This window comes from Micromonospora musae, assembly GCF_003626635.1.
GTDB classification, from domain to species: Bacteria; Actinomycetota; Actinomycetes; order Mycobacteriales; family Micromonosporaceae; genus Micromonospora; species Micromonospora musae.
The window spans coordinates 114,087-171,757 of the sequence record NZ_RAZT01000007.1; the positions used below are offsets into that span (position 1 = coordinate 114,087).

Sequence of the window (57,671 nt, forward strand, 5' to 3'; positions counted from 1 at the left end):
GACATCGGCAAGACCGACCCCGCCCCGTCGGTGGTCACCACCGTCCAGGAGGCCGGCCGGTGAGCGGGAAGGCTGAACGAGCGATCGTGAGCGAGCCCAGGCACGGGCGCGAGGCGCGGGCAGTGCGAGCCCCGCAGGCGCGAGCAGACGGCGACCCAGTCGCGAACGGAAGGTTGGCCCGGTGAGTGAACTGAAGCTGCCGTCGATCGACTACGCGGCGCTCGCCCCGATCCTGATCATGTTGGGGGCCGCGCTGCTCGGTGTCCTGGTCGAGGCGTTCGTGCCCCGGCACAGGCGGCACCTGGTGCAGCTGTCGCTGGCCCTGCTCGCGGTGCTCGCCGCGCTGACCATGGTGGTGCTCAACAGCGACGACCGGCTGATCACGGCCGGCTCGGCGATCGCCGTGGACGGGCCGGCGCTCTTCCTCCAGGGCGGGATCCTGGTGCTCGCCGCGATGGCGCTGCTGCTCATCGGTGAGCGGGTGGTGGAGCGCGGCGGCGCCTTCGTGGCGCACGCGGCGGTCACCGCCGAGTCGCCCGAGGACCGGCGGCAGGCCGAGGGCGCCGACGGCGCCACCGAGGTGTACCCGCTCGTCACGTTCGCCATCGGCGGCATGCTGATCTTCGTGGCGGCGAACGACCTGCTCACCATGTTCATCGCCCTCGAGGTCTTCTCGCTGCCGCTCTACCTGCTCTGCGCGCTGGCCCGACGCCGCCGGCTGCTCAGCCAGGAAGCGGCGCTGAAGTACTTCATGCTCGGCGCGTACGCCTCGGCGTTCTTCCTCTTCGGCGTCGCGCTGATCTACGGCTTCACCTCCGGCATCCCGGGCCGGTCGGCCGGGGTCGACTTCGCCACCATCAACGCGGCGGTGAACGAGTCGCCGGCCAGCCGGGTGCTGCTCTTCGCCGGAATGGCGCTGCTCGCCATCGGGCTGCTCTTCAAGGCGGCCGCGGCGCCGTTCCACGTCTGGACGCCGGACGTCTACCAGGGCGCGCCGACCCCGGTCACCGGGTTCATGGCCGCCTGCACCAAGGTCGCCGCCTTCGGTGCCCTGCTCCGGGTCTTCCAGGTGGCGTTCGCCAGCGCCAGCTGGGACTTCGCCCCGGTTCTCGGCGTCGTGGCGGTGCTGACCATGCTGGTCGGCGCGGTGCTCGCCGTGACCCAGACCGACATCAAGCGGCTGCTCGCGTACTCCTCCATCGCCAACGCCGGCTACCTGCTGGTGGGCGTGCTCGCGCCGTCGAAGGACGGGCTCTCCGGCACGATGTTCTACCTCGTCGCGTACGGCTTCTCGGTGCTCGCCGCGTTCGCCGTGGTGACCCTGGTTCGCGACGGCGACGGGGAGGCCACCCACCTGTCCCGCTGGGCCGGGCTGGGACGACGCTCACCGTTCTTCGCGAGCGTGTTCACGTTCATCCTGCTCGCCTTCGCCGGCATCCCGTTGACGAGCGGCTTCACCAGCAAGTTCGCGATCTTCGGGCCGGCGCTGGCCGAGGGGCGGGCCTGGCTGGTGATCGCCGGTGTGCTGACCAGCATGGTGCTGGCGTTCCCGTACCTGCGGGTCGTGGTGATGATGTGGCTCTCCGAGCCCGGCGAGTCCACCCCGACGGTCGCGGTGCCGGGTGGGCTCACCGCGGCGGCGCTGATGATCGGCGTGGTGGCCACTCTGGTCCTCGGTGTCGCCCCGGCGCCGCTGCTCGACCTGGCCACCGGAGCCGCCGAATTCGTCAGATGACGAAAAGCTCCACCCGAAGGCCGGTACGCCACGACGTACCGGCCTTCGTGCATCCGTGCCCACCGCTGGACGGGCCTGGTCGCTGCTCCTCGGCGCATGCATCCCCGGCCCGGGGCTGGTCGAACGCGTGTGGCATGGTTGAACCGTGGTGAAACCGGCTGGCGAGGGTACAGGTGCCACCGGCTCCGGCGTCCGCCGGAACCGGCGTGGCGCGGGTCAGTTCGGGGAACTCGGCCTCTACCTTGCCGATCCCCGCCTCGAGGAGTCCGTGCTGGCTGTGCTGGAGGCCGTCGAGACCGAGCTGCGGTCGACCGTCGCCAGCGCCGACCCGTTCGTCACGGAGGCCGCCCGGCATCTGGTCGAGGCCGGCGGCAAACGGTTCCGGCCGCTGCTGGTGGCGCTCGGGGCCCAGTTCGGTGACCCGGCCGCCGCGCCGGTCGTACCGGCGGCGGTGGTGATGGAACTCACCCACCTGGCGACGCTCTACCACGACGACGTGATGGACGAGGCGGCCGTGCGCCGGGGCGCGCAGAGCGCCAACTCCCGGTGGACCAACTCGGTGGCGATCCTGGTCGGCGACTACCTCTTCGCGCGGGCCGCCGACGTCGCCGCCGACCTGGGCACCGAGGCGGTACGCCTGCAGGCGCGCACCTTCTCGCAGTTGGTGCACGGGCAGATCGCCGAGACCGTCGGGCCCCGCCCCGGTGAGGACCCGGTGGCGCACTACCTCGAGGTGATCGCCGGGAAGACGGGTTCGCTGATCGCCACCTCGACCCGCTTCGGCGGCCTCTTCGGCGGTGCGTCCCCTGAGCACACCGAGGCGCTGGCCGGCTACGGCGAGACGATCGGCGTCGCCTTCCAGCTCTCCGACGACCTGCTCGACATCGCGTCCGAGTCGGTCCAGTCCGGCAAGACTCCCGGCACCGACCTGCGGGAGGGCGTACCGACCCTGCCGGTGCTCTACGCCCGCGCGGGGGACGACTCCGACGCCGCCTCCGTCCGGCTGCGGGAGATCCTCGGCGCCGGCGCGGTGACCGACGACGACCTGCACGCCGAGGCGCTCGGTCTGCTTCGGGAGAGCCCGGCGATGAAGCGGGCCCGGGAGACGGTACGCAGCTACGCGGAGGACGCCCGCGCGAAGCTCGCGCCCCTGCCCGAGAACCCGGCCCGCCGCGCTCTCGAATCCCTCTGCGACTTCGTAGCCGACCGCACCAGCTAACCCCCCCCCCGGTTCGTCACGGTGATCAAGAGATTTGCGTCAGGGATCGGGCCGACGATGACGCGATCCTCTTGATCAACGATTCTCGAGGCGGCCGGGTCAGGGGCGGGTCAGGAGGCGGCTGCCGGTGAGCATGAGGGCGGCGGCGACGAGCATCGACAGGGCGGCCGTGCCCCACATCGCGGGGTAGCCGAGCCGGGCGGCCATCGCACCGAGGCCGAGCGGACCGAGACAGCCGCCCGCGTACACCCCGGTCTGGGTGATCGAGGTGGCGGCGGCCGGGGCCTGCGGGTGCAGCCGGACCACCGCGAAGTTCAGCAGCCCGGGCCACGCCCAGCCGAGCCCGAAGCCGAGCACCACGCCCACCACCAGCGGCGCGACACCGCCCACCGCGAGCAGACCGAGCCCGCCCGCGCCCACCAGCAACATGGCCGCGATGACGGCGACGTGCCCCCCGGACCGGCGGTCGGCCAGCCACCCGGAGCCGATCCGAGCGACGACGCAGACCGCGCTGCCGAGCGTCAGCGTCAGCCCGGCCAGCGCCGGCGCCAGCCCGCGCCCGGCCGCGGAGTCGACCACGAAGGTGCCCAGCGCGTTCGCCGCGCCCGCGGCGAGCGTCGCGGCGACCCCGATGACCACGAGGGCCCCGGTGCCCCGACCGGCAGGGGTACGGCCCGCCCGCCGCGAACCGCGGCCCTCCCGCGCCGGTACGGCCAGCAACGTGGCCAGCGCGGCACCGCCGGCGGCGACGAACGCCCACCGCCAGCCGACGGTCAGTGCGATCGTCGGCACGGCCGCCCCGGCCAGCAGCGTGGAGACCGGGATGGCCGCCTGCTTGACCCCGAACGAGAGCCCCTGCCGGTGCGGCGGAACGTGCCGGGCGAGCGCGGCGTTGCTGGCGAGCTGACCGAGAGCGTTGGCGACACCACCGACCGCCATCAGGCCGAGCAGGACCGGGTACGAGCGGGCTAGCGTCGCCACGGCGAGCAGGCAGGCGGTCGAGAGCAGGATGCCGGCGCGAGCCACCACCGCCGGTCCGTACCGCTCGGCGAGGGCACCGGACGGCACCGACGCGAGCGCGCCCACCCCGAAGTAGACGGAGACCACGAGACCGAGCCCGGCCGGGGAGAAGCTCAGATCCTCGCCCAGCTGTACGGCGAGACCGCCGACCAGGAAGACCGGCAGGACGCAGGCGATGGTGACGACAATGGCACTCGCGCTGGCCCGGACGGGGCGGGTGGGGGCGGTGCCGGTGAGGGGGGAGGTGGCGATCTCGGTCATCGTCCGGCAAACCTACGCCAGGCGCCCGTGAACCACGGATCGTGGCCACCAGTACACACTCCGTTGATGACGATCTGGCATCCTCGACCCGAACAGTCGTTTCGCACCGGCTCCGAATTTCATATGGTGTAAGTCCCCGGCGGCGGAGGTGGTTGTGCGCGACCCCCTGGCGGAACCTTCGGACCTGATCCGTAGCGTCTCCCGCGCGCTACGAGTGCTGGAATCGGTCGGCCGTGCCCCCAGAGGGCTGACCGTCAAGCAGATCGCCCGGCGGTGCGAGTTGACCGTCGCCACCACGTACCACCTGGTCCGCACCCTGGCCTACGAGGGGTACGTCATCCGTCGCGAGGACGGCACGTACATCGTGGGGCTTGAGGTCGCCGACCGCTACCGGGAGCTGGTGGCGGCGTTCCGCGGGCCGCCGGCCGTCGGTGAGACCCTGCGCCGAGCCGCCTCGGAGACCGGCTACAGCCACTACCTCGGCCGGTTCGTCGGCGGCCAGGTGGCGGTCACCGCGGTCGCCGAGGGGCCGCGCTCCCCGTACCTGGAGGATCTGGTTCCCGGCTTCGACGAGGGGGCGCACGCCACCGCGCTCGGCAAGTCCCTGCTCGCCACGCTCACCGCCGAGCAGCGGTTCCGCTACCTGCGCGAGTACGGCATGCGCCCGTTCACCAGCGCCACCCTGACCAGCTCGGAGACGTTCGAGGCCGACCTGGCCGCCGGCGACCGGCGCGGCATGCAGCTGGAGCTCGGGCAGTTCCGCCAGGGGGTGGCATGCGCCGCGGTCCTGGTCAGCCCCGACAAGGACATGGAACGTCGAGTCGTCCTCGCCTGCGCGCTGCCGGCGAACGAGATGATGACCTCCGCCCGGATGGTCCGGGCGAAGATGCTCGCCACCGCCCGCTCCGTCGCCGACGGCATCGCGGCCGAACAGCACTGACCTCTGCCCGGCGCCGACGCGACGGGGCCCTCTCCCCGGCTGGGAGAGGGCCCCGCGTGGTGCGATCCGGCGGCGGACCGCGGAAGGAAGATCAGCTGCCGATCGGGCCGCCGTCGAGGCGCCAGGTCACCACGACGCCCGGCTTGGCGAAGTCGCCGTCCGGCCAGGTGGAGGCGGGCTGCTCGACCGAGGCACCGGTGATCTCACCCGGGTGCTGCACCGCCACGAAGACCGACCGGTTGTCGTCCGTGATGAACGGCCCGCAGGTCTCCGCGCCGAGCGGCACGGTCAGGAACTGCTTGAGGTGCCCCCGCTCCGGCCCCTCGAGAGCGGTGGCGAAGAGGCCGTCGTTGCTGCCCAGCGCGTTGCCGTCGGTGGAGATCCAGAGGTTGCCGGTGGCGTCGAAGGCGACGTTGTCCGGGCAGGAGATCGGGGAGACCTTCGTCTTGTCGTACCCGGCGAAGTAGGTCGACGCGTCGGTCGGGTCGCCGCAGATGATCGGCAGCGACCAGGCGAACGTCTCCGCGCTGCTGTCGCCACGGTCCTCGACCAGCTCCAGGATCTGCCCGTGCTTGTTGGCGTTGCGCGGGTTCGCCTCGTCCGCCTTCGGGTTGGCGCCCACACCCCGGTTGGTGTTGTTGGTCAACGCCACGTACACCTTGCCGGTGAGCTGGCTCGGCTCGACGTCCTCCGGCCGGTCCATCTTGGTCGCGCCGACCTTGTCACCGGCGAGCCGGGTGAAGGTGAGCACGTCGGCGGCGGTCATCCCTGCGACGAACGAACGGTTGCCGCTGACCAGCTTGATCCAGCGACCCCGGCCGTTGAAGGCGCCGTCCGACGGGAGCTTGCCCGAGCCGTCGATCTCACCGGCGCTGGTCTGCTCCAGCTTCGCCACGAAGAGCGTGCCGGACTCCAGGAGGCTGAGGTTGTGGTTGCGGGCGGTCCAGGAGTCGCCCTTCATGAACTTCTTGTCCGAGACGAACTTGTAGAGGTAGTCGAAGCGCTCGTCGTCGCCCATGTACGCCACGGCGTGGCCGCTCTTGGCGATGATGACGTTCGCGCCCTCGTGCTTGAACCGGCCCAGCGCGGTGTGCTTGCGCGGCCGGGCCTCCGGGTCCAGCGGGTCGATCTCGACGACCCACCCGAACCGGTGCGCCTCGTTGGGGTGCTTGGCCAGGTCGAAGCGCTCGTCCGCGCGCTCCCACTTGCGGCTGCCGCTCGGGTAGCGGGTGGTGGTGGGGATGCCGTACCGCTCCAGCTTCGGCTTCAGCTCGGCCGGGGCTCCGTCGGCACCGACGAAGTACTGGTTGAAGTTCTCCTCACCGGAGAGCACCGTGCCCCACGGGGTCACCCCACCGGCGCAGTTGTTCAGCGTGCCGATGACCGTACGGCCCTTCGGGTCGGCCGCGGTCTTCAGCCACGCCGAGCCGGCCGCGGGGCCGGTCAGGTCGAACTTGGTGGCGAGCGCCGTGACCCGCCGGTTGTACTGGCGGCGGCCCTTCTTCACCGGCCGCCACTGGCCGGTGTCGTCGACCCGCTCCAGCTCCACCACGGACATGCCGTGCGCGGCCATGGCGACCCGGATCTGCTCCACCGACAGGTTGTCCAGCCCGGGGAAGCCGGGGAACATGAGGTCCTCGTTGGTGTACTCGTGGTTGACCACGAGCAGCGCCCGCCGGCCCTGCTTGTCCAGGGGCAGCACGCCGACGAAGTCGTTGTTGTAGCCGAACTGCTTCGACTGGGCGGCGGCGGTCTGCCGGTGCAGGTTGAACTCCGGGGCGTCCGGGACGACCTCGTCGCCCCACTTGATGACCACGGAGTGGTCGTACCCGTTCGGCACCACCAGCGTGTCGAGCTTGTTCGGCGGGATGGCCTTGAAGGTCAGCGCGCCGTTGCCGACCCCGGGGCGGGGACGGCCGAAGCCGGCCGCCGCGGGGGAAGCGGTGGCGGCGGCGGCCGCGGCCGGGGCGGCGCCGGCCAGCGCGCCGGCAGCCGCGCCACCGAAGCCGAGGACCAGCGCACCGACCGCACCGGCCCGGACGACGCCGCGGCGGGAGACCTCGGCGTTCACCACGTCTCCGAAGTACTCGTTCTCCGACGTGTTCGGGACCGGGTGGTCACAGGCGTTGCCGCAGCGGTAGAGACAGGTCATGGCATCGCGGCTGCCGTGGCGGGTGGCGCCCAGCAGCGGGAGCAGCCGAGGACGGTCGCTCATGGGGGGAAGCCTCCTGAATGGGGGATGGTGGCTCGCGGGACCGGCGGTCCAGCGCGCGCCTACGCGCCGGACGCTAGGAGGACGTGGTGAGCGAGCGTCGGCCTGAACATGAACCAGACGTGAACACATCGATCGGAGCGATCGGTGGGAGGTCCGCCTGACCTCGGGCTGAACCGATCCGGGTCACCGTACGTATTCCGGGGCGAACGCATCGCCGGGCTCGCGTCGAGAGCGAGGAGGCCGCCATCAGCGACCACGACGCCCAACTGCTTCGCGCGCTGCACGACGAGCACGCCGAGGCGCTGTACGCGCACGCGCTACGGCTCGTCAACGGCGATCGGCAGCGCGCCGAGGACCTGGTGCAGGAGACCCTGCTGCGGGCCTGGCGCCATCCCGAGGCGCTCGACCCGCATCGCGGTTCGGTCCGGGCCTGGCTCTTCACCACCGCCCGCAACCTGGCCATCGACGCCTGGCGGCGACGGTCCACCCGGGTCGGCGAGGTCTTCACCGACGAGCTGCCCGAGCCGCCGGAGGCGGTCGACGAGACCGAGCGTGCGGTGGAGGCGTGGACCGTCGCCGAGGCGCTGAACCGGCTCAGCCCGACCCATCGCGAGGTGCTGGTGGAGTGCTTCTACCAGGGACGGTCGGTGGCGGAGGCGGCGTCGCGGCTCGGGGTGCCACCGGGCACGGTGAAGTCACGGACCCACTACGCGCTGCGCTCACTGCGGTTGGTCCTGGCCGAGATGGGGGTGACCGAATGAGCCGCTGCGAGTTCACGCAGGACGACGGCGCGTACGTGCTGGGCGCTCTCGCCCCGGCCGAGCGGGCCGCGTACGAACGGCACCTGGGCGGGTGCGCCGAGTGCCGGGAGGCGGTCGCCGAGATCGCCGTGCTGCCCGGCCTGCTCGGCCGGCTCGACCCGGCCGGACTCGAGCAGTTCCTGCAGCCCAGGTCCGGCCCGTCGCTGCCGGCGCTGCTCGACGAGGCGCGGAACCAGCGGCGCCGCGAACGGGCGGCCGGCCGCCGGCGGTACGCGTTGACCGGTCTCGTCGCGGCGGCGCTGGCCCTGGTGGTCGGCGTCGGCACGGCCCTCGTGCTGCCCCGGCAGAGCGCCCCGATCGTCGAGCAGCCGCAGCTGGTGGCGATGCAGCCGGTGGCCACCAGCGTGCCGGTGCACGCCGAGATCGCGTTGGCCGGCACCGAGTGGGGCACCGAGGTGACCATGCGCTGCGGGTACGACTCGCGTCCCGGAACGACGAGGGCGTACACCTTCCGGCTGGTGGCGCACGGCCCGGACGGCGCGACCGAGCAGGTCGGTTCCTGGCTGGCCGCGCCCGGCGACGACGTGCAGTTCACCGGGGTCACCCGGTTCACCGGCGCGGAGCTGGTGCGCCTGGAGCTGCTGCGCGCCGACGGCACCCCGGTGCTCGGCTACGACGTCCGCTGACCGAGCGGTGCGGGCCGCCACCCGCTCAGCGGGCGGCGGTGGTGGCGGGCGTCGGGGCGTTGGTACGCGCGGCGATCCGGGTGCGCCGGGCGGTGCGTACCGCGTCGGCCGTGAAGACGATCAGCGCGAGCCAGACCAGCGCGAAGCCGGCGAGCCGGGCGGGCGGCATCGGCTCGTGGAAGATCAGCACCCCGCAGGCGAGCTGGAGGATCGGCGCGAGGTACTGGATCATGCCGAGGTTGGTGAGCGGCAGCCGGTTGGCCGCGCCCGCGAAGAGCAGCAGCGGGACGGCGGTGGCCGCGCCGGCGAGCACCAGCAGCGTGGTGTGCGTCGCGGAGACGTGACCGAACTGCACGCCGCCGGACGAGGCGAGCCAGCCGAGGTAGCCGAGCGCGGGCAGGGCCAGCACCGCCGACTCGACGAAGAGCCCCTCCGCCGCCGGCAGCCCGAGCCGCTTCTTGACCAGGCTGTACCCGCCGAAGCTGAGCGCGAGGGTGAGCGCCAGGTACGGCACGTGGCCGTAGTCGACGGTCAACACCGCCACGGCCAGTCCGCCGACGCCGAGCGCCACCCACTGTGCCCGGCGGAGCCGCTCGCGTAGCACGGTCACCCCGAGCAGCACGACCACCAGCGGATTGATGAAGTATCCGAGCGCCGTCTCCACCACCCGGTCGGAGTTCACGCCGTAGATGTAGGTACCCCAGTTCACCGCGATCAGCGCCGCCGCGACGGTGATCCCCGCGAGTACGCGCGGGCGGCGGGCGAGCGCCCGCAGGAAGGCGATGTTGCGCTGCGCGGCGAGCAGCAGCGCCACGAACGCCACCGACCAGACGATCCGGTGGGCCAGGATCTCCAGCGGCTCGGCCGGCCGCAGCAGCTTCAGGTAGAGCGGGAAGAAACCCCAGAGCAGGTACGCGCCGAAGCCGTAGAGGTATCCCAGTCGCAGCGGTGTCACGCGTCAACCGTAAGGGGCGGTCGACCCTCGGGTTCCTTTCGAGTGGCCTGGGTCACCCGAGCCTCGCCGACCGGCGTCGCCGCCGCCTCGTCGCCCGTGGCCGCCGCCGATCCGTCGTCCTGCGTCGCCGCCCGGTCGCCGTCCCGCGCCGCCGTTTCGCCGTCCGGCGTCGCCGCTTCGGCGCGTCGGTCAAGCTGCATGAAGTGGGTCGGGTCGACCGGTGTGAAGCCGACCTTCGCGTACACCCCGTGCGCGTCCAGCGTGGCCAGCAGGATCCGCCGCACGCCGATCTCGTCGAGGTGGTCCCGGACCGCCCCGGCCAGCCAGCCGCCCAGCCCGCGCCCCCGCTCGCCGGGGTCCACGTAGACGTCGCAGAGCCACGCGAAGGTGGCCCGGTCGGTGACCACCCGGGCCACGGCCACCTGTCGGCCGTCGCCCGGGCGGTAGACGCCGAACGGCAGCGAGCCGGCGAAGGCCCGCCCCACGGTCTCGCGGTCGCGGCCCAGCGCCCAGTACGCGTCGGTGCTGAGCCAGTGGTGCACCAGGCCCAGGTCGAGCCGGCCGGGATCGGTGCTGAGCAGGTAACCGTCGTCGCGAGTCAGCGTGAACACGCCTGCGACGCTAACCCCGTCGCCCGCCCGCCGCGCCAGCCAATTCCCGCGCCCTGGCCACCCGGCCCGTCGCCGCCACCCTCCGGCCCGCCGCGTCCGGCCCGTCACCGTCCGGCCCGTCACCGTCCGGCCCGTCACCGTCCGGCCCGTCACCGTCCGGCCCGCCGCCGGGCGGCCCGATCAGTCGCGGTCGAGGATGGCGCCCAGCACCCAGGTCACGACGCTGACGAGCAGCGCGCCCAGCACCGCCGAGGGCCAGAATCCGTCCACGTGGAACGGCAGCCCGGCCTCACCGGCGATCCAACTGGTCAGCAGGAAGAGCAGGCCGTTCACCACCAGCGCGATCAGCCCGAGGGTCAGCAGGTAGAAGCCGCAGCCGACGGTCTTGATGACCGGCTGGAGCACCGCGTTGACCACGCCGAAGATCGCCGCCACCAGGACCAACGTGGTGACCGTGGTGACGGCGGAGTCCGAGTCGAGGGTGATGCCGGGGATGAACAGGGTGGCCAGCCAGAAGGCGAACGCCGTGGTGACCAGCCGGATCAGCAGCCCCTTCAGAAAATCCATGGCGGCGATGGTGCCACGCGCCGACCAGCGGCGGAACCCGTGCCGGTCCGGATTTCGGTTACCGGAGTGCCTCCGGCGAGCCGGCATGCCGCCCGTCGACGTGACCCGGGCGGTGGCCCTCGCGGCGGGACGGGCGACCGACGAGCTGCGCCTCGACGGGGGTGAGGGAGAGCAGCGCCCAGCGCAACGCGCGCCGGTTGATGACCGCGACCATGTCGTCGCGCATGTGGGTCAGCCACTGCGCGGAGTCTCCGAGCCCCAGCGTCGCGCCGGCCAGGGCCGCCTCCTCCGCGTCGAGGGGTTGCAGCACCACCAGGTCGGCGCGGCCCAGCAGGTCCACGTCCGCCGGGGTCAGCTCCTCGCGTACGACCAGTGTGGATCGCCACGGCGGACCGGGCTGCGGGTCGGCCGGCACCGGGCCGACGTCCAGCACCAGCAGCAACGGGCGCAGTGGGGTGCCCGCCCCGGCGGGGAACGGCGCGCCGGGTGGGAGCAGCGGCACGGTCGTGTCGGCCGTGCCGACGCCCCGGACGAACGGCTCCCACAGCCGCGGACGGCTGGTCTGCACCACCGCCTGCGCGCCGAGCGCCAGGGCGCGCAGCAGCACGAGCTGGGTCGCGCGTACCCCGCCGACCAGCAGCACCCGGGTGTTCTCCGGCCGGAAGAGCCGGACGGTCACCGACCGCCCCTGCCGGTTGGTGCCGAGCATCAGCCCGGCGTCGCCGAGGGTCAGCTCCGGCAGGTGCGACGCCGGCCCGGTGCGGGACGGCCCGGCCAGCGCCAACGGCAGCGTGCCGGCCAGCCCGCCCGCGTGTGCGCCGTCGAGCCGGTGGAGCTGCCCACCCAGGTCGGTCAGCAGCCGGTGCAGGGCCTGTGCGGCGAGGGCGAGCGCCCCGGGCGAGGTCGCGGCGAGGCGTACGGCCGGGGCGGCGTTCACCGCGCCTACGGCGTCGCCCGGGCCGGCGCAGAGCGCGACGGTCGTGACGGTGGCCGGCAGCGCCGACAGCCGGGAGGCCAGCCGTCCGGCGGCGTCGCCGTCCAGCTCCGGCCACCGGTCCAGCCGGAAGGTGGCCTGGTGCAGCCGGCCCGTGCGTAGCGCCGTCCAGCGTTCCCGCACCGGCCCGCCGTCGAGGTTGGCGAGTTCGGCGAGCGTCTCCAGCGTCGCGGCCACGCCGAGCGGGCGCGCGTCCAGTGGCCGTAGTCGACGGACGATCCGCCGTACCGCGCCGGCGAGGGCGACCCGCAGCTCCTCCGCCGACCAGCCGTCGACCCGCAGCACCCGTACGGCGATGACCGCCCGCTCGCGCCCGGCCAGCCGCCCGTCGGTCAGCTGCCGGTACGACGTGCCCGCCGCGCCGTCCACCGCGGGTGCCCGGGTGGTCGAGAGCACCAGTTGGATCCGCAGCGGTGGGGCGTCCGACGTGGCGGGCGGCAGCAGCGTTGCCGGCGCGGGTAGCGGCTGCGGGCCGGCGCCGAGCAGCTCGCCCGGATCGCCGAACTCCAGCAGGGCCACCATGCCGGCCGGGTCGTCCAGCACTGCGGCGGGCCGGCCGACCAGCTCCACGGGGCGGACGGTGGCGCCCGGATCGACGAGGTCGAGCAGCGCCGCCGGGCCCGCCTGCGCCGGTAGTGCTCTGCGGCGGGTCAGGTGACCGAGGCCCGTCGCGGCCCACTCGAAGAGCCAACGGTCCCGGATCCGCAGCCAGGCCAGCGGCAGCAGCAGCGCGGCGGCGAGCAGGGCGCCCGCCAGCGGCCCGGCGCCCCGGCCGAGGGCGGCGACCAGCAGGGCCGTCGCCACCTGCGCGGCGACGACCTGACCGGCCCGGACCCGCAGCGAGGCGCTGGACCACGCCGACAGCCGCGCGAATCCGCGGCCGACGCCGGGCCGACCCGGGCGGTGCCGCTCGGCGGTGCTGGTCGCGGTCACCGCCCCTCCCGCCGATCACTCGCCGCTACGTCGCTGCCGCACATGGTAAGCGAGCAGCCGGCTACGCGTTGTCCACAGGGGAGCGGAGCGGGGTAGCAGGACGGCTACCGGACGACTACCGTCAGCCACGAATCCGCTGAGCCCGGCGCCCGTAGTGCGCGACGACCAGGGCGCGAGCGGTGCGTTCTCCGGCGGCGCACCCGAGGCCGGCCGAGACCACGAGACGAGGTGAGGTCCGAAAGTGTCCCAGACCCAGGCGGAAGCGGCCGTGATGCAGCAGACCGCGACCAGGTTCGAGCAGGTGGACCAGTCCCTGCAGTCGATGCTCAGTGGCCTGCTGGCCGAGCTCGCCGTGTTGCAGCAGGCCTGGCGCGGTGCGGGCGGGCGATCCTTCGAGCAGGTTAAGCAGCAGTGGGCGCAGGACCAGGCCGCGTTGCAGCGCGCCCTGCGAGAGACCGCCGGCGCGATCCGTACGACCGGGCAGCAGTACGACGCCTCCGACAGCGAGGCCGCCGGCCGCGTCGCCGGCACCAACCGCGGTGGCATCCAGCTGCCGCTCTGACAGGTTCCGATCCAGGGGGAGGGATTCCGCAGATGGACAACGGCGTACTCGTCGTCAACTTCGCCGCGCTGCAGCAGGCCAGCGCGGACATCCAGAAGGCGTTGAACACGCTCGACTCGCAGCTCGGCCAGTTGGAGCGCGACGCGGCCCCGCTGGTCGCCGGCTGGACCGGTGAGGCCCAGCAGGCCTACGAGCAGCGGCAGGCGCGCTGGCGTACGGCCGCGCAGGACCTCTCGGCCATGCTGCGCGACATCAAGTTCGCGGTGGACGACTCCGCCGCCGACTATCTGGACACCGAGAAGAAGAACGTGGGCCTCTTCCAGTGACCCGGTGCCGCCGGCTGCTCGACGATGTCGCGGCCTGGCGGTGATCCATCCGACGGTGGTGCGGGCCCGCTCCGGGCCCGCACCACCGTCGGCGCGTCAGGCCTGGGTTCCTGGGCTGACCGCTAGCCGGGATCAGCCGGGCGCCAGCGGCGGCGAGCGCCGCGCGGCAGCAGGTGCGCGAGCAGCACGACGACGACGGCCAACCCGCCGACGGCTGCCGCCACCGCCAGGGCCCGCTCCCGGGCGGCCGCCCGCCGGGCCAGCTGCGCCTGTCGCGCCGGGTCGGCCCGGTCGTCGGCCAGGGCAGCGACCGGACGCGGCGCGCCCGCCGCCGATCCGGGCGTCTCGGTGACCGCCCGGTAGGGGTTGAGCACCCCGGCGCCGTACCCGCCGCCCGGTGCCGGGTCCGCGCTGGCCACGATCCGTTCGGCTACCTCGGCGGCGCTCAGCCCGGGGCGGTACTCACGCAGCAGCGCCGCCGTCGCGGCGACGAACGGGGCCGCGTAACTGGTGCCCTCGGCCCGGTGGTGGCCCCGCCCGGGAGCCGCCATCAACACGTCGCTGCCGGGTGCGACCAGGTCGACGTACGGGCCGGTCTGGGAGAAGGGCGCCCGGGTGCCGTCCGCCCCGATCGCGCCCACCCCGAGCACCCCGTCGTAGGCCGCCGGGTAGGGCCGGGGGTCGCCGGCTTCGTGCAGGTTTCCGGCGGCGGCGACCAACACCACGTCCCGGGCGAGCGCGTAGCCGACCGCCGACCGCACGGCCGGATCGTCGGCGTAGAGCACGACGGAGAGGTTCAGCACGTCCGCGCCGTGGTCCACCGCCCACCGGATCGCCCGGGCGAACTCGCCGGCGCTGACCGTACGCCCCGCCTCGCGGCCCGCCACCACCTGCTGCTCGCTGACCCGGACCGGGAGGATCCGGCTCTCCGGTGCCAGGCCGCGGAACGCCACGCCCGGTCGGGACGCGGCGGCGATGATGCTCGCCACGCCGGTGCCGTGGCCGGCGCAGTCACGGCCACCGTCGCCGCCGGGGTCGAGCAGATCGGTGCCGTCGAGCACCCGACCGGCGAGCTGGTGGTGCTCCCGGTCCACCCCGGAATCGATCACCGCCACCGTCACTCCGGACCCGGTCGCCAGTGGGGCCAGCCGTTCGGGGGCGTACCGCTGCTGTGCCCAAGGTGTTCCGGCGACGGTTCCGGCAGGAGCCGGCGGGGTGGCGCAACCCGGCGCGGCCCCGCGGCCCGGGGCGGCCGCCACCACCCCGAGGGCCTGGTTCTCGGCGACCGCCTCGCGCGTCGTCGCGGCCGCGGGCTGGGCGGCCGGCGCGACGGTCAGCAGCACGGCCGCGAGCGCCGCCAGGGCCGGACGCGCCATCGACGGGGACATCGGCCGCCTCCGTATCGTGTCGGCTCCGGTACGGGATGTTATCGCCCGCGCGGTATCTCGGCGCACCGCCGACCGGTGGCATTGTGATCTTGTTACCACCTTGTAGGTTGTAGGCGATGCCTATGGCCTGTTCTCGGGAGGAGAGGTGGCCGTGACCGAATGGGAGCCGGCCACGGAGGCCGAGGCGGCGATGCGGGACGCCTTACGCGCCAGCGACCAGGAAAGATACTTCCGGATCCTGGCGCGCACCGATCTCCTCCTCCCGACGACGCAGCCGGTGGCCGGCCCCGCGGGCTGGGGCACCTGGACCAGCGGCGGACGCACCCATGTCCTCGCGTTCACCTCCGCCACCGCCCTGCGCTCATGCGTCGGCGAGAACGCGGGCGCCCACCGCCGCATCGCGTTCGCCGACCTGGCCGCCGATTGGCCCAATCCCGAGTGGTGGCTGGCGATCAACCCCGGCCTGCCCGTCGAGGGCTACCTGCCCGCCTGGTACGTCGCCCAGCTCTCCCGCGGCGAGGTGCGGCTGCCCGGCCGTACGCTCGGCGCCCGGGCCCGGCTTGAGCGGGCCGAGTCGCTGGCCCGTGCCCGGGCCGCCGAGTCCGGTCGGGATCCTTCGGCGGTACCGGCCGCCGGTCGTCCCGATGCCGCAGCGACGGCGGGGTCGCCCACGCGGACGTCGTTCCGCGCCACCGCGCCCGACATCGGGCCGCCACCGGGCGGCGAGGCCGGCGGAGCGCCCACGCGGGTCCCGCCGGCCTCCGTGGCGCTGCCGCGACGGCCCTCCGAGGCGGTGCCGACGGCCTGGCCGGGCGGTTCCGCCGATTCGTCCCGGGCGAGGCGTGGCGAGCCGGGTCCCGCTGCGCCCTTCACCCCGAGCGCCGCCGACCGGGCCGGCCGGGAACGGAGCCAGCCCCCCTCGGCGCGTCCCGGCGCCGTCGAGACTCCTGTCGGCAACGGGCCGTCCGCCTCGGGAGACTCGGCCGAGACGCCGCGCCGTTCCTTCTTCGAACCGGCCTCCGGCCGCGGGTCGGCGCCGCGCAGTCCGCTCCGGTCCGGGGACCGGGCCGCACCACCGTCCCGGTTCGGCCGCAGCGACCAGCCGTTTCCGCGACGCGGTCCGGTCGACGGGCCGCGAGACCCCGAGGCGACTCAGGCGTTCTTCTCCGCCGCCCGTGAACCGACGCCGTCGCCGCGCCCGTCGCAGGCCGCGCAGCGGACGGCGGCGAGCCGGGTCGAGGGCGTGGAGGCGACCCAGCAGCTGCCACCCCGCCGGCCCGATCCGCGGGCCGAGGAGCCCACCCGTGCCTTCGGCGTCTTCGGCGCACCGGCGGCGACCGGTACCGACGCGGAGGGCGAACGGACGCAGCCGCTGCCACCGCGCTCCCGTCCGGAGCCCCGGGGACCGGAGCCCGCCGAGGAGCTGCCAACGTCCGCGGCGGAGCCGGTCTCCGGTCCGCCGGCACCCCGCCGGGGCTTCGCGCCGATCGTGATCGAGGGCACGGTCGTCGAATCCCGGGACCTCGACCTGCCGGCGGCCCGGTCGGCCGGATCGGTGGATCCGTTCGGCGCGCCGTCCGCCGGACGGGCCGGCTTCGGCTCCACCGCGGCGAGCGCCGGCACCCCGCCGACGACCGGGCAGGTCGACCGCGCGGGCGCGCCGCAGCCGTGGGCCGGCTCGAACGTCGGCACGGACCGCTGGTCCCCGTCCCGACCCGGCAGCGCCCCCGCGCCCGACCCGGGCCCGGAGGGCGACCCGTGGACGTCCCGATCGGGCAGCCCCTGGATGCGGCCGAAGACGACCGGGAACCCGCGCGTCCCCGATCCGCCGACCGACTCCACGGCCGACGTGACGCTCGACCTGCGCGGGGCCGGCACCACGGCGGGAAGCGGCACCGCCCCGGCAGACGCTGTCGGGCGGGTGCCGGACTCCGTCCCGGACCTCTGGACGCCACGATCGGGGCGGCCGACGCCCGGCGCGGCGGAGCCGACCGTCGACACCGCACCGGTGCCGGCCGAGCGGCACACCACCGCGAGCGCCGCGACCACCGCTGCGGACGGCGGCTCCACCTACGCCGAATCGTCTGTCCCGCAGGAGTCGACCGCGCCCGTCGCGGAGCCGGCGGTCGACTTCCAGCCGGCCAACGCGGTGGAGGAGGACCTGCTGGGCGCGGCCGGGGCGGGAAGCACCGACACCTTCCTCTCCACGCTGCTGCTCGCCCGGGTGCTCCTGCCCGTGGCCGCCGAGTCGGTGCCCGGCAGTCGACCCGGCGACCCGGGTTTCGTCTGGCGTACCGAGGAGTTGGACGGGGAGACCTTCGTCGTGGTCTACACCTCCCCGGAGCGGTTGACCGAGCGCGTCGACGGCGACCTGGAGACCGCCCAGTTCAAGTTCGTCCAGCTCATCCGGCGCTGGCCGGACGAGGCGTGGTCGTTCGCCGTCAACCCGGGTACGCCGGTCGGGGCGAAGCTGCCCGGTGAGCAGATCGTCGGGCTGGCCAACTGGGCCGCCGAGGTCGGCCTCGGCGACGACGTGGAGGCGGAGGAGCCCGCCGCCCCGGACGCCCCGGCCGAGCAGCCGCGTACCACGCCGAAGCCGGTCGACCCGTCCCGGCCGGTCATGATGCAGAAGGCGGTCGCCCCGAGCCAGGTCGCCTACTACCTCGAACGTGGCTACGACCGGGTCTCCGGTTTCGTGCACCGGGCCAACGAACTGGCCCACCTGAACACGCCCGCGCAGCTGCACGACGCGCTCGGGCTCAACTACCCCGAGTCGCCGTTCTCCCGGGACGCCGAGGAGATCTACGTGCTGCGCTGGCCGGCGTACCGTCCGAGCCTCTACCGGATCCCCTACGGCGGCCAGAACGAGGCGGCCATGCGGGCCATGGAGGGCTGGGTCATCGAGCGCCCGCCGTTCCGGGGCAACGGGTTCGCGCCCGGGGAGAGCAGCGACGTGGTGGCGGAGTTCAAGGTGGACAGCGCCCGGCTGCCGCACGGCGCGCAGCTCTGGCGGGTCGGTGCGGACGGCAGCGAGCGGGTCGTCGCGATCCTGGACAGCGACGCGCTGCGCTGGCGGGAGGTGGGGGCGACGTGATCCGGGACGGCTACGTGGCCCGCTGGCGGGGCCGGGAGTACCAGGCCAGCCCGGACGGCGACGACGTGCGCCTCTACCAGCCGGAGACGGGTGAGGGCTTCGAGGAGGTCCGGCCCGGCCGGTACGTGCAGGTGCTACCGGCGAGCGAGGTCGAGGACCTGGCGTACGTGCGTACCACCTGCAGGTGGCAGGGGCAGCCGTTCGTCGTGCTCGGCGAGCACGACGGCTGGCTGCGGGTGGAGTACACCGGTGGCCGGTGGCCGGTGGCCCAGGCGATGCGGCTGGAGGTCTTCGACTTCGGCGTCTACCAGGGCTGGGCGCCCGCCGCTGAGGTGACCGACCTGCGCGAGCAGCGGATCTGACGGCCCGGCCGGGTCAGGACTTCGTCCAGCGCAGGATCTCGCCGAGCACCACGTCCGGCGCCTCCAGGTGCGGGAAGTGCCCCACCCCGTCGAGGAGCCGCCACTCGTAGGGTGCGACCACGTAGCGGCCCGAGCCCTGGGCGGTACGCGGCAGGGCGGCGACGTCGGCGGCGCCGTGCAGTTGCAGGGTCGGGGTGACCAGCGGCCGCTGCATCAGCTTGACGAAGCGGTAGCCGTGCAGCCGCAGCACCGAGCGGAACGCCCAGCGGTAGCCCTCCATGGCGCAGAACGCCGCCTGCGGGATCCGCATCGCCTCCCGGCAGCGCTCGGCGTACTCGGCGAAGCTCGGACCGGCCACCCAGTCCCGCCCGCCCCAACGGCGCAGCAGCTCCTCCACGAGCGCCGCGCCGTCGCGGGTCAGCACGTGCTCGAAGCGGGGCAGCTGGAACTTGAGCGCGGTCGTGGAGGCGGCGAACTGCCCGCGCGGGTCGGCGAAGATGCCGGCGCGCAGCCGCAGCGGATGCGGCGCGCCGAGCACGACCAGCCGGCGCACCAGGGCCGGGTGGAACGAGGCGACGGTCCAGGCGATCAGGCCGCCGGCGCCGGTGCCGACCAGGGTGGCGGAACGCTCACCGAGAGCACGGATCAGCCCGGCGATGTCGGCCGCGAGAGTGTACCCGTCGTATCCCCGGGGTGGCTTGTCGCTGGCGCCGTAGCCGCGTAGGTCCACGGCGACCGCCCGGAAACCGGCGTCGGCGACGGCCGGCAGCATCTCGTGCCAGGCCCACCAGTGTTCGGGGAAGCCGTGCAGGAAGAGCACCATCGGTCCGGCGCCCGCCTCGACCACGTGGAACCGGCTGCCGTTCGCGCCGACGAACCGATGCGTCCAGGGCCCCTCGGTGAGGACGCAGGACTCGTCGACGGGTCCGCCGTACTGGTCGGTCATGAGCCCAGCCTAGGTCCCCGCCTCGGGCACTGTGCCCGTGCCCGGGGCGGGGGTGGGCAATGCGGTACCGCGGTGGCCTCGACGATTGCGGGCGGAGGGCTACGGAAAGGGCGATGCCCGGGCAGGTGGCCTGCCCGGGCATCGCGTGGTGGTGCGGGGACCAGCGGATCAGGAGATCCGGATCTTCATCGAGGTGCCCTTCTGCTCCTGCACCTTGATCTTGACACCGGTCGCGGGGAGCTTGACGCCGTGGTTCGGCAGCTCCTCGTAGAAGTACTTCTTGGTGTCGTCGAAGAGCGGCTCCGCGTCCTGGCCGCGGATGTACTGCGGCTGGCTGTTCAGGTGCAGCGTGAACGAGTCCGCCTTCTTCAGGCTGAACGTCGCGTCGTACACCTGGACCCGGGCCCGCCACGGCTGGCCGGTCAGGTTGTAGATCGGCCGCGGGTGGGCGTCGATGATCATGTTACGACCCTCGCCCGGGTGCTCGAAGGTGTCGTTGTCCTCGTACCGGGTGTTCCAGTACGAGATCAGCAGACCCTCCTGGTACGCGTAGTGGTCCACCCAGTCCGGCCGGGTGTTCGTGTACCCGAAGAAGTACGGCCCGGTCTTCAGGTACTTGTCGTACGAGACGTACGACCGGTTGCCGGCGATGTAGAAGTTGTCGAAGAGCCGGGTGTACGACGCCTCGGCGATCTCGAAGCCACCGGCGAGCGTCCAGCCCGCGGCACCGGCCTCGGCACCGTCGCTCAGCAGGGTCTGCCCGTCGGCGGTGACGGTGATGGCGTCACCGTAGAAGCCGCCCTCGGAGACACCGCCGTCGGTCTGGTAGCGGAGCCGGAACTGCACGTTCTGACCGGCGTAGGCGTTCAGCGGGATGTTGATGTCCACCCACTGGCCACCGCTGGAGCCGTCCAGGGCGTAGCGCCCCGTCGAGATCTCCTTCAGCGGCGCGCCGTTGACCGTGCCGGGCAGCGGCGTCCAGGACTGGCCGTCGGTCGACGCCTCGAAGAAGAGGTAGTCGAAGTCGGCCTCGATGCTGTAGCGGCCCTTCATGCTGAACGCGGCACTGGTCTTGCCGGTGAGGTTCAGCGTCCGGGTCATGGTGCTGTTCAGGTCGTCCCGGTTACCCGAGAAGAACTGCTTCGTACCGGCGAACGGCGCGCCGTGGTCGAAGGTGTACTCCCGCTGCGGGAGGACGACCACGGCAGCCTGCGCCTTGTCGGAGTTGTACTCCTGCGGGCCGAGCTCCAGGGTCCGCTTCTGACCGGCCACGACCACCTCGTAGTCGAGCCAGCCGAGCTGGAGCTTGTTCCAGGCGCCGAGGTCGCCGCCCCGGTCACCGATGCCCTCGTCGTTCTTGGCGCCGAGCCGGCTCTGGGCCATCAGGGTCCAGTGCTCGTTGTTGTTGTCGCCGCTGTTGATGACGTTGTAGTCGTCCGGCAGACCGAGGTCGTGGCCGTACTCGTGGTAGAAGACGCTGCGGCCGCCGTTCTCCGGCTGGATGGTGTAGTCGCCGATCCAGATGCCGGTGTTGCCGATCTGGGTACCACCGGCCGGGAAGCTCGGCGGGCCGGTGACACCCTGGTCGGACGCGAAGGCGTACCAGCGGTGGCTCCAGATGGCGTCCTCACCCTGGTGCGGGTCACCGTCGGCCTCGTCACCGCCGGAGTGGACGATCTGGAAGTGGTCGATGTAGCCGTCCGACTCGTTGAAGTTGCCGTCGCCGTCGTGGTCGTACCGGTCCCACTGGTCCATCGACTTGACGTCCGCGGCGATCTGAGCGTCAGTCTTGCCGGCGGCCTTCTGGTCGGCGACCCACTGGTTGGCGGCGTCCGCGACCAGGTTCCAGGTGTTGGTGCAGACGTTCGAGGCGCAGGGGTAGCCGCCGGAGCGGCCGTAGCGGGCCTCGTTGTACGGCACCTTGACCCAGTCGGTGACCTCACCCTCGACGCTGTAGCGGCCCGAGGACTGCGCCTCGTAGTACTGCTTCAGCGACTCGTCGCCCGGGTTGGTGCCGAAGTACACCTGCCGGAAGTGGTCGGCGCTGAAGTCCGGCTGCCAGATGGTCGAGTTGTCCACCGCCCGGTTGGGCTGCGGGATCTCGTTGTGCAGCGGCCCGTCGAAGCGGGTCGGGCCCGCCGTGTCCGGGTCGGTGTCCTGATCCGGGTAGTTCGGGTGCCGCTGGTTGCCGAACTCGGCGAGGATCACGAAGATCTTGTCGGTCGTCTCGCGCCCGAGCTCGACGTACTGGTCCTTCGTCGCGCCCTTGCCGGCCTTGGTGGTCTTGGCGGAGCGGCTCGCCGCGCCGCCGACGGCCGCGGTCTCGCCGACCTTGACCACCGTGCTGCCGTTGATCTTCTGGGCCTCGGCCCGGCCAGAGAGGACGTCGGTCAGACCCTCCTGGCGCATCGCCCGCCGCTTGTCCTCAAGCGGGTTGGGCAGGTCGTGGTCCACATGGGCGGGTTCGGCCACCGACGGAGCGGCGGTCGGCAGCTTCGGCGCCGCACTGGCGGAGGCGCCAGCCACCAGTCCCGTCGCCGTCAGCGAAAGCCCGAGTAGACCCACTGCGACTTTGCGCACGTGGTACCTCCGATGTGAGGGAACCGGCCCCCCGGGGTTGCGGGCCGGCTGACTCGGCCCCCTGAGGGGCCACTGGTGAACATAGACACTGCTGCGTCGAGGGGGAAGACAGGCGCGTCGATTTGTTGCAAGTATTTGTTGACACTGCCTTCAGCCGTCATACTCCGGCAGGTCCCGCAACGGACATGAGCAGGCCGGATCCGGCTACGAGCCCAGGCAGCGGCGCATTTCGATCAACCCTGTTCGAAGGTACGAAAAAGGGGCCGGCGGCGTTTCCGCCACCGGCCCCGAAGATGATCGATGGATCAGTTGCTAACTCGCACGACCATCTTGTCGGCCGGGTGGTTACCCTGCTTCACGATTTCGATGCGAGTGCCCGTTCCGGCCACCTTCACCGAGTTCTGCTCGTTCTGCGCCGACCAGTAGCGGTCCACCACGCTGTCGTCGAAGACCGGGTTGGCCTTCAGCTTCGGCAGGGTGACCGGCACCCCGTTGAGGTGGAAGGTCTGCGCCGGCTTCTGCTTCAGGCTGAAGGCCGCGTCGAAGCCGTTGCGCCGGTTGGTGATGGTGCCCTGACCCGGGACCGTGATCGGGCCCGGCCGGACGTCGACCGGGAGGTTCAGGCCGTAGCCCGGGTGCTCCGACGTGTTGTTGTCGCCGTAGGCGTAGTTCACGTACCAGACCACCATGCCGGGCTGGTTGGCGTACCGCTCGACCCAGTTGGGGCGGGTGTTGGTGTAGCCGTAGTTGTAGCCACCGGTCTTCAGCGTCTCGTCGTAACCGAAGTAGGTCCGGTTCTCCGCGATGTAGAAGCGGGGGTACTCGGCGGTCACCTTGCCGCCCATCCGGGTGAAGCCCCGGGCGGTCCACTCGGCGGCCTGCGTCTCGACGTCGTCGGTCCAGGCGGCGGCGCCGTCCTTGACCAGCGAGACGTTGTCCAGGAACGCGCCGGCGAGGTGGAGCCCGCCGTCGCTCTGGTAGCGGTAGCGGAACTGGACGGCCTTGCCGGCGTACGCCGACAGGTCGTAGTTCAGGTCCACCCACGCACCGTTGGACGAGCCGTCGACGCCGGTCTCCGCGGCGTCGACCAGCGAGTTGGTGAGCTGCGTCCAGCTGGCGCCGTTGTCGGTCGACACCTCGGCGTAGAGGTAGTCGAAGTCCTCCTCGATGTCGTACCAGGCCTTGGCGTTGATCGAGGCGGTGGTGGCGCCGGTCAGATCGAGCTGCCGAGCGAGGGTGGTGTTCAGGTCGTCGGCGCTGCCGCCCCACCACTCGTACGACCCGCCGAACGGCGTGTTGTAGGCGGTGGTCTGCTCCTGTGCCGGCAGGTTCACGACGACGGCCTGGGCCAGCGGGCCGTCGCTGTCACCGGCCGGGCCGAGGGTGACCTGGCTGGTGCCCTTGTCGTACTCGACGGTGGAGTAGTTCAGCCAGCCGAGGAAGAGCTTCGACCACGGGTCCATGTAGCCCGGGGTCGAGCCGATGTCCTCCTTGCCGTGGCTCAGCCACGACCCGGACGACATGAGGCTCCAGAAGCCGACGCCGTTGTCGCCGCCGACCGTGTCGTAGAGGTCGGGCAGACCGAGGTCGTGGCCGTACTCGTGGGAGAAGACCCCGAGCCCGCCGTTCTCCGGCTCGGTGGTGTAGTCGCGGATCCACATGCCGGTGTCGCCGATCTGCACGCCGCCGGCCTTGTTCCCCTCCGGACCGGCGCTGCCGGCCAGGTTGGTGAACGCGCCCCAGCGGTGCGACCAGATGGCGTCCTCGCCCTCGGCGCCGCCGCCGGCCTCCTCGCCGATACCGGCGTGCACGGCCTGGAAGTGGTCGACGTAGCCGTCGGGCTCGTTGAAGTTGCCGTCCTGGTCGAAGTCGTACCGGTCCCAGGTGTCGAACTGGGCCAGGTACTCCTTGATCTGGGCGGGCGTCTTACCGGCGGTGACCTGGGCGTCGTACCAGGAGGTGGCGGTGTCCTTGATGAAGTTCCAGGAACCGTCGCTCTCCGGGATGGCGTTGCTGCCGTACCGGGCCTCGTTGTAGGGCACGGTGACCCAGTCGCTGACGTCGCCGCCGACCGTGTACCGGCCGCCGGACTGCGCCAGGTAGAAGTCGCGCATCGACTCGCCGCGGCGACCGTAGAACATGTCGAGGTAGTGCTGGCGGTCGTAGTTCGCCGACCACGTGGTGCTGTTGTCGTCGGTCGCGCCGCCGTCGTACTTGCGGTCGGGCTCGGGGATCTGGTTCACCACCGGGCCGGCTGCGCCACCGGTCCGCGGGTCGACCTTGTCGCCGAAGTTGACCAGCATGGTGAAGATCGGGTCGACCTTCGGCGGCTGCTGGTACTCGACGAACTTGTCCTTGATCTTGATGACCTTCGAACCGTGCCGGGTCTCCAGCTTGGCCTTGCCGGTGAGCAGGTCGGCGATGGCCTGCTTCCGGAGAGCGCGCTGCTGGTCGGCCTTCGGGTCGGGAAGGTTGTCCGGGCCGTGCTCGGCCCGGTCGGATGAGGGGGTCGGGTTCGCCGCCGGGGCGCCGGAGGCCGGCGTCGCCACGGCTCCCGCCGCCAGCAGCGCGGCCGCCGCGGTCGCCAGGCCGGCTGTGACTCGTCTCCTCAAAGGGTCCTCCTTTGTGGATCTGTTACATGACAGGCCGCACACGTGCAAACGACTGTCATGAATTGCGTCAACCACCCTTACAGAGGAGGCGGAGCATGTCACGAGTTGCCGGGAAGGAATGATCATCTATTTTGAGCGGATTTGTTAGTCACAAATCCGCCCAAGGTATCTGTAGCCCTAAGCAACTTTTAACATTACGTTTCAATCACGGGGGCTTCGCGCAGCGGGTGATTATGCGGTCCCCAAGGGAGAGCGTCGGCACCCCCGAGGGCGTCACTCGCATACCTCGTCGATGGCCGTACGACGTGACAGTCCACCGCCGGAAACGAAGCGGCCCGCCCGGAGCCGAGCTCCGGACGGGCCGCGACGAGAACGGTCAGGTCACCGCTTGGACGGAGTCACGTAGACCCAGGTGGCCGAATTGTCCTTCGCGCTCTTCTCGATCTTGATGGAGACGCCGTAGTTGACGCGCATGTCGCCGGGGTTGCCGGTGCCCAGCGTGATGGCGCCACCGCCCAACGTCATGCCGTAGAACTCCGGCGCCGGCTTCCCGTTCGGGCGGGTCACCCGGGTGGTGTACGCCGCGTTGTTCCGCGAGGGCAGCACGACCGAGGCGTCGCTGTCCCGCGCGTACGGCTGACCGTCACGCATCTCGATGCCCGGGTACCAGCCCTTGGCGTCCGTGAAGGTCTTCACCGCCGGCTCCGCACCGAACTTCGTGCAGTACGCGCTGTACGGCTCGCCCGCCGCCTCCAGGCACTCCTGGAAGGGGTACGTCGGCTTCAGCGAGAACGCCGCGTTCGACGACTGCGGACGGCTCGGCAGGTTGTCCGTCACCGACGGGTCCTTGACGGCCGCCGTCCCCTTGCGCCGCAGCGGGTCGAAGTGCGAGTCGACGATGAGCAACCCGCCCTTCGCGCCGTAGCTGGGCAGCGAGGTGAGCTGCCCGGTGACGTGGTTGACGTCGCCGAGGGCGGTGTCCCGGTACCAGACCAGCATGCCCGGGGCGTTGTACGAGATCCGGTCGACCTTCCACGCGTCGCGCGAGTAGACCGTGTCGTACGCGTACTTCAGGCCCTCGTCGAAGCCGTCGAAGTTGCGCCACTCGGCCAGGTAGTAGTGCGCCTGAACCATGGTGCCGCTGTCGATGTTCCAGCCCTCGCCCGTGGTGTCGACCCAGGTGCCGACGGCGGGGGTCCAGCCGTTGGCGCCGTTCTCGACATCGTCACTCCAGGTGGTGGCGCCGCCGCCGGTGACCGAGAAGTCGTCGGCGAACCAGCCGCGCTCCTCGAAGGCCTCGTCGGTGGCCTGGCGCAGCCGCAGCTGGATGGTCGTGCCCGCGTACGACGACAGGTCGACGTAGTCGTGCCGCCAGCCGTCGGTGCTGCCGGTCAGGCCGTACTTCTTGCCACCGAAGTCGTTCATCCGGCCGTTCGGGTCCGGGTAGTTGTCCGGCGTGGTGACCACGTTGCCGGCCTCGTCGTAGACCTTCTGCTCGGTCCAGGTGGTCCCGCCGTCGGTCGAGACCTCGACGAAGCCGTAGTCCCAGTCCGCCTCGATGACGTAGTTGTTCCACATCCAGAACTTCGCGTCGGCCGCCGCCGGAACCGCCACCGAACGGGTCAGCCTGACGTCGGCCCACTCCTGGTCGTTGCCGCTGTGCCACATGTTCGCGCCGCTGTGCGGCTCGGCCAGCGTGCTGACCTTGTCCGGCAGGTCGATCTTGATGCCGTCCTCGGTGCCGACCGGCGTACGCGAGGTCTGCCCGAGCTCCACGTACTGCGGCCGGGTGCCCGGGGCGACGGTCAGCGGATCGGCCCAGCCGAGCACCCACTTGTCCCAGATACCCATGTGGGTGGGGAGCGCCTGGAAGATCTCACCGGAGTGCGAACCCGAGGCCATCAGGTCCCAGAAGTCCACGTCCGAGTCGGCGTTGCCCGAGGTGTCGTAGAGGTCCGGCAGGCCGAGGTCGTGGCCGAACTCGTGGGCGAAGACGCCCACTCCGGCGTCCTCCGGCTGCACGATGTAGTTCGACACCTGGAGGTCGGTGCCCGGGATGGTGAAGCCGCCCGGCACCGAGGAGGAGTGCGCCCAGACCGCGTAGACGCCCTGCGCGCCGCCGCCGGAGGACTTGCCCTTGCCGGCGTGCACCAGCACCAGGTGGTCGATCACGCCGTCGGGCTCGAAGAAGTTGCCGTCCCCGTCCCGGTCTGCCTGGTCCTCGATGTCGTAGTCGGCCCACGGGAAGTCCGGGTCGGACGTCGCCAGCGTGGTGATCGCGTCGGTGGCGAGCCGGCCGGCGCCGGCCGGGTTGTCCGGGTGGCCGTTCATCGACTGCTCACGCCCGGCGACCCAGTTGCCGTTCTCGTCCTGGAAGCAGCGGTTCGCCGCGTACCAGGCCTCCGAGTGCGGCACGGTGATCCACGGGCTGGCCTGCCCGTCCACCGTGTACGCGCCCTTCGACATCTCCAGGTACATGTTGTGCATGGTGCGGCCGGAGAGGTCGATGCCGCGCTTGCCGTCCGGACCCTTCAGGTCCTTGCGCACCCGCTCGGTGATGCCGGTCGTGGTGTAGAGCATCTTGTCGTAGTGCGCGGGCGAGAAGTCCGGCACCCACATCGTGTTGTTGTCCTCGTAGCCCAGCTTCGCCGGGTTCGGGAGGTTGTTGTGCTTCGGCCCGTTCTGCACCGTGCCGGGGACGCAGGTGCGGTCCTCGAAGACCGTCCGCGGCACCATGACGTCGGTGAAGTCGTCGTTGGCCTGGTCGTTGAACTCCACCAGCAGGGTCAGCAGCTTCGCCTTCTGGGTGCTCGGCGCCTGCTTGATCTTCCGGGGGTTCTTGCCGCTCTTGATCGACTTGGCCTCGATCTTGGCCAGCTCCCGTGCCGTCACGGGGTTGCCGCGAGCGTGCTTGCGGTCGAACTCACGGATCTTCTCGTGGGCCGGGGCGTAGACGCCGTCCTTGCCCTTGACCTCGCGGCCATCCGTGTCCGGCTGAACCTCCGGCTCGGCGTAGTTGATGTAGTACTCGTCGGATCCGATCACCGCCCGCGGTGCCGAGCTGGTCTCGGCGGAGGCGCTGCTCGTCACGGTCAGTGACGTGGCGGCGAGGGCGATGGCGGGCAGCGCGACGAGTAGCCGTCGACGCCCGCGGGACTGGGGTCGTTTGTTCATGCCGCTCCGATCTCGGGCATGGGATGGCGGGACCACGGCCGGCCCGCCATCGATGTGATGTTCATCGAAGCGGGCGCGGCCGGCGTGAACGTAAATCACGAGAGCACCCGAGCGACAGGGGTCGGAGCCCCCTGTGTCCATTCAGCTTTTTTCGGTTCACCCGACCGACCGATGTGACACCGGGTATCGGGTGGTGTCGCAACCCGTAAGAAATGACGGAGGGTGGCGGCCCGTGGGCCACCACCCTCCATCCGGTACGTCAGAGGTCAGTCCTCATCGGACTTGCCACCGCTCATGCCGGACGCGATGAGGTCCATCACCGAGGAGTCCTGGAGCGTGGTGACGTCACCGAGCGACCGGTTCTCCGCCACGTCCCGCAGCAACCGACGCATGATCTTGCCGGAGCGGGTCTTCGGCAGCTCGGGCACGAGCAGGATCTGCCGGGGCTTGGCGATCGGGCCGAGGGTCTTCGCCACGTGGTTACGCAGATCCGCGATGAGCTGCTCGCCCGCCTCGCCCCCGCTCTCCACACTGCCCCGGGGGATCGCGAACGCCACGATCGCCTGTCCCGTCGTCGGGTCGGTGGCGCCGACCACCGCCGCCTCGGCGACCGACGGGTGGGAGACGAGCGCCGACTCCACCTCCGTCGTCGAGATGTTGTGCCCGGACACCAGCATCACGTCGTCGACCCGGCCCAGCAGCCAGATGTGCCCGTCGTCGTCCTTCTTCGCGCCGTCACCGGCGAAGTAGACCCAGTCACCCGACCCGCCGCCCGCGCCGGCCCCGAACCGGGACCAGTACGTCTCGAGGAAACGGTTGTCGTCGCCCCAGACGGTGCGCAGCATCGACGGCCAGGGCTCCTTGAGCACCAGGTAGCCGCCGCCACCGTTCGGCACCGACTGACCCTGGTCGTCCACCACGTCGGCCACGATGCCCGGCAGCGGCGCCATGGCGCTGCCCGGCTTCGCCTCGGTCACCCCGGGAAGCGGCGAGACCATGATGGCCCCGGTCTCGGTCTGCCACCAGGTGTCCACGACGGGCAGCTCGCCCCGCCCGACGTGCTGGCGGTACCAGATCCACGCCTCCGGGTTGATCGGCTCGCCGACGCTGCCCAGCAGCCGCAGCGACGAGAGGTCGTACCCGGCCGGGATGTCCTCGCCCCACTTCATCATGGTGCGGATCAGCGTCGGCGCGGTGTAGAGGATCGTCACCTGGTACTTGTCGACGATCTCCCAGAATCGGCCCTTGTGCGGGGTGTCCGGGGTGCCCTCGTACATCACCTGGGTGGCGCCGTTCGAGAGCGGCCCGTACACGATGTACGAGTGGCCGGTCACCCAGCCGATGTCCGCGGTGCACCAGTAGACGTCGCTCTCCGGCTTCAGGTCGAAGACCGCGTGCGTGGTGTACGACGCCTGGGTCAGGTGGCCGCCGGTGGTGTGCAGGATGCCCTTCGGCCGGGCCGTGGTGCCGCTGGTGTAGAGGATGAAGAGCGGGTGCTCGGAGTCGAACGACTCCGCGGTGTGCTCCGGCGAGGCGGTTTCCACCGTCTCGTGCCACCAGTGGTCCTTCTCCGACCAGGCGACCTCCTGGCCGGTGCGGCGGACCACCAGCACATGGTCCACCGACGGGCACTTCGCCACCGCCTCGTCCACGGTCGGCTTGAGCGCCGACGGCTTGCCCCGCCGGTAGCCGCCGTCCGCCGTGATGACCACCTTGGCGCTGGCGTCCTGGATCCGGTTGGTCAGCGCGTCCGCGGAGAAACCGCCGAAGACCACGCTGTGCGTCGCGCCGATCCGGGCGCACGCCAGCATCGCGGCGGCCGCCTCCGGAATCATCGGCAGGTAGATCGCCACCCGGTCCCCGGCCGTCACCCCCAGCTCGGTGAGGGCGTTCGCCGCCTGGCAGGTGAGCTTGTGCAGGTCGGCGTAGGTGAGGGTGCGGGTGTCACCCGGCTCGCCCTCCCAGTGGATCGCCACCTTGTCGCCCCGACCGGCCTCCACGTGCCGGTCCAGGCAGTTGTACGCCACGTTGAGCCGGCCGCCCACGAACCACTTCGCGAACGGCGCGTTCGACCAGTCGAGCGCCTGCTCCCACTGCTGCGACCAGGTCAGCCGCCCGGCCTGTCGCTCCCAGAAAGCCAGCCGGTCGGCCGCCGCCTCGTCGTACGCGTCGGCCTTCACGTTGGCGTTCGCGGCGAGTTCGGCCGGCGGCGGGAACTGGCGCGTCTCGTTCAGCAAGTTGGCCAATGCCTCGCTCATCCGTGCTCCTCGTCGCTCGGGGTGACCTGAGTCTCGTCAGGAGAGGTTAGTCCGGCTGGCCAGGCGAGGCGACCGCCGGGAGTCCGCCCCCGCGCCCAACGGCCCACGTCGCGCGCCCAACTGCACCCGTGGGTGTGCCCGGCGCGTCCGTCTCCGGTGGTGTCGCTCGCCCCGGCGGCGGTTGGCCGCCGTCGCCCCCACCGGGGTCGCTAGCGTGACGGGGTGACCACCGACCCGCTCGCTCCGCTGCTCGAACTCGCCGACGTCGCCCCCGCCGCGCAGCGGGCCCGGGAACGGTTCGACGAGGCGTTGCGGCACCGCGCGCTGCGCCGGCACGGGGGACAGGTCACCGGCGAGGTGAGCCTCCGGTCCGCGGTGGCCAGCGCCGCCCTCGAGGGGTACGCGTACGACCGCGAGGCGGTCCGCGCGGGTACGGTCACCGACCCGGTGCTCCAGGGCGCGCTGCGGGTCGCCGGGGCGCTGCCCGGGCTGACCGAGCTCTGGCCGAAGGCGCCCCGGCAGGCACTGGCGAGACTGCACGTCCTCGCCGCCCGCGACCTCGTACCCGAACCGGAGCTGGGACGGCCGGTGGCCGATGCCGTGGTCGCCGCCCGCCTGGACAACCTCGCGGCGCTCGTGGCCGGCGGCACCCGGGTCTCCCCGTTGGTGCTCGCGGCCGTGGTGCACGGCGAACTGCTGGCGCTGCGGCCGTTCGCCGGCCCGTCCGGCGTGGTCGCCCGCGGCGCGGCCCGACTGGTGCTGCTGGCGAGCGGCACCGACCCGCGCGGCCTGCTCGCCGTGGACGTCGGCCATCACGAACGGGAACCCGAGTACGTCGGCTCGGCCGGGGCCTTCGCCACCGGCACCCCGGACGGGCTCCGTTCCTGGTTGCGGCACTACATGACGGCGGTCGAGGTGGCCGCGGACGAACTCACCCGGATCGGCGACGAGGTGCTGGCGGCGTCCTGAGAAGGAGGCGATCCGGCCGTCAGCTCCGTCGCGTGGCCCGGTTGATCCTGCCCTGTAGCGCTCGCCGGGCGATCGGACCGAGGTCGTCGACGACCTCGATGAGCACGGCGAGCTGGTCGAGCGCGGACAGCGCCTGGTCGGCGCCCGCGCGGTCCACCCCGTCGTAGAGCTCCAGGCCGATGAACGCGGCGGACACGGCCCGGGCCAGCCCGGGCACGTCGGCGACCTCCGCGAACGGGGACCCGTCGAGGAGCCGGAGCAGGACGATCTTGATTGCGTCCACCCAGAGCTGGAGCGACGCCGCCGTGGGCGCGGCGAGCCGTTCGTCGCCCTGTGCGCCGGCCAGCATCTGGGCCAGGATCGAGACGTTGCCCAGTTCCCGTTCCTGCTCGTGCAGCTCGCGCCCGACCGCGAGCAGCTCCCGGAGGGAGCGGACCTGCTCCAGGCTGGCCGACCAGTGCCGCACCCGCTCGGCGGTACTCGCCCGGCAGGCGGCCGTGAGCAGGTCGTCCACGGTGCCGAAGTGGTAGAAGACGAGCGCCTGGTTCACCCCGGCGGCCGCGGCGATGGTACGGGCCGACACACCGGCGATGCCGTACTGGCGGATCGCGGTGATCGTCCCGTCGAGCAGCCGTTGCTTGGTGTCGGACATCGCTCTCCTCGCCGACTCGCCGGATGGGGCGGTGCGATCATCGCATCGCTGACCAGCTGTGCCAGCCAGGTGATCCCCGGCAGTCGCAGCGTCCAGCCCACCAGGGCCCAGCCCAGGTTGACGTGTTCGAGTGCGCGGGCGACGGCGGCCACCCCCCGATCCGTGTGGCCGTCGCCGCCCGCGTACCCGGCCCGCCACAGCACCTGCGGGTGCTCCGCCGCGGGTGCGATGGTGAGGTTCACCGGGGCCCGGCGGTCGAGGAAGCGCCAGACCGCCGCGCAGGGGCCGCAGTCGTCATCGAGCCAGAGGACCGCGGAAGCGCCGGTGGCATACGGTCGCCAGCGCGGCCACCAGTCGTGCACCTGCCGCCGATAGTCCCGCCAACGCAGGCCGTACCGCCTCGCGAGGTCGTGTTCCTCGTGTGGCCGGGCCACGGCCGCGCTGAAGGCGACCGCGGTCACCGCCACGGCCACGAGCGCCGGGCTTCGGGTGGCCGCGGCGACGACCAGGACGAGCGTCACCGCGCCGAGCTGCATGGGGTTCGCCAGGTAGGCGTAGGGGCCGGTGGTGACGAGCCGGCGGGGCGGGTCCCACGGGTAGGGCGTGCCGCCGCCCCGGGCCGCGAATTCGCGCACCGCCGCGAGTGCCGGTGCGGCGACCAGCAGTCCAACCTGGGCGACCAGCAGCAACAGGGGCATGGGCATCGCGCTGAGCCGGGCCCACGACCCGCCGCCCAGCTCGAAGGCCAGCGTGGGTAGGAACCACAGCAGCATCGCGCTGAAGAGACCGACCTGGAGCAGCGTCCGCGTACGCAGGTGGCGGCGATCGGCGCTGCACCTGCCGAGCAGCTGCGCCGGCAGGGCGACGGCGATCAGGCCGACCGCCTCGCCGACCAGCCAGTGCGGTCCGAGCCGGACCAGTGGCGTCAGCGCGGGCATCGCGACCGCGTCGAGCCAGAGCAGCAGGCCGAGCGTGAGCGGCAGCGGGAGCACCCGGCGCAGCAGAACGGGCAGTGGGCCCCACAGGGCAGCCCAGCCGATCCACAGGTCGACCGGCATTCCGCGCCAGGCGCCGCCGACCGGGGCGAAGGCGAACCAGCCGGCCAGCCGGGCGGCGTCGTTGAGGGCGGCGATCCCGATCATGCTGACCACGAAGGCCAGCAGAGCGGCGGCTCGGGCGTCGCGACCACGCTCGAACCCTGCGGCTGCGAGCACCGCCAGCAGCGGTACCGCCAGGGCGAGATAACGGGCAGCCGTCATCGCAGCGTCATCATGTCGAGCAGGTGCTCCACGCCCTCACCGAGCAACGCGTTCTGCAGGGGACCGAAGTACCAGGACGGGTCGAGACCACGCTCGTACCGCACGGTGACGCGGATCTGCGTACGGTCGGATCCGGCGGGCTGCCAGCGCAGGTCGGCGTGCCGCCACGTCAGCCAGCGGCCCGTGATCGAGGTGTCTTCCACGAAGCGGAAGCCGAGGTGTCCAGGCTCGTTGACCTCGACCTCGGCGAGCAGGTGGCCGCCCGGGCCATGCGCGCTGCCGTGGTATCCGAAGGCCCAGCGATCTCCTGGCTCCACGCCGTCGCCGACGACGTGCCCGGGTGTCGGAACGCCGAGCAGCCGCAGCGATGCGGACCGGATGGCGGCTGGTCGCGGCCCGGCCGCGATGCGGGCCGCCACCTCCTCGGGCGGCAGGCCGACGACGCGGGTCACCTCGACGGACTGGACGGGGTCGATCCGCGGCCCGATCCCGCTACCTTCCAGGCCGGGCAGGAGCAGCAGCGGTACGGCGATCACGGCGTACGTCCGTGAGGAGCGACGGACCGCCCGGATGAGTGCGGTGCTGCCGTGGGCCACCGCGTAGACCAGCGGCGCGGCGAGTAAGACGCAGATCGCGCCCTCGTGCAGCGCCACCGCGGCCAGCAGTAGCGCGATGGTGGTGACGCCGAAGACCCGGCCGTGGGACGTGCGCCCGGGGGTGAGGGCGAGCGCCGCGGCCAGGATCACCGGGAGCGCGACGAAGAGCAGGGCGCTGTCGGCGTGGCCGTCGCGTACCGCCACCGTGAAGACCATCAGGCCGAAGGCCGTGATCAGACCGGCCAGGATCCAGTTGGCGATCGTTCTTTCCGGCTTCGGCTCGTCCTGCTCCGGCTTCGGCTCGTCCTGCTCCGGCTTCGGCTCGTCCTGCTCCGGCATGTTTCCTCCCCGTGTTTGAGCACTCGCTCAAGACGGAAGCATAGGGAGATTTGAGCGAGTGCTCAAGTGGGTTGACGGCGGCGCAGCCGGCTGTGGGCCGGGCGCGGTCAGGCCTTCGTGGCCGGGGCCGTGGATTGCACGGCTCGGTGCCGGACGGGTGAGGTTGCGCCGCGACGGGTCGCGATGGACTCAGGGCCTTCCGGTCTGTTTCGCACGGCATGCGCAGCACGCCTGGCGGCGGCCGTCAGCGCTGGGTGCGCCGGCTGGCCGGCGGTCGCGCGGTGGAGGAGCCGGTAGGTGTGAGCCCGCGGTGGAGGTGCCGGGCCGGAAGTGGCGCGGTCGGGTGCCCGGCATGACAGTGGTGCGGTCTTCGTGACCTGACCGCCCGGGTGGCGGAAGGGGGTCGAGTCAGGTGGCGGTGGAGTCCGCCCGGGTGCGCCGGTGTCGCCCGTACCAGGCGATGCCGATCGCCACCCCGACGCCGACGCCGAGCGCCGCCGCGGCCACCGGCACCGCCGGACGCTCGCGCAGCCGCCGGCCCAGCGGAATCGGGTGGCGGAACTCCAGCACCGGCCAGGCGTTCTCGGTGGCGAGCCGGCGCAGCTGCCGGTCCGGGTTCACCGCGGTGGGATGACCGACGCACTCCAGCAGCGGCCGGTCACTGTACGAGTCGGAGTAGGCGTACGAGTCGGCCAGGTCGTAGCCCCGCTCCTCGGCGAGCCGGTTCACGCCCTCGACCTTGCTCGGGCCGGCCGCGTAGAACTCGACCTCGCCGCTGTACCGGCCGTCCTCCACCGTCATCCTGGTGGCGATCACGTCGGTAATCCCGAGCAGTTCACCGATCGGGCGGACCATCTCCTCGCCGGAGGCGGAGACCAGCACCACGTCCCGCCCGGCCGCCTGATGCTCCTCGATGAGCGCAGCCGCCTCGGCGTACACGTACGGATTGATCAGCTCGTGCAGTGTCTCCGCGACGATCTGGCGGACCTGCTCCACCGGCCAGCCCTTGCACAGTGTCGCCAGGTAGTCCCGGGTGCGAGCCATGGTCTGCTCGTCGGTGCCGCCCAGCCGGAACATCAGCTGCGCGTACGCCGACTTGACCACGTCACGACGTGTGATCAGCCCGTCCCGGTAGAACGGACGGCCGAACGCCAGCGCGCTCGACTTGGCGATGACGGTCTTGTCCAGATCGAAAAAAGCGGCACCTCGGCCCACGGCGCGAAAGTCTAGTCCGATGGTCTATGGTCGGCGGGTGCCCGGGGTCCAATGATCGCCAGATCGGCGGCCGGACCCGGTCACCTCTGCGCACCGTGACCGCGATCACACTCTGCGAAAACAAATTCGCGGGGAGTGGAGTGAACACCACTCGACGTAACAGGTCCGCTCAGGCAGACTTGTCCGCACGACGAGTGCTCATATCCGACAGTAGGCAGACCCTCAGCGGTTGCACCCCCCGTGACCGCTGAGTTGGTTCGGCTCGACCCCCCCGGAGCCGAACCTCCCGACGACCCCCGTCTCCCCCCGACGGGGGTCGTCCCTTTGTGGGTCAAGCGCTGCGGCCCAGGTCACAGCCCCTCCTCGTCCTCGTCGAGGGTGCTTTCCGAGTTTGTTCCCTCTGCAGGAGTCAGCAGATCGTCAGCAGGCAACGTGAAGGCATCCAGGACCCGGACCGCGTAGTCGTCCGGGGTGTGCGTGTAACGGTTGAGCGTCGTTGACGCCTGCTCGTGGCCCATGACATCTAACGAAGGGCCACGGCGGCACTCGCGGCAGGAGTGGTGTGCGGGTAGGTACTGCTGGGTCACGCCCCGGTCAGTCGCAGGCGGAGCAGGCGGGTACCCAGGCTGACCACCCCGCTGCCGGCCGCCGTGCCTACCAGCACCAACATCGCGCCTACCCCCCACAGCCCGCTGTCATCGCTCGACGCAGCCTGCACGGCCCAGGGAACCGTGAAGGCGACCGCCATCACCGGCGCGACCAGCCAGGGGCTGAGCCACCAGCCGCCGGCGGCGGCGATCACGGCAAGCGTGAGCACGCACCCGGCTACCTGCCACACCGCGTACGGGCCGCTGACCGCGCCGGTCTCCGGGTCGGTCCGGTAGCCGGTGTTCCAGCTCAGCCAGGCGAGCCAGGTGCCGACCGTCGCCGCCGCCAGGAGCGGGCCGCCGAGCAGGGTTAGTTGTGCGCCGGACGGTACTGATTGGAAATGCGTCGTCATGTTCCCGCTCCTCCACGTCCACGCCGGCCTCGTGTCTGAGCCCTCGTACCTGTCGACCGGGGCCCCGGTACCTCGCGAGAATCATTACGTCATCAAGGCTCAAAGTCAGCAAGTAGTCATCGAGACGCGCGGCGACGAGCAGCGAACGCCGGCACAGAACAGGAGATCGTTCACTCCAACGCCAATCGCCGACATCGATCAGCGAAGGTCCACTCGACAGCGCGAGACCGCAGCTCCCGACGGGGTCGCCCCTCTACGGGTTGCGCCACGCGGGGCGTGTCGTGTCGCCGTGCTCAGAAGCGGCCGGCCAGCGCGAATCCGACGAAGATGGCGAGGGCGAGGGGGAGGGCGGCGACCAGCGCGAGCGCCCGCCTGCGGTTCGCTCCGCTGATCAGTACGACGGCCAGAACGCCGAGCCCGGCGTCGATGGCGACGTTCCACTCCGCACCCGAGGGATAGTTCGGATCCGCGACCTTGCCGACGAACCGCGCCGCCTCCTCGAAGAGTGCCGCGGCAGGCAGCGCGGTCCCGAGGACCCCGCGCCACCCGGCCGCGCGCGCCCAGGTGCCGCCGATGCCGAAGACGGTGCCGGCGAGAACGCCGAAGAGCATCCAGACCAGCGATGCCGGGGCCCACACCGCGGCCAGGTCGTCGCCCTGCAGGAGGGCCGCCGCGACGTAGTAGCTGGGTACCGCTGTGACGAGCAGGGCGGCGGCGCCGAGCGCCGCGCGTAACCAGCCCGACCGGATCCAGTAGCCGAGGACGAAGGCGGCGACCGCCCAGGTGGCGGTGGAGTTGCCCAGCTCCGCGAAGGGGTACGGCACCCACTTGATCCACACGAAGTCGAGGAATCCGAGCAGGAGACCACCCATCGGCGCGATGAGAGCCACCGTTCGATGATCAGGCCGCACGGGCAGAGCATACCCAGTATTCACCGGCGGCTGTCCGGCGTCCCCGACGCACGACCGGGCGGCGCTTCCGCCGAGCGCGGACGGTGTCTGTGCGGACCGAGCAGGGCGTGCGGCACGAGGCTTGGCAGATCCACTGCCGGGGCGGGCGTTGTCCACAGCGGGAACTGTTGTCCACAGCCAACTCCGTCCGGTGGCAGCCGCGGCCTGCGCGGCCGGTGCAGGTGCCGTTGCCGTCAGCCCAACCAGCGCACCCCTTCGGCGATCCGCACCAACTCGGGCGTCGGGTTGGCCGGTTTCGGCAGCTTTCGGTGGAGCGACACCGGGTATCTCGTCGAAACCGTGAGTTGGCCGCCGTGGAATCCGTCGACCACGACGATCCCGTCCTCGTTGAACCGATGGGCGGGACGTCCCTGGATGTCCGCGATCCGCTCGCCCTGCTTCAGCGGCAGATAATCGCCCGGCGGGTTCGAGGTCCAGGAGATGCGATACCCGGCGCCGTCGTCGAACTCCAGGAATTCGCCGATTACGCCGTCCTCCGTCGTCGAGGTGCTCGTCGCGCCGATGATCCGGCCCGAGCCATCCTGGTAGGTCACGGACGCGCCGTCTCCGTCTCGCCGCAGATTTGCCAGACGCTGCCCGGGCGGAAGGTACGTCGGGGCGAACGGGGCGTTGAGCGACTCGGTGGGCGTCTCGCTGATGTGCTCGGCGATCCGGCGGGCCGTCGCCTCCAGCCCGGCCGTCGCCCTCGCCCCCGGCATGCCGACGCCGTACTCGACGGAGACCCAGCGCCCCGACGGCAGCGGAAATTTGACGAACGTCCGGGTCGCACGGGTCACGAGGTAGCCGGCCTCGCCGTTGACGGTGACCGGTTCCCATCCTCGCGTGTTCCGGGGGCCCTGCCAGCCCGACTGGTCGATCGAGACGCTCAGGTAGGGGCCGTCGTACATCGGGTAGAGGACGCTCTGCGCGGTGGGGCCGCAAATTCGGCTGGGCTCGACCAGTCCCTCCGGCAGCCAGCCGAGGCTCAGCCGGCACTCCTGAGGTGGCACCGGGCCGGTCTGCGCGTTTGCCGCCAGGTTGTCGGCGGGGCGGGACGCAGGCTGCTCGGGCCGGGCGACCAGCACCGCCGTGCCGCTCACCGCCAGCAGGGTGAACGCCGCGAGGCCGGCGGACGCATACCGCCGTCTCCGGTGGCTGCGGGCGATGCCCGCCCGTACGCCGGCCATGACCGCGTCGGCGTCCGGCGTGTGGCGCTCCCCCTCGGCGAGTGCCCGGTTCAGTCTTGCGTTCATCGGCTCTCCTCCAGTTCCAGCTCAAGCCGCAGCGCGGCGAACGCGCGGGCCCGGTAGACGCGCACCGAGGCGACGGCGCACTGCAACACCTCGGCGATCTCGCCGTCGGAAAGGTCCTCGTAGTAGCGCAGTACCAGTACGGCCCGGTGCCGAGGCGGCAACGTGGCCAACCGGCTCCACAGGTCGTCGCGCTCGGCATGACCGACGGCGTGGTCGGGGCCGTGCTCGTCGACCGGCCGCCGGGCCTGCTCCAGCGCGGCCCGCCGCGCTCGGCGTCGGCGCAGCGACAGGTACTCCGTGAAAACCATCCGGCGCAGGTAGAGATCCGGACGGTCCATCCGGGCGATGCGCCCCCACCGCGCGTGCGCCCGAATCAACGCGTCCTGCACCACGTCCTGCGCGAGGTCCCGGTCGCCGGTCAGCACGGCCGCGTAGCGGGACAGCGCCGGCAGCCGAGCGGCCATCACCTCGTCGAAGCTCTCCACTCTCGTACCTCCTGCCCCATGGAACGTCACGAGCGCCGAAGGATGTGACACCGCTCGGCCGTCGCCGTCGCCGTCGGCTGCGGACGCCGCCTGGGCCGGGCGCGACTTCATTTAGCAGATCCATTGCCGGGGCGGGCGTTGTCCACAGCCGGCGCAGTTGTCCACAGCCGACCGCCGTGGGGCGGCCGGCGGCCCGGATCGCGAGCAACGTCTCGGGCAGCACTTCGAGCCCTGACCGCTGGAGGCCGCGATGCCACCCCGTACCTCCGTCCCGTCACCCGGCCGGCGCCCGCTGGTCGTCACCGGTGACGGCGTACTCCTCGACGACCTGCTCCGGCTCGCCGCCGCCGGTGGTGCCGAGGTGGACCTCGCCCCCGATCCGGCTGCCGCGCGCACCCGCTGGCTGCCGGCGCCGCTCGTGCTGGTCGGCGTCGACCAGGCACAGCCCTGCCTCCGGGCCCGCCTGCCGCAGCGCCAACACCTGGTCCTGGTGGGCCGCGCCGGTGAGCTCGATCCCGGCTGGCAGGTGGCCGAGCTGATCGGCGCCGAGCACGTCGCCACCCTGCCCGCGGCCGAGCCGTGGCTGGTGGACCGCTTCGCCGAACACGGCGCCGACCCACCGGGAGCCGCCGCCCGGATCGTCGCCGTGCTCGGCGGCCGGGGCGGCGCCGGGGCGAGCATCCTGGCCGGGGGGCTCGCCGTCACCGCGGCCCGTACCCGACTGCGGACGCTGCTGGTGGACGCCGACCCGCTCGGCGGCGGGCTCGACCTGGTCCTCGGCTGGGAGCAGCTGGACGGGCTCCGCTGGCCGTCGCTCACCGACGCCGACGGCCGGGTGGACGCCCCCGCGTTGGTCCGGGCTTTGCCCCGCCGCGGCGACCTGGTGGTGCTCTCCTGGGATCGGGGTGACCTGCTCGCCCTGCCGGCCCCGGCGATGGCGGCCACCCTCGACGCCGCCCGGCGCGGCCGCGACTTCGTCGCCGTCGACCTGCCCCGGCAGCTCGACGACGCGGCCGTCCTCGCCCTGCAGGCCGCCGACCGGGCCTACCTGGTCGTCCCGGCGGAGCTGCGCGCCATCGCGGCGGCGTCCCGGGTCGCGGCGGCCGCCGCCCTGCACTGCACCGACCTCTCGGTCATCGTGCGCGGGCCGGCCCCCGGGCGGCTGCGGGCCGGTGAGGTGGCGCGGGCCCTCGGACTTCCGCTGGCCGGCACGCTCCGACCCGAGCCCGCCATCGTGCGGGGGCTGGAGCGGGGAGAGGCACCGGCCGCCACCGGGCGGGGGCCGCTGGCCACCCTCTGCCAGCGCATCGTCGCCGAGCTCACCGGCGCGCCCACGGCCGGTGCGGCGTGAGCGGCCGGTCGGACGGCGGTCTCCCCGCCCGGGTGCGGCAGCGGATGGCCTCCTCCGCGACCCCGGTCACCCCGGCCGCGATCGTCTCCGCCGTCCGCGCCGAGCCCACCGCCGCTGTCCTCGGTGACACGGCGGTGCTGCGGATGGCCGACCGGGTACGCGACGAGCTCGTCGGCGCCGGTCCGCTCGCCCCGCTGCTGGCCGACCCGGAGGTGACTGACGTGCTGGTCAACGGCGTCCGGGTGTGGGTCGACCGGGGGCAGGGCCTGCATCAGGTGGCGGTCCCGCTCGGCTCGGTCGACGACGTACGGCGGTTGGCGCAGCGGCTCACCGCGAGCGCCGGCCGGCGGCTGGACGACGGCTCCCCGTACGCGGATGCCCGGCTCGCCGACGGCACCCGGCTGCACGCCGTCCTGCCTCCGGTGGCGACGGACGGGCCGTACCTGTCGCTGCGCACCTTCCGGCAGCGGCCCTTCACCCTGGACGAGCTGGTGCAGCACGGCACCGTGCCCCGATCGGTCGCGCCCGTGCTCTCCGCCGTGGTGGCGGCCCGGCTCGCCTACCTGGTGACCGGAGGCACGGGGTCGGGCAAGACGACCCTGCTCAACACTCTGCTCGGGCTCGTACCAGCGACCGAACGGATCGTGCTGGTGGAGGACGCCGCCGAGCTGCGGCCGAGGCATCCGCACGTGGTCGGGCTGCAGGCGCGAACCGCCAATGTGGAGGGATCCGGGGTGGTCGGCCTGGCCGACCTGGTCCGGCAGGCGCTGCGGATGCGACCCGACCGGCTGGTCGTCGGTGAGTGCCGAGGCGGCGAGGTGGTGGATCTGCTCGCCGCTCTGAACACCGGCCACGACGGTGGTGCGGGGACGCTGCACGCCAACGCCCCGACCGACGTGCCGGCCCGCCTGGAGGCGCTGGGAATGCTCGGTGGGCTGCCGCGTGCCGCGCTGCACGCCCAGGTCGCCGCCGCGCTGCAGGTGCTCCTGCAGGTGCGCCGCAGTGACCGCGGTCGGGTGCTGGAGTCGGTCTGTCTGCTACTGCCCGGGGAACCGGACCGGTTGATCACGGTGGTGCCCGCCTGGGCGCGTGGACGTGGCGCGGGCCCGGCCGCCCGGGCGCTCGCCACGCTGCTGCGCGAGCGGGACGTGCCGGTGCCGCCGATCCTCAGCGAGCCCTGGCCCGGATCGGCGGGGCCGGCATGAGCCCGGCGCTCTGGTCGACGCTGGCGCTGCTGGTGGCGGCCGTCCTGGTCGGTTGGCCGCTGCGCGGCGCCCGGGCCCGCCGCCGCGCGGTGGTGTCCACGATCGGCGGCGCGGGACGTCGGGCACGCCGCTCGGCGGACGAGGCGCTCATCGCCTGGGTCACCGAACTCGGGAACACGTCCGACGACCCTCCTGGGTCGCTGAACGCCCGACCCGGGCAGCGCACGGGACCGGGCGGCGTCGTTCCGCCCCGTGACGTGACGGCCGGGGCGAGCCGCACCGCCGAAGCCGCGCCGTCCGTGGTGCGGTCGCAGCCGGCGGCGTCGCCCCGGCACTCGACGGCTGACGCGGACGCTGCCCCGCCCGGCCAGCCGGCCAGCGGCGACCGACCTGGCGTGCCCAGCGGATGGTCGGGCTTCGACACCGAGCCGAGCCCGGTGACAGTCCCCACCGACGCCGCGCAGGAGACGGCCGGCCGGCGCTCCGCCCGCCGTCCGCATCAACCGGGCCAGGCGTCACCGGTCGGGTCGGGCCGCCGCGAGCGGGCAACCGGCCACGGCGGCAGCGCGGGGTGGCCGCCCGGCCGGGACGTGGCCCCCCGCGGGTCCCGCCCCACCCGGCAGGGCCCCGGGCCGGGACGGGCGCCCGGGCCGTCGAGCCCGCCCGCCAGACGGGACGCGAGGGGTCCTGCGGGGCTGGGTGGGACTCCGGAGCCGAGCGTCACCCTCCAACGCCAACCGGGCGCGACACCGTTGAGCGGCGGTCCCCGTTGGGGTCGCGTGCTGGGTCGGGCACCTCGGCGCACGCTGCTCCTGACCGGGCTGGCCGGTGCCGGTCTGGGCGGCCTGCTCGGCGGCCCGGTCGCCGCCGTGGCGCTGGCGGCGTACGCACTTCTGGGCATGCGCGCGGCCATTCGGTGGAGTGCCACCCGGCACGTCGAGCAGGCTCGCCGGCGGCGGCTGGATCAGCTCTGCGGATTCGCCGCCGATCTGCGGGCCGGGCTTCCGGTCCCGCCGTTGAGCGACCCCGCGGAGCAGCCCGACGGGCCGGACCGTCTTCACCGGCTCGCGTCGGCCGCCGTGCGGCTCGCCGACCGGACCGGCGCGCCGCTCGCCGACCTGGTCGAGCGGATCGAGGCCGACGCCCGGTCGACCGATCGAGGGCTCGCCGCTGCGGCCGCGCAGGCGGCGGGGGCACGAGCCACCGCCTGGCTGCTGGCAGCACTTCCGCTCGGCGGCATCGGGCTCGGGTACGGCATCGGCGTCGATCCGGTCCACGTGCTCCTGCGCACGCCGATCGGGGGCGCCTGCACGGTGCTCGCCGTCGCTCTCCAAGCCGCTGGGCTCTTCTGGGCCGAACGGCTCAGCGCCGCACCGGCCCGGGGTGCCTGATGTCTCGGGCCGTCCTGGCTGCCGCTCTCCTGGCCGCGGCGGCCCTACTCGCCGCGACGACGGGCCGCCGGCCGCTGGACCGGCTTCGGGCGCTCCGCGACTCCCGCCCGCCCGGGTCAGCTCTGCCGCACGACGAGTCGGGGGCGCGTCGGTGGTGGCTCGGGTTCGGCCGCCCGGCGCGGTCTTCAGGGGGCAGCACGGTGAGCGCGGGCGGTCCGGCGGGCGACGGTGCCGGCTCCGAACGCGGACGGCGTCCCGACCTGATCCGGCTGGCCTCGGTGCTGGGCGGTCTGGCGGTCGTCGTGGTCGCGGGCAACTGGCTCGGTCTGCTCGCCTCCGTGCCGGCCACGATCCTGCTGGATCGGCTGCTACGCCGGATCGAGCCGCCCGCGGACCGCAACCGTCGGCTCCGGGAGGCAGCCGACCTGCCACTCGCTGCGGATCTGCTGGCCGCGGCGATGCGTGCGGGGGCACCCGTGGACAGGTCGGTGCTCGCGGTCGCCGAGGCGTTGGACGGCCCGCTCGCGACTCGACTCGGAAGGGTCGGCCGGACGCTGCTGCTCGGCGGTGGACCGGAGGAGGCGTGGTCGGCGCTCGACGGGGTGCCCGGCGCGGAGCGGGTGGCCGCTGCCGCGTACCGGTCGTCGAACAGCGGTGCGGCGCTGGCCGGCGCGCTGACCCGGCTCGCCGACGACCTGCGCGCCGACCGGGCCACCGCCGCCGAGGCGTCGGCCCGGCGGGCAGGCGTGCTCATCGTGCTGCCGCTGGGGCTCTGCTTCCTGCCGGCTTTCATTCTCGCCGGCCTGGTGCCGGTGATCGTCGCCGTTCTCGGCGACGTGCTCTGAGAAACATCGAGGAAGGGGTACGAACGTGCGCAAACTGCTGGCCCGCCTGCGCGGGGACGCCGGGATGAACACCGCCGAGTACGCCGTCGGCACGCTGGCGGCGGTCGCCTTCGCAGGCATCCTGCTGAAGGTCCTGACGTCTGGGAACGTCCAGTCCGCGTTGACGGCCGTCATCGACCGGGCGCTCAAGTGATCCGGCGCCGGCCGGCCGGCCGTGACCGGGGTTCGTTCACCGCCGAACTGGCGGCCGGCCTGCCGGCGCTGCTGTTGCTCCTACTCGCCGGGCTGACGGCCGTCGACGCGGTCAGCACCCGAGCCGGTTGCCTGCACGCGGCGCGGGAGGCGGCCCTGGCCGCCTCCCGCGGCGAGGACGGTCCCGCCGCCGGGGCCCGGGCAGCTCCCGCAGGATCGGAGTTCACCGTCACCACCGGCGGCGGGCGGGTGCAGGTGACCGTCCGGGCGCCGGTCCGCGCGCTCGGCGCTCGGCTGCCCCGGATCACCGTGACCGCGACCGCGGTGGCCGCGATCGAGCCCGGTGCGGCCGAAGCGGCCCCGTCGTGAGCTGCCCCGACCAGCGGCCGAACGTCACCGGCGCGGAACACCGGCATCGCGGAGGCGGACCCCTCGTGATCCCCGCGAGGCGCGGGCCGGCGGCCGGCGCCGATCGCGGGGGCCCCGGTCCATGGCGTGGAAAGGGCGTGGGTGCCGACGACCGGATGTGCGGCGGTGTGCGACGCGGTCTGGGCCCGGGCCGAAAGGCGGACGCGGGCGCCGATCGCGTGACGCGCGGCGCGTCCAGCGGCCGCGCGTGCCGGCCGGTCAAGGAGCCGCACCGGCTGTGTCGGTCGGTCGAGGAGCCGCACCGGGAGCGGGGCGGGGCAAGCGTGTGCCTGCTCGTGGTCGGTCTGGCGCTCGTCCTGGCCGGGATGTTCGGCGCGGCGGTGGGCGCGGCTCGGGCGGCGCGTCAGCAGGCGGCGGTGGCGGCGGACTTCGGCGCGCTGGCCGGTGCCGGGCGAGCGCTCGACGGCGACGAGGCGGCGTGTTCGGCGGCGGCCGAGATCGCGGGGCGCAACGGCGGACGCTTGCTGGTCTGCCGGCTCGACGACCTCGACGTGCTGGTCACCGCCGAGGTCAGCGTCACCGTGCTGCCCGGCCTGACCCGAGTCGCCACGGCCAGCGCCCGGGCCGGCCCGCTGCGCGGCTGAGCGCTCGGCGTGGGTCGCCACGGCCAGCTCCCCGGCCGGCCGGCTGCGAGGCTGAGCGCTCGACGTCAGCCGCCAGGGCCAGGGCGCGGGCCGCGCCCCGATGACGCTGCCTGACCGGCGGCCTCACCGGGGCGGTGCCGGGCTCAGCGGGCCTGGAGCGCGTCCAGGGCGATGGCCATGGCGATGACGAGCCGCCGGTCGATCTGCGGGTGCTGGATCTCGACCACGTACCGGTCACGCAGGCCCCACTTCTTCACCACGGAGAAGACGGGCTGACCGTCGGCGATGAAGTCGAAGTGGTACGGCAGCCAGGAGAGCGAGTCGACGAAGCGCCGCAGCAGCGCCACCGGCAGGCTGCGCTCCTGGCCGGTGACCGCCGGCAGGCCGGCCTGCTCGACGTGCCACGTGGAACGCAGCAGGGACTGCGCGAAGTTCTTGCGGAACAGGCCGACCGGGTTGCCGGTCGCATCGGTGACGTCGTACGTGGCGCCGAGGTCGAGGGCCTGGCGGGCCTTGAAGCCGAGGACGGGCTGCTGCTTCGAGTCGTCCGTGTACAGGGTGACCTGCTCCTTGAAGGCGAGCCGCTTCTGCTGGGCGAAAGCCAGCAGCTGCCCCTCCGAGCCGTCCGGCGCCACCGCGAGGACCTCGTACTGGTTGACCATCAGCCGCACCCGCTGGCGGATGTGGAAACGCTGCTGAGCCTGCAACATGTCGGGCTGCATTTTCGTGTTCTCCTCGTTTAGGGACGCCGGAGTGTTGCACACCACAACACCCCGCACCCTCCCCCGATCGCCCGCCTCCGGCCGCTCGGCCGTGGCTCGTACGCTGCGGCAAGAGCCGACCACCGCCCGTACTCGGACCTGCCGACCCGTCCCGCTCGGCGACCCTTCCGGCCGGCCCGTCCCGGCGGCCGTGTCGGCCAGCGGGTGGTCAGGACGGCAGGTTGGCCAGCACCACGTCCAGCACCCGGACGGCGTCCGCCTTCGAGAGCGGGTTGTTGCCGTTGCCGCACTTCGGGGACTGCACGCACGACGGGCAGCCGGTCTCGCACGCGCACTCGGCGATCGCGTCCCGGGTGGCCCGCAGCCAGGTCGCCGCCGTGCCGTACGCGCGCTCGGCGAAGCCCGCCCCGCCCGGGTGTCCGTCGTAGACGAAGACGGTCGGTGCCTCGGTGTCCGGGTGCAGCGCGGTGGAGAGCCCGCCGATGTCCCAGCGGTCGCAGGTGGCGATCAGTGGCAGCAGCCCGATCGCCGCGTGCTCGGCGGCGTGCAGCCCCCCGGGCACGTCCCCCGGGTCGACGCCGGCCGCGGCCAACGACTCCGGCGAGAGCGTGAACCAGACGGCGACCGTACGCAGCTCACGGGCCGGCAGGTCCAGCGGCCGAGTGTCGATCACCTCGCCGGTGGCGATCCGCCGTCGCTGGTAGGAGACCACCTGGCTGGTCACGTCCACCTCGCCGAGGAACATCCCGACCGGCCCGGCGTCGACGTACGAACGCACCGACACCACCGAGACGTCGGTGACGTCCCGGGCGTGCGTGGACCAGTCCGGCTCCTCGACGTGCACGAGCGCGCACCCGTCGGCCAGGTCCAGCTCGTCCACCACGTACGAGACGCCCTGGTGCAGGTAGACCGCGCCGGGGTGGAGCAGGAAGTGCGACGAGCCGCCGTCCACCGTGCCGAGCAGTCGCCCGGTGGCCGCCTCCACCACGGCGACCGGCGCACCGCCCTCGCCCCGCAGGTCCACCTGAGGCCGTTCGCGGTGCCGCCAGTACCAGCCGGTCGGGCGCTGCCGCAGCGCGCCGGTCGCGACGAGCTCGTCGACGGCCTCCTTCGCCCCGTCGCCGAAGAGCGCCAGGTCGGCCGGGGTGAGCGGGGCCTCCACCGCGGCGCAGGCGAGCTGCGGCGCGAGGACGTACGGGTTGGCCGGGTCGAGCACGGTCGCCTCCACCGGCCGCCCGAAGACCGCCTCCGGGTGGTGCACCAGGTAGGTGTCGAGCGGGTCGTCCCGGGCCACCAGCACGGCGAGCGCCTCCTGCCCGGAGCGTCCGGCCCGCCCCGCCTGCTGCCAGAGCGAGGCCCGGGTGCCGGGGTAGCCGCAGATCAGCACCGCGTCGAGACCGACCAGGTCGACGCCGAGCTCCAGCGCGTTGGTCGAGGCCAGCCCGAGCAGGTCACCGTGGAGCAGCGCCCGCTCCAACTCCCGCCGCTCCTCGCGCAGGTAGCCGCCGCGGTAGGCGGCGACCCGGTCGCCCAGGCCGGGTACCGCCTCGTCGAGGGCGCGCCGGGTGTTCGCGGCCACCACCTCGGCGCCCCGGCGGGAGCGGACGAAGGCGAGGCTGCGTACGCCCGCGGCGACCGTGTCGGCGAGCAGGTCGGCGGTCTCCCGCAGCGCCGACCGGCGTACGGGGGCGAGGTCGACCGCGTCGGACGAGGTGTCGGCCGAGGGCAGCAGCGGTGGTTCCCAGAGCGCGAAGGTCACCCCGCCGCGGGGTGAGGTGTCCTCGGTGATGGCGGCCACGGGCAGGCCGGTGAGCCGCTGCGCCGCCGTCGCCGGGTCACCCGAGGTCGCGGAGGCGAGCACGAAGACGGGGCTGGTCCGCGAGCCGGCGGCGGAGCCCCGGCCGGGTGCGCCGCTCAGTCTCCGCAGCCGGCGCAGCACGTGGGCGACGTGGGAGCCGAACACGCCCCGGTAGGTGTGGCACTCGTCGATCACGACGTAGGTCAGCCGGCGCAGGAAGCCCGACCACTGGCCGTGCCCGGGGAGGATGCCGTGGTGCAGCATGTCCGGGTTGGTCAGCACGAACCGGGAGTGTCGCCGGATCCACTCCCGTTCGGCGCGCGGAGTGTCCCCGTCGTAGCAGGCGGGGCGTACCCCCTCCAGCTCCAGCTCGGCGATGGCGCGCAGCTGGTCGGCGGCGAGCGCCTTGGTCGGGGCCAGGTAGAGCACGGTGGCCCGGGGGTCCGCGAGCAGGGTGGCGAGCGCTGGCATCTGGTACGCCAGGGACTTGCCGGACGCGGTGCCGGTGGCCACGACGACGTGCTGACCGTCGTACGCCAGGGCGGCCGCCTCGGCCTGGTGCCGCCAGGGCGCGGTCACCCCGCGCCCGGCGAACGCGGCCCGCAGCTCCTCCGGCACCCACTGCGGCCACGGCGCCGGCACGCCCGCCCGGGCCGGTACCCGCTCCACGTGGGTGACCGGGTCGGTGTCGGCGCGGGCGCGCAGCCGGGCCAGCAGCTCGGCCGGCGCGTGCCGGGGGCCGGGACCCGCGGCTACGGTGGCGGGGGTCGACGGCTCCAGGTCATGGCGCGGCGCCAGCCGCGCCGAGCTGAAGCTGTCGTGGGTCACTGGAGAACTTTCGCACTGGTGTTCGGAGATGAAAAGCCGGGGGCCGGGGTATGGGGGAGGCCCGCCGGTGACCGCTGCGTCTTGCGGCGGTAGTGGTTAGATGCCCAGAAGAGTTTACGGCTCTTGCGAGGAGGACAGATGGAGCTGTCGCTGGCGACCCGGGCCGTGGGGGAGCACACGGTGCTCGAGGTCGGTGGTGAGGTGGACGTCTACACCGCCCCCCGGTTGCGTGAACGGCTCCTCGAACTGATCGACGGCGGCGCCCGGCGCGTGGTGGTGGATCTCGGACGGGTGGATTTCCTCGACTCGACCGGCCTCGGGGTGCTGGTCGGCGCGTTGAAGCGGCTGCGCGCGGCGGGCGGTAGCTTTGCTCTGGTCTGCGACAAGGAGCCGCTGCTCAAGATCTTCCGGATCACCGCGCTCGACCAGGTCTTCCCGCTGCATCCGACGGTCGACGCGGCGATCGCCGCCGATTCGACGGGTGCCGGAGCGTGATGGCGACGGTTCGTCTCTCCTTCTCCCCGGCGCCGGTGCACGTGCGCACCGCCCGCCTGGTGGGCGTCGCGGTCGCCCGCCGGGCCGGGGTCCGCGAGGACCTGCTCGACGAGGTACGTCTCGCCATCGGTGAGGCGTGCACCCGCGCCGTCGCCCTGCACCGTCAGTACGGCCTGCGCGAGCCGGTGCTGATGGAGATGTCCGACTCCGGGCAGTACGCCGTGCGGGTCGTCGACCGGGCGCCGATCGAGGCGGGCATCGGGCTCGCCGCGCTGCCCCCGGACGAGCTGGCCGACGAGTCTCTCACCGACGAGGCGCTCACCACCGGTGTGGGTTTCGCCCTGCTCGCCGGTTTCGTGGAGGACCTTCAGGTCCGTCCGGTCGACGAGGGTATCGGCACCGAGGTGCGCATGGTCTGGCCGGTAGGCCGCTGACTCCACCGTCCACACAGGCCGCGCCCGATCGGGCGCGGCCTGTTCGGTATGGACCAGCTCCTATATCAGATTCTTCCTCATAACACAGCGACGAAGATCATCGACACGGGGTGGACCCTCGGTGTGACCTCGGACACTGCGGAGGGCTACAGTACCCGGGTTGTCAGCAAGTGATCCATCCCGCAGCCAGCGGGAACTGGTGTTCGTCGCTGCTCCGTTCGGTGGGGTCGGCGAGTGCTTGCGAGTCCGCATTCAGGCGCCGGGTGGTGCGTCTCCACCGACCGGTGCGTGTTCGGTACAGGAGGACACAGATGTCCGAGACCTTGGCCGCCGAGGGCGGCGGGCTTTCCCTTACCGGAGCCAACGTCACGTACGTCGTCATCGCCGCGGTGATCGCGTTGGTGGCGCTCGTCTTCGCCGCCGCCCTGACCAGGGCGGTCCTGGCGGCCGGCAAGGGCACCGCCAACATGCAGGAGATCTCCGGCGCGGTCCAGGAGGGCGCGTCGGCGTATCTGCTCCGGCAGTTCCGCACCCTGGCGATCTTCGTCGTCATCGCCGTCGTACTGCTCTTCCTGCTGCCGGTGCACGACACCGACGGCAGCGAGCTCGCCGTGAAGATCGGCCGGTCGGCCTTCTTCGTGGTCGGCGCGCTCTTCAGCGCGTTCATCGGCGGCGCCGGCATGTGGCTCGCCACCCGCGCCAACCTGCGGGTCGCGGCCGCCGCCCGGGAGCGGCAGGGGGGCCGCGAGGCGGCCATGAAGATCGCCTTCCGGACCGGTGGCGTGGTCGGCTTCCTCACCGTCGGCCTCGGCCTCTTCGGTGCGGCGCTGGTCGTCATGGTCTTCCGCGGCGACGCCCCGACCGTGCTGGAGGGCTTCGGCTTCGGTGCCGCGCTGCTCGCCATGTTCATGCGGGTCGGCGGTGGCATCTTCACCAAGGCCGCCGACGTCGGCGCCGACCTGGTCGGCAAGGTCGAGCAGGGTATCCCCGAGGACGACCCGCGCAACGCCGCGACCATCGCCGACAACGTGGGCGACAACGTCGGTGACTGCGCCGGCATGGCCGCCGACCTCTTCGAGTCGTACGCGGTGACCCTGGTCGCCGCGCTCATCCTCGGCCGGGCCGCGTTCGGCGAGGACGGGCTGGTCTTCCCGCTGATCATCTCCACGATCGGCGTGCTCGTCGCGATCATCGGTGTCTTCATCACCCGGCTGCGCACCTCCGACCGCAACGGTCTGACCGCGATCAACCGGGCCTTCTACCTCTCCGCGGTGATCTCGGCGGTGCTGGTGGCGATCGCCGCGTACGCGTACCTGCCAGCGACCTTCGCCGAGCTGGAGGGCGGCCTCACCGACGTCAGCGAGAACCCGCGGATGGTCGCCATCGGCGCGGTGGTCATCGGTATCGTGCTGGCCGCCGCGATCCAGGCGCTCACCGGCTACTTCACCGAGACCAACAAGCGCCCGGTGCAGGACATCGGCAAGAGCTCGCAGACCGGTCCGGCCACCGTCATCCTCGCCGGCATCAGCGTCGGCCTGGAGTCGGCGGTCTACTCGGCGCTGCTGATCGGCGCGGGCGTCTTCGGCGCCTTCCTGCTCGGCGGCAGCTCCATCACGCTCTCCCTCTTCGCGGTGGCGCTGGCCGGCACCGGTCTGCTCACCACGGTCGGCGTGATCGTCGCGATGGACACCTTCGGCCCGATCTCCGACAACGCCCAGGGCGTGGCGGAGATGTCCGGCGACATCGACGAGCACGGCGCCCGGACGCTGACCGAGCTGGACGCGGTGGGCAACACCACCAAGGCGATCACCAAGGGCATCGCGATCGCCACCGCTGTGCTCGCGGCGACCGCGCTCTTCGGCTCGTACACCGACACGCTGCGCACCGCGTACGCGGACGCCGGAGTGGGCGACGTCGGGTCGGAGATCCTGAACTCGCTGAACGTGGCGAACCCGCGGAACCTCGTCGGCCTGATCATCGGTGCGGCGGTGGTCTTCCTCTTCTCCGGGCTGGCCATCAACGCGGTCTCCCGCTCGGCCGGCGCGGTCGTCATGGAGGTCCGCCGGCAGTTCCGTGAGCTGCCCGGCATCATGGACCGCACCCAGCGGCCGGAGTACGGCAAGGTCGTCGACATCTGCACCCGGGACGCCCAGCGCGAGCTGATGACCCCCGGCCTGCTCGCCATCCTCGCGCCGATCGCGGTCGGCTTCGGCCTCGGCCCGGGGGCGCTCGCGTCGTACCTGGCCGGCGCTATCGGGGCGGGCACCCTGATGGCGGTCTTCCTGTCCAACTCCGGTGGCGCCTGGGACAACGCCAAGAAGCTGGTCGAGGACGGCGCGTACGGGGGCAAGGGCTCCGAGTCGCACGCCGCCACCGTCATCGGCGACACCGTCGGCGACCCGTTCAAGGACACCGCCGGCCCCGCGATCAACCCGCTGATCAAGGTGATGAACCTGGTCTCGCTGCTGATCGCGCCGGCCGTGGTGGCCTGGAGCATCGGTGACGACAAGAACACCGGCCTGCGGATCTCCATCGCGGTGGTGGCCGCGCTGGTCATCGTCGGGGCCGTGTTCGTCAGCAAGCGCAAGGGGGTGGCGATGTCCGACACGGACGCCGGCGACGGCACCGGCTCGGGCAGCGCCGACCAGCGGTCGGAGACGGTTCCGGCCTGATCGACTGGCCCCGGTCGGCGTCCGTCGCCGGCCGGGGCCGAACGCAAACCTGAACGGTGCCTGCGTTCGACGGAGGCCGTACGCTGCAACGCATGCGTACGTGCCGGGCGACTGCCGCCGGAAAGCTCACGGTGGTCCTGGCCACGCTCGTCCTGGTGGCCGGCGGGTGCGGTGGCGGTCCCAGCCCCCGGGCGTGGGCGTCCTCGGTCTGCTCCGCGCTCGCCCCGTGGCGGTCGGAGATCAGCAGGCTGACCAGCAGCACCGACCAGCAGATGACGGCGCAGACCACTCCCGCGCAGGCGAAGGAGAACCTGGTCCGTCTCTTCGACGGGGCCGAGAAGGCGAGCGAGACGGCCCGGCGGAAGGTCGAGGAGGCCGGTGTGCCGGAGGCCGAGCACGGCGAGGAGATCTCCGTCGGCTTCCGCACGGCCCTGGGGCAGATGCGTGACGCCTACGGCCGTGCGGCGGACACCGTCGGAGGGTTGAGCACCGGCGAGCCCACCACCTTCTACGACGGCGTGCGGGCCGCGGTGGAGACGCTCAACAAGGAGTACGACGCGAGCACGCTGGACACGAGCCGTCTCAACTCGGAGGAGTTGAGACAAGCCTTCGACGAGGTGCCGGAGTGTCGCTAGACGGGCTCGGCGAACCGTCGGGAGCGCAGCAGCTCCCGACGCTCTTCCCGGTGCCCGAACCGGCAGCACCGAGCCGCCGCCGGAGATCGCCCTCCGCGGGGGCTGCCGGCGGTCCCGGCGTCGGGGCGAGCGATCCGATGGCCGCTGCGGCCGACGGGGACCCCGGGCGGGCGGCCACCGCAGGTGCGGCGGCCCGTCCCGCACGCGGGAGCGTCGACGAGGCGGGGCGGCAACTGGTCTTCTTCGGCGCGGAGACGGTCGAGCCGGCCGTGGCCGACCTCGCCGGCCTGCTCGCCGGTCCCGGCGAGGTGGTCCGGATGGGGGGCACCGCCCGGCTCTCGATCGTGGTGGATGCGCCGTGGCGGGTGCACGTGCTGGTGGCCGAGCTGGCCCAGCGGGGACTCTCGGCGAGCTGGGAGCCGACCGAGGACGAGCGGCACGCGGTACGCACCTCGTACACCCGGGCGCTCAAGCCGCTCGCGGTGGCGTGGACACGGGGGGTGGCGAAGCGGCCGCCGGCCGGTTTCCATCTCAACGGGCGGCGGCTGCGGCTCTGGCTGGCGGCGGCGGGTGAGGTCGACCCGCCCGGGTGCCGGCTGCACCTGGGCGCAGCGGACCGGCAGTGGTGGGAACCCGTCGGCGCGGCGCTCGCGGCGGTCGGCCTCGCCGGGGAGCTGCTCGACTCCGGGGCGAGCGGGCCCGCGTACCTGATCAGTGGCCGGCACCGGTTGCGCCGCCTCGCCGAGCTGGTGGGGGATCGTCCGAGCGCCACCCCGCCCACGGCCTGGCCCTGACCGGACCGGGCTGTCCGGTGGCGGACAGGCGGCGCGAAGATATCGGAATAAAACCGGCAGTTGGGGCCTTGATCGAAGGCCCGCCATCATCACAGTGACCCGCTCGGGGCCCTACCCACGGTGTACGGTGGCGCCGTCCGGCACATCCACCCCACGCCGGGGTGGTTTGCCGCCCGCGAAACCCGAAACGCGGACGGCGCGTTACGTTGGACATCCGGACCGCCGGGGTCTGGCAGGTCGAACACGGCCTGAAACGGGTACCGAGCGGTCACGAGCAGGAGTTAGGTCAGGGAGAGACGTGCCGAGCAACGCGGGAACCACCCGTCTGGTCATCGTCGAGTCACCGGCGAAGGCCAAGACGATCTCGGGCTACCTCGGCCCGGGGTACGTCGTGGAGGCGAGCTTCGGCCATGTCCGGGACCTTCCGCGCAACGCCGCCGACGTACCGGCCAAGTACAAGGGCGAGCCGTGGGCGCGGCTCGGGGTGGACGTCGACAACGGCTTCCACGCCCTCTACGTGGTCTCGGCCGACCGCAAGCAGCAGATCAGCAAGCTGACCAAGCTGGCCAAGGAGGTCGACGAGATCTTCCTGGCCACGGATGAGGACCGCGAGGGCGAGGCGATCGCCTGGCACCTGGTGGAGACGCTCAAGCCCAAGGTGCCGGTCAAGCGGATGGTCTTCCACGAGATCACCAAGCCGGCCATCCAGGCGGCGGTGGCGAACCCGCGCGAGATCGACCGCGACCTGGTCGACGCGCAGGAGGCCCGGCGCATCCTCGACCGCCTCTACGGCTACGAGGTCTCTCCCGTGCTGTGGAAGAAGGTCATGCCGAAGCTCTCGGCGGGCCGGGTGCAGTCGGTGGCGACCCGGATCGTGGTCGAGCGGGAGCGGCAGCGGATGGCGTTCCGCACCGCCGAGTACTGGGACATCCTGGCCACGCTCGCGGTGGCGAACGCCGGCGAGGGCCCCCGTACGTTCCACGCCACGCTGATCGCCCTCAACGGCGACCGGATCGCCACCGGTAAGGACTTCGAGCCGACCACCGGCCGGGTCAAGCCCGGCGCGGGCGTGGTGCACCTGGACGAGAGCGGCGCCCGGGGCCTGGCGGCCCGGCTGCAGGACCGCCCGTTCACGGTCACCCGGGTCGAGGAGAAGCCCTACCGCCGCCGCCCGTACGCGCCGTTCATCACCTCCACGCTCCAGCAGGAGGCAGCCCGCAAGATGCGGTTCTCGTCCCAGCAGACGATGCGCACCGCGCAGCGGCTCTACGAGAACGGCTACATCACCTATATGCGTACCGACTCGGTGAACCTGTCGGAGACCGCCATCACGGCGGCCCGTCGGCAGATCGTCGAGCTCTACGGCGAGCGCAGCGTGCCGCCGGAGCCGCGTCGCTACACCGGCAAGGTGAAGAACGCCCAGGAGGCGCACGAGGCGATCCGCCCCGCGGGCGACAACTTCCGCACCCCGGGCGAGGTGGCCAAGGAGCTGTCGGCCGAGGAGTTCAAGCTCTACGAGCTGATCTGGCGACGCACCATCGCCTCGCAGATGACCGACGCGGTCGGCTCCAGCGTGTCGGTGCGGATCCGTGCCCTCTCCAACACCGGCGAGGAAGCCGACTTCGGCGCGACCGGTAAGACCATCACCGACCCGGGCTTCCTGCGGGCGTACGTCGAGTCGAGCGACGACGAGAACGCCGAGGCCGAGGATGCCGAGCGTCGCCTGCCGACCCTGGTCAAGGACCAGGCGCTGACCGCCGACGAGCTGGCCGCGCAGGGGCACCACACCCAGCCGCCGGCCCGCTACACCGAGGCCTCGCTGGTCAAGGCGCTGGAGGAGCTGGGCATCGGGCGCCCGTCGACGTACGCGTCGATCATGCAGACCATCCAGGATCGCGGCTACGTCAACAAGCGCGGCCAGGCGATGATCCCGACCTTTCTGGCGTTCGCGGTGATCGGGCTGATGGAGCGGCACTACCCGCGCCTCATCGACTACGACTTCACCGCCAGCATGGAGAACGAGCTGGACGAGATCGCCGGCGGAGACCACGCCGCCGTCGACTTCCTCACCTCGTTCTACTTCGGCGGCACCAACGGCACCGGCGACCAGACGATCGCCCACGCGGGCGGCCTGAAGAAGCTGGTCACCGAGAACCTCAGCGAGATCGACGCCCGTAGCGTCAACTCGATACCGCTCTTCGCCGACGACGAGGGCCGCGACGTGGTCGTCCGGGTCGGCCGGTACGGCCCGTACCTCGAGCGGCGAACTCCGGGCGAGGAGGCGGTCGCACCTGCGGAGGGCGAGGAGGGCACCGCGCACGGGGACCGGGCGCCGATCCCCGAGGGCCTGGCGCCGGACGAGCTGACCCCGGAGAAGGTGCACGAGCTCTTCCTCGGTGGCGGCGGTGAGCGCAAGCTCGGCGACGACCCGTCCACCGGCGAGCCGATCCTGCTCAAGTCCGGCCGGTTCGGCCCGTACGTGGCCAGCGGCGAGCGCAAGTCGTCGCTGCTGCGCTCGCAGACGCCCGACTCGCTCACCTTCGACGAGGCGTTGAAGCTGCTCAGCCTGCCCCGTCTGGTCGGCGTCGCCCCGGACGGCGTCGAGGTCTTCGCCAACAACGGCCGCTACGGCCCGTACGTCAAGCAGGGCGAGGAGTTCCGGTCGCTGGACTCCGAGGACAAGATGTTCACCGTCACGCTGGACGAGGCGCTGGCCCTGCTGGCCGCCCCGAAGACGCGCCAGCGGCGGGCCGCCGCGCCTCCGCTGCGTGAAATGGGGGCGGACCCGGCGACCGAGAAGCTGCTGGTCATCAAGGACGGCCGGTTCGGCCCGTACGTGACCGACGGGGAGGTCAACGCGTCGCTGCGGCGCGGGCAGACGCCTGAGGCGCTCAGCCTCGAGGAGGCCTCCCAGATGCTCGCCGAGAAGCGGGCGAAGGGCCCGGCGCCGCGCAAGAAGGCGGCCGCCAAGAAGACCACGGCGAAGAAGACGACGGCGGCGAAGAAGACCACCGCGGCGAAGAAGACCGCGGCGGCCACCAAGTCGACGGCGGCGAAGAAGACCGCGACCGCCAAGGCCACCCCCGCCAAGAAGGCGGCCCCCCGCAAGGCCACCACCCCCACCGACTGACCCCAGACCCGAGCAGATCTTGGTGCGAATGTGTCCCTATCGCGGCGGATTCGTGCCAAGATCACTCGTGTCGGGGCAGGTCGGGCCAGCCGGCGGCGCGAAGCGCGGCTCGAATCTGGCGGATGACCTCCTCGGGTTGCGCACGGATCGCCCACGCCGGAAAGCGGAGCACGCGGTCACCGTCGAGCCAGAGGTCGTTCTGCCGGCGCATGTCGGCCCACGCGGCGCGCGGGTCGTGATGTTGTCCGCCGTCGATCTCGACGTGGACACGCCACTCTTCGAACCAGGCATCGAGGTATCTGCGCCGTCCGGCCGAGTCGTACCTGACCACCTGACGCGACGGCTCGGGCAGGCCGGCCCGCCGGACGAGCCCGAGGAAATCCAGTTCGGCCAGGGAGTGGGCGCCGCCGCCGGCGTCCGATGCCGTCCGCATGATGAGCCGACGACGGCGGGCGCGTGGCAGCCGGTCGAGGACCCGGTGGAGATCATCGCCGGCGACCAGCCGTTGCTGGAAACCCGCGGCGACGATCGCGCGGGCCTCCTCGTCGGAGGCCGCCCATTGAGCGGCGTCCACCAATGAACGCGTCGGCAGAGTGCGGGGCGGCAGCCCCACCTGGAGGACATCCTCCTCGCTCAGCACGGTGGTGCGGTGCAGGCGGACGCCGGAGGGCAGCGAGCGGGCCCGGTGCGTGGCAGGTGTCAGCAGGTGCACGGTCCCGCTCTCGTACCGGCGCAGACCCCATGCCTGTGCCGCGCTGAGCCCTCCGAGCAGTGCGGCCGGTCCTGCGGCGAGCACGGCGATCCACCGGAACTGCTCGGGACCGACCGGACCGCTGTGGGTGACGTAGATGGCGCGGTGCACCTGCCGCCAGCGACCTGTATCGACCCGGTGCCGGATCGCGCTCGGCGAAAGGTGGCAGCGCGCCTGGTCGAGGCGGATCACATCATCCTGGTGGAACAGCAGCCAGGTCAGGTCATCGGCGTCGTCCGCCGGCAGAGCTCGGCGCAGCGCCGCCCACCCGCTTCGGCCCCATCGACCTCGGCCCTGTCCCGGTAGCTCACGCCCCTCCACCTCCCCACCATGCCGTAATCCCCCGACCTGCCTGGGCCCCTGTGGACAGCGCGTGGATCTTGGTGCGAATCTGCCGCGATAGGGGCGTCTTCGTTCCAAGAATGCGGGGTTAGGCGCCCAGGACGCGGGTCAGGTGGGGATTGGTGAAGACCCGGTCGGGGTCGAGGCGGTCGCGGA

Annotated in this window: 47 protein-coding genes and 2 pseudogenes (2 of these 49 cut by a window edge); 24 read left to right on the forward strand and 25 right to left on the reverse strand. The window is 72.5% G+C overall.

The window, feature by feature from the left end:
* The 3 genes from D7044_RS15120 to D7044_RS15130 all read left to right on the forward strand — a co-directional run.
* Positions 1-63 carry the 3' end of an NADH-quinone oxidoreductase subunit M gene (locus tag D7044_RS15120; protein WP_120673711.1) on the forward strand. It extends 1,473 nt beyond the left edge of the window, so only the last 63 of its 1,536 coding nucleotides appear in the window; its start codon lies off the left edge, out of view; its stop codon occupies positions 61-63.
* Between the two features lie 118 nt (positions 64-181).
* Complete coding sequence (nuoN, locus tag D7044_RS15125) at positions 182-1,735, forward strand: NADH-quinone oxidoreductase subunit NuoN (RefSeq protein ID WP_120673710.1); 1,554 nt, start codon at positions 182-184, stop codon at positions 1,733-1,735.
* A gap of 145 nt (positions 1,736-1,880) precedes the next feature.
* Positions 1,881-2,954 (forward strand): polyprenyl synthetase family protein, encoded by a 1,074-nt coding sequence (locus D7044_RS15130; RefSeq protein ID WP_120673709.1) that lies wholly within the window; start codon positions 1,881-1,883, stop codon positions 2,952-2,954.
* Positions 2,955-3,053: 99 nt separating this feature from the next.
* Here D7044_RS15130 and D7044_RS15135 read toward each other — a convergent pair whose 3' ends face one another.
* On the reverse strand, positions 3,054-4,235 hold the full coding sequence (locus tag D7044_RS15135) for an MFS transporter (protein WP_120689322.1): 1,182 nt from the start codon (positions 4,233-4,235) through the stop codon (positions 3,054-3,056).
* 154 nt (positions 4,236-4,389) lie between these two features.
* Here D7044_RS15135 and D7044_RS15140 point away from each other — a divergent pair, with 154 nt between their 5' ends.
* On the forward strand, positions 4,390-5,175 hold the full coding sequence (locus tag D7044_RS15140) for an IclR family transcriptional regulator (RefSeq protein WP_120673707.1): 786 nt from the start codon (positions 4,390-4,392) through the stop codon (positions 5,173-5,175).
* Positions 5,176-5,266: 91 nt separating this feature from the next.
* Here the strand turns inward: D7044_RS15140 and D7044_RS15145 are convergent, their stop codons facing one another.
* The gene (locus tag D7044_RS15145; RefSeq protein ID WP_120689323.1) at positions 5,267-7,390 is read right to left on the reverse strand and encodes a PhoX family protein; all 2,124 of its coding nucleotides are present in this window, start codon (positions 7,388-7,390) and stop codon (positions 5,267-5,269) included.
* A 266-nt stretch (positions 7,391-7,656) separates the two neighbouring features.
* On the opposite strand from D7044_RS15145, the gene D7044_RS15155 reads away from it, so the two are divergent.
* Together D7044_RS15155 and D7044_RS15160 are read left to right on the forward strand one after the other, a co-directional pair.
* Entirely contained in the window at positions 7,657-8,151 is a 495-nt protein-coding gene (locus D7044_RS15155; RefSeq protein WP_233562920.1) for a sigma-70 family RNA polymerase sigma factor, read from the forward strand.
* The gene (locus D7044_RS15160) at positions 8,148-8,837 is read left to right on the forward strand and encodes an anti-sigma factor family protein (RefSeq protein ID WP_120673703.1); all 690 of its coding nucleotides are present in this window, start codon (positions 8,148-8,150) and stop codon (positions 8,835-8,837) included. Before D7044_RS15155 ends, D7044_RS15160 begins: the two co-directional genes overlap by 4 nt.
* Positions 8,838-8,862: 25 nt before the next feature.
* Here D7044_RS15160 and rarD read toward each other — a convergent pair whose 3' ends face one another.
* The 4 genes and pseudogenes from rarD to eccE form a co-directional block, all read right to left on the reverse strand.
* Complete coding sequence (gene rarD / locus D7044_RS15165) at positions 8,863-9,792, reverse strand: EamA family transporter RarD (RefSeq protein ID WP_120689324.1); 930 nt, start codon at positions 9,790-9,792, stop codon at positions 8,863-8,865.
* A gap of 182 nt (positions 9,793-9,974) precedes the next feature.
* Positions 9,975-10,403 (reverse strand): annotated as a pseudogene (locus tag D7044_RS15170) (GNAT family N-acetyltransferase); the annotation flags it as partial.
* Positions 10,404-10,583: 180 nt separating this feature from the next.
* Positions 10,584-10,970, reverse strand: coding sequence for a phage holin family protein (locus tag D7044_RS15175; RefSeq protein ID WP_120673983.1), 387 nt, complete (start codon positions 10,968-10,970; stop codon positions 10,584-10,586).
* Between the two features lie 58 nt (positions 10,971-11,028).
* On the reverse strand, positions 11,029-12,897 hold the full coding sequence (eccE, locus tag D7044_RS15180) for a type VII secretion protein EccE (protein ID WP_120689326.1): 1,869 nt from the start codon (positions 12,895-12,897) through the stop codon (positions 11,029-11,031).
* A 241-nt stretch (positions 12,898-13,138) separates the two neighbouring features.
* Between eccE and D7044_RS15185 the strand changes: the two genes are divergently transcribed.
* Together D7044_RS15185 and D7044_RS15190 are read left to right on the forward strand one after the other, a co-directional pair.
* Positions 13,139-13,459: a WXG100 family type VII secretion target gene (locus tag D7044_RS15185; RefSeq protein ID WP_120673700.1), complete on the forward strand. Its 321-nt coding sequence runs from the start codon at positions 13,139-13,141 to the stop codon at positions 13,457-13,459.
* A 32-nt stretch (positions 13,460-13,491) separates the two neighbouring features.
* Complete coding sequence (locus tag D7044_RS15190; protein ID WP_120673699.1) at positions 13,492-13,785, forward strand: WXG100 family type VII secretion target; 294 nt, start codon at positions 13,492-13,494, stop codon at positions 13,783-13,785.
* Between the two features lie 122 nt (positions 13,786-13,907).
* Here D7044_RS15190 and mycP read toward each other — a convergent pair whose 3' ends face one another.
* The gene (gene mycP, locus D7044_RS15195) at positions 13,908-15,173 is read right to left on the reverse strand and encodes a type VII secretion-associated serine protease mycosin (RefSeq protein ID WP_120689327.1); all 1,266 of its coding nucleotides are present in this window, start codon (positions 15,171-15,173) and stop codon (positions 13,908-13,910) included.
* Positions 15,174-15,324: 151 nt separating this feature from the next.
* On the opposite strand from mycP, the gene D7044_RS15200 reads away from it, so the two are divergent.
* A complete protein-coding gene (locus D7044_RS15200; protein WP_233564995.1) occupies positions 15,325-18,267 on the forward strand; it encodes an SseB family protein in 2,943 nt (980 codons plus the stop codon).
* Positions 18,264-18,629 (forward strand): hypothetical protein, encoded by a 366-nt coding sequence (locus D7044_RS15205; protein WP_120673697.1) that lies wholly within the window; start codon positions 18,264-18,266, stop codon positions 18,627-18,629. The genes D7044_RS15200 and D7044_RS15205 overlap by 4 nt, the downstream gene beginning before the upstream one ends.
* Before the next feature lie 13 nt (positions 18,630-18,642).
* Here the strand turns inward: D7044_RS15205 and D7044_RS15210 are convergent, their stop codons facing one another.
* The 5 genes from D7044_RS15210 to acs form a co-directional block, all read right to left on the reverse strand.
* The gene (locus tag D7044_RS15210) at positions 18,643-19,575 is read right to left on the reverse strand and encodes an alpha/beta fold hydrolase (RefSeq protein ID WP_120673696.1); all 933 of its coding nucleotides are present in this window, start codon (positions 19,573-19,575) and stop codon (positions 18,643-18,645) included.
* A 168-nt stretch (positions 19,576-19,743) separates the two neighbouring features.
* Positions 19,744-22,140, reverse strand: a complete 2,397-nt coding sequence (locus tag D7044_RS15215; RefSeq protein ID WP_120689328.1) for an immune inhibitor A domain-containing protein — start codon at positions 22,138-22,140, stop codon at positions 19,744-19,746.
* A gap of 320 nt (positions 22,141-22,460) precedes the next feature.
* The gene (locus D7044_RS15220; protein WP_199716632.1) at positions 22,461-24,767 is read right to left on the reverse strand and encodes an immune inhibitor A domain-containing protein; all 2,307 of its coding nucleotides are present in this window, start codon (positions 24,765-24,767) and stop codon (positions 22,461-22,463) included.
* A 381-nt stretch (positions 24,768-25,148) separates the two neighbouring features.
* The gene (locus D7044_RS15225) at positions 25,149-27,941 is read right to left on the reverse strand and encodes an immune inhibitor A domain-containing protein (RefSeq protein WP_120689330.1); all 2,793 of its coding nucleotides are present in this window, start codon (positions 27,939-27,941) and stop codon (positions 25,149-25,151) included.
* 266 nt (positions 27,942-28,207) lie between these two features.
* Positions 28,208-30,199 (reverse strand): acetate--CoA ligase, encoded by a 1,992-nt coding sequence (gene acs, locus D7044_RS15230; protein ID WP_120689331.1) that lies wholly within the window; start codon positions 30,197-30,199, stop codon positions 28,208-28,210.
* 222 nt (positions 30,200-30,421) lie between these two features.
* Between acs and D7044_RS15235 the strand changes: the two genes are divergently transcribed.
* Positions 30,422-31,168 carry a Fic family protein gene (locus D7044_RS15235; RefSeq protein ID WP_120673691.1) on the forward strand — a complete coding sequence of 249 codons (747 nt, stop codon included), beginning with the start codon at positions 30,422-30,424 and terminating at the stop codon, positions 31,166-31,168.
* Positions 31,169-31,187: 19 nt separating this feature from the next.
* On the opposite strand, the gene D7044_RS15240 is transcribed toward D7044_RS15235, so the two are convergent.
* The 9 genes from D7044_RS15240 to D7044_RS15280 form a co-directional block, all read right to left on the reverse strand.
* On the reverse strand, positions 31,188-31,820 hold the full coding sequence (locus D7044_RS15240) for a TetR/AcrR family transcriptional regulator (protein ID WP_120673690.1): 633 nt from the start codon (positions 31,818-31,820) through the stop codon (positions 31,188-31,190).
* Positions 31,715-33,079, reverse strand: coding sequence for a methyltransferase (locus D7044_RS15245; RefSeq protein WP_120689332.1), 1,365 nt, complete (start codon positions 33,077-33,079; stop codon positions 31,715-31,717). The genes D7044_RS15240 and D7044_RS15245 overlap by 106 nt, the downstream gene beginning before the upstream one ends.
* Positions 33,076-34,014: an SRPBCC family protein gene (locus D7044_RS15250; protein ID WP_120689333.1), complete on the reverse strand. Its 939-nt coding sequence runs from the start codon at positions 34,012-34,014 to the stop codon at positions 33,076-33,078. Before D7044_RS15250 ends, D7044_RS15245 begins: the two co-directional genes overlap by 4 nt.
* 408 nt (positions 34,015-34,422) lie before the next feature.
* On the reverse strand, positions 34,423-35,229 hold the full coding sequence (locus tag D7044_RS15255) for an HAD family hydrolase (RefSeq protein ID WP_120673687.1): 807 nt from the start codon (positions 35,227-35,229) through the stop codon (positions 34,423-34,425).
* 350 nt (positions 35,230-35,579) lie between these two features.
* A complete protein-coding gene (locus D7044_RS15260) occupies positions 35,580-35,747 on the reverse strand; it encodes a hypothetical protein (protein ID WP_199716633.1) in 168 nt (55 codons plus the stop codon).
* Positions 35,748-35,812: 65 nt separating this feature from the next.
* Positions 35,813-36,229 (reverse strand): hypothetical protein, encoded by a 417-nt coding sequence (locus D7044_RS15265; RefSeq protein ID WP_120673685.1) that lies wholly within the window; start codon positions 36,227-36,229, stop codon positions 35,813-35,815.
* 293 nt (positions 36,230-36,522) lie between these two features.
* Positions 36,523-37,119 (reverse strand): DUF6518 family protein, encoded by a 597-nt coding sequence (locus tag D7044_RS15270; protein WP_233564996.1) that lies wholly within the window; start codon positions 37,117-37,119, stop codon positions 36,523-36,525.
* Positions 37,120-37,373: 254 nt separating this feature from the next.
* Complete coding sequence (locus D7044_RS15275) at positions 37,374-38,432, reverse strand: hypothetical protein (RefSeq protein ID WP_120689335.1); 1,059 nt, start codon at positions 38,430-38,432, stop codon at positions 37,374-37,376.
* The gene (locus tag D7044_RS15280; RefSeq protein WP_267901611.1) at positions 38,429-38,917 is read right to left on the reverse strand and encodes a SigE family RNA polymerase sigma factor; all 489 of its coding nucleotides are present in this window, start codon (positions 38,915-38,917) and stop codon (positions 38,429-38,431) included. Before D7044_RS15280 ends, D7044_RS15275 begins: the two co-directional genes overlap by 4 nt.
* Positions 38,918-39,167: 250 nt before the next feature.
* On the opposite strand from D7044_RS15280, the gene ssd reads away from it, so the two are divergent.
* From ssd to D7044_RS15315, 7 genes and pseudogenes are all read left to right on the forward strand, one after another.
* Positions 39,168-40,268 carry a septum site-determining protein Ssd gene (gene ssd / locus D7044_RS15285; RefSeq protein ID WP_120673684.1) on the forward strand — a complete coding sequence of 367 codons (1,101 nt, stop codon included), beginning with the start codon at positions 39,168-39,170 and terminating at the stop codon, positions 40,266-40,268.
* Positions 40,265-41,473, forward strand: coding sequence for a TadA family conjugal transfer-associated ATPase (locus D7044_RS15290; protein WP_120673683.1), 1,209 nt, complete (start codon positions 40,265-40,267; stop codon positions 41,471-41,473). Before ssd ends, D7044_RS15290 begins: the two co-directional genes overlap by 4 nt.
* Before the next feature lie 611 nt (positions 41,474-42,084).
* Positions 42,085-42,864: pseudogene (locus tag D7044_RS15295) on the forward strand (type II secretion system F family protein); the annotation flags it as partial.
* Entirely contained in the window at positions 42,864-43,709 is an 846-nt protein-coding gene (locus D7044_RS15300; protein WP_407663301.1) for a type II secretion system F family protein, read from the forward strand. The pseudogene D7044_RS15295 and the gene D7044_RS15300, both read left to right, overlap by 1 nt.
* A 64-nt stretch (positions 43,710-43,773) precedes the next feature.
* Complete coding sequence (locus tag D7044_RS15305; protein ID WP_208418639.1) at positions 43,774-43,902, forward strand: DUF4244 domain-containing protein; 129 nt, start codon at positions 43,774-43,776, stop codon at positions 43,900-43,902.
* On the forward strand, positions 43,899-44,270 hold the full coding sequence (locus D7044_RS15310) for a TadE family type IV pilus minor pilin (RefSeq protein ID WP_120689337.1): 372 nt from the start codon (positions 43,899-43,901) through the stop codon (positions 44,268-44,270). The genes D7044_RS15305 and D7044_RS15310 overlap by 4 nt, the downstream gene beginning before the upstream one ends.
* A 275-nt stretch (positions 44,271-44,545) precedes the next feature.
* Positions 44,546-44,914 (forward strand): Rv3654c family TadE-like protein, encoded by a 369-nt coding sequence (locus tag D7044_RS15315; RefSeq protein ID WP_233562916.1) that lies wholly within the window; start codon positions 44,546-44,548, stop codon positions 44,912-44,914.
* A 143-nt stretch (positions 44,915-45,057) separates the two neighbouring features.
* Here D7044_RS15315 and D7044_RS15320 read toward each other — a convergent pair whose 3' ends face one another.
* The gene (locus tag D7044_RS15320) at positions 45,058-45,636 is read right to left on the reverse strand and encodes an LURP-one-related/scramblase family protein (RefSeq protein WP_120689338.1); all 579 of its coding nucleotides are present in this window, start codon (positions 45,634-45,636) and stop codon (positions 45,058-45,060) included.
* Between the two features lie 208 nt (positions 45,637-45,844).
* Positions 45,845-48,232, reverse strand: coding sequence for a DEAD/DEAH box helicase (locus D7044_RS15325; protein ID WP_120689454.1), 2,388 nt, complete (start codon positions 48,230-48,232; stop codon positions 45,845-45,847).
* 168 nt (positions 48,233-48,400) lie between these two features.
* On the opposite strand from D7044_RS15325, the gene D7044_RS15330 reads away from it, so the two are divergent.
* The 6 genes from D7044_RS15330 (at position 48,401) to topA (ending at position 56,422) form a co-directional block, all read left to right on the forward strand.
* The gene (locus tag D7044_RS15330; RefSeq protein ID WP_120673680.1) at positions 48,401-48,757 is read left to right on the forward strand and encodes an STAS domain-containing protein; all 357 of its coding nucleotides are present in this window, start codon (positions 48,401-48,403) and stop codon (positions 48,755-48,757) included.
* Positions 48,754-49,191: an ATP-binding protein gene (locus tag D7044_RS15335; RefSeq protein ID WP_120673679.1), complete on the forward strand. Its 438-nt coding sequence runs from the start codon at positions 48,754-48,756 to the stop codon at positions 49,189-49,191. Before D7044_RS15330 ends, D7044_RS15335 begins: the two co-directional genes overlap by 4 nt.
* Positions 49,192-49,502: 311 nt before the next feature.
* On the forward strand, positions 49,503-51,863 hold the full coding sequence (locus tag D7044_RS15340) for a sodium-translocating pyrophosphatase (protein WP_120673678.1): 2,361 nt from the start codon (positions 49,503-49,505) through the stop codon (positions 51,861-51,863).
* A 92-nt stretch (positions 51,864-51,955) separates the two neighbouring features.
* On the forward strand, positions 51,956-52,498 hold the full coding sequence (locus D7044_RS15345) for a hypothetical protein (protein ID WP_120689339.1): 543 nt from the start codon (positions 51,956-51,958) through the stop codon (positions 52,496-52,498).
* Between the two features lie 137 nt (positions 52,499-52,635).
* The gene (locus D7044_RS15350) at positions 52,636-53,292 is read left to right on the forward strand and encodes a hypothetical protein (RefSeq protein WP_233564997.1); all 657 of its coding nucleotides are present in this window, start codon (positions 52,636-52,638) and stop codon (positions 53,290-53,292) included.
* 298 nt (positions 53,293-53,590) lie between these two features.
* Positions 53,591-56,422, forward strand: a complete 2,832-nt coding sequence (gene topA, locus D7044_RS15355; RefSeq protein ID WP_120673675.1) for a type I DNA topoisomerase — start codon at positions 53,591-53,593, stop codon at positions 56,420-56,422.
* A gap of 61 nt (positions 56,423-56,483) precedes the next feature.
* Here the strand turns inward: topA and D7044_RS15360 are convergent, their stop codons facing one another.
* Positions 56,484-57,494, reverse strand: coding sequence for a DUF559 domain-containing protein (locus D7044_RS15360; RefSeq protein WP_233562885.1), 1,011 nt, complete (start codon positions 57,492-57,494; stop codon positions 56,484-56,486).
* A gap of 109 nt (positions 57,495-57,603) precedes the next feature.
* Positions 57,604-57,671, reverse strand: partial view of a D-arabinono-1,4-lactone oxidase gene (locus tag D7044_RS15365; protein ID WP_120689340.1) — the 3' end only. 1,246 nt of this gene lie beyond the right edge of the window; 68 of the gene's 1,314 nt are visible here — the last part of the coding sequence; its start codon lies off the right edge, out of view — the gene reads right to left on this strand; its stop codon occupies positions 57,604-57,606.

What these genes read in the sequence shown, in the direction of transcription:
- D7044_RS15175 (WP_120673983.1), bottom strand. Translation starts at nt 10,970, where the DNA reads ATGGATTTTCTGAAGGGGCTGCTGATCCGGCTGGTCACCACGGCGTTC.
- D7044_RS15330 (WP_120673680.1), top strand. Translation starts at nt 48,401, where the DNA reads ATGGAGCTGTCGCTGGCGACCCGGGCCGTGGGGGAGCACACGGTGCTC.
- acs (WP_120689331.1), bottom strand. Translation starts at nt 30,199, where the DNA reads ATGAGCGAGGCATTGGCCAACTTGCTGAACGAGACGCGCCAGTTCCCG.
- D7044_RS15210 (WP_120673696.1), bottom strand. Translation starts at nt 19,575, where the DNA reads ATGACCGACCAGTACGGCGGACCCGTCGACGAGTCCTGCGTCCTCACC.
- D7044_RS15250 (WP_120689333.1), bottom strand. Translation starts at nt 34,014, where the DNA reads ATGCCGGAGCAGGACGAGCCGAAGCCGGAGCAGGACGAGCCGAAGCCG.
- D7044_RS15160 (WP_120673703.1), top strand. Translation starts at nt 8,148, where the DNA reads ATGAGCCGCTGCGAGTTCACGCAGGACGACGGCGCGTACGTGCTGGGC.
- mycP (WP_120689327.1), bottom strand. Translation starts at nt 15,173, where the DNA reads ATGTCCCCGTCGATGGCGCGTCCGGCCCTGGCGGCGCTCGCGGCCGTG.
- D7044_RS15225 (WP_120689330.1), bottom strand. Translation starts at nt 27,941, where the DNA reads ATGAACAAACGACCCCAGTCCCGCGGGCGTCGACGGCTACTCGTCGCG.
- D7044_RS15305 (WP_208418639.1), top strand. Translation starts at nt 43,774, where the DNA reads ATGAACACCGCCGAGTACGCCGTCGGCACGCTGGCGGCGGTCGCCTTC.
- D7044_RS15265 (WP_120673685.1), bottom strand. Translation starts at nt 36,229, where the DNA reads ATGACGACGCATTTCCAATCAGTACCGTCCGGCGCACAACTAACCCTG.
- ssd (WP_120673684.1), top strand. Translation starts at nt 39,168, where the DNA reads ATGCCACCCCGTACCTCCGTCCCGTCACCCGGCCGGCGCCCGCTGGTC.
- D7044_RS15340 (WP_120673678.1), top strand. Translation starts at nt 49,503, where the DNA reads ATGTCCGAGACCTTGGCCGCCGAGGGCGGCGGGCTTTCCCTTACCGGA.
- D7044_RS15240 (WP_120673690.1), bottom strand. Translation starts at nt 31,820, where the DNA reads ATGTCCGACACCAAGCAACGGCTGCTCGACGGGACGATCACCGCGATC.
- D7044_RS15350 (WP_233564997.1), top strand. Translation starts at nt 52,636, where the DNA reads ATGGCCGCTGCGGCCGACGGGGACCCCGGGCGGGCGGCCACCGCAGGT.
- D7044_RS15135 (WP_120689322.1), bottom strand. Translation starts at nt 4,235, where the DNA reads ATGACCGAGATCGCCACCTCCCCCCTCACCGGCACCGCCCCCACCCGC.
- D7044_RS15320 (WP_120689338.1), bottom strand. Translation starts at nt 45,636, where the DNA reads ATGCAGCCCGACATGTTGCAGGCTCAGCAGCGTTTCCACATCCGCCAG.
- D7044_RS15260 (WP_199716633.1), bottom strand. Translation starts at nt 35,747, where the DNA reads ATGGGCCACGAGCAGGCGTCAACGACGCTCAACCGTTACACGCACACC.
- D7044_RS15275 (WP_120689335.1), bottom strand. Translation starts at nt 38,432, where the DNA reads ATGAACGCAAGACTGAACCGGGCACTCGCCGAGGGGGAGCGCCACACG.
- D7044_RS15345 (WP_120689339.1), top strand. Translation starts at nt 51,956, where the DNA reads ATGCGTACGTGCCGGGCGACTGCCGCCGGAAAGCTCACGGTGGTCCTG.
- D7044_RS15245 (WP_120689332.1), bottom strand. Translation starts at nt 33,079, where the DNA reads ATGACGGCTGCCCGTTATCTCGCCCTGGCGGTACCGCTGCTGGCGGTG.
- D7044_RS15300 (WP_407663301.1), top strand. Translation starts at nt 42,864, where the DNA reads ATGTCTCGGGCCGTCCTGGCTGCCGCTCTCCTGGCCGCGGCGGCCCTA.
- D7044_RS15145 (WP_120689323.1), bottom strand. Translation starts at nt 7,390, where the DNA reads ATGAGCGACCGTCCTCGGCTGCTCCCGCTGCTGGGCGCCACCCGCCAC.
- D7044_RS15190 (WP_120673699.1), top strand. Translation starts at nt 13,492, where the DNA reads ATGGACAACGGCGTACTCGTCGTCAACTTCGCCGCGCTGCAGCAGGCC.